This is a genomic window from Desulfobacula sp. (genome assembly GCF_030611305.1).
Taxonomy (GTDB): domain Bacteria; phylum Desulfobacterota; class Desulfobacteria; order Desulfobacterales; family Desulfobacteraceae; genus Desulfobacula.
Window position 1 is genome coordinate 1 of record NZ_JAUWQB010000028.1, and the last position, 40,507, is coordinate 40,507.

At 39.1% G+C, this 40,507-nt stretch carries 39 protein-coding genes, 2 tRNA genes and 1 pseudogene; 18 read left to right on the forward strand and 24 right to left on the reverse strand.

The window, feature by feature from the left end; all coding sequences use genetic code 11:
- Positions 1-379 precede the first annotated feature (379 nt).
- The 5 genes and pseudogenes from QAI40_RS07380 to QAI40_RS07400 form a co-directional block, all read right to left on the reverse strand.
- Positions 380-919: pseudogene (locus QAI40_RS07380) on the reverse strand (transposase); the annotation flags it as partial.
- 8 nt (positions 920-927) lie between these two features.
- Positions 928-1,224, reverse strand: a complete 297-nt coding sequence (locus QAI40_RS07385; RefSeq protein ID WP_304511533.1) for a hypothetical protein — start codon at positions 1,222-1,224, stop codon at positions 928-930.
- Positions 1,225-1,575: 351 nt separating this feature from the next.
- Complete coding sequence (locus tag QAI40_RS07390) at positions 1,576-2,466, reverse strand: tetratricopeptide repeat protein (protein WP_299980369.1); 891 nt, start codon at positions 2,464-2,466, stop codon at positions 1,576-1,578.
- Between the two features lie 435 nt (positions 2,467-2,901).
- Positions 2,902-2,978: transfer RNA gene (locus QAI40_RS07395), tRNA-Arg, on the reverse strand.
- A gap of 65 nt (positions 2,979-3,043) precedes the next feature.
- A tRNA-His gene (locus QAI40_RS07400) sits at positions 3,044-3,119 on the reverse strand.
- Between the two features lie 151 nt (positions 3,120-3,270).
- Here QAI40_RS07400 and QAI40_RS07405 point away from each other — a divergent pair.
- Both QAI40_RS07405 and selB read left to right on the forward strand, forming a co-directional pair.
- Complete coding sequence (locus QAI40_RS07405; protein WP_299980367.1) at positions 3,271-3,438, forward strand: hypothetical protein; 168 nt, start codon at positions 3,271-3,273, stop codon at positions 3,436-3,438.
- A gap of 20 nt (positions 3,439-3,458) precedes the next feature.
- Complete coding sequence (selB, locus tag QAI40_RS07410) at positions 3,459-5,375, forward strand: selenocysteine-specific translation elongation factor (protein WP_304511534.1); 1,917 nt, start codon at positions 3,459-3,461, stop codon at positions 5,373-5,375.
- On the opposite strand, the gene hemW is transcribed toward selB, so the two are convergent.
- Positions 5,372-6,514: a radical SAM family heme chaperone HemW gene (gene hemW / locus QAI40_RS07415; RefSeq protein ID WP_299980365.1), complete on the reverse strand. Its 1,143-nt coding sequence runs from the start codon at positions 6,512-6,514 to the stop codon at positions 5,372-5,374. The genes selB and hemW overlap by 4 nt on opposite strands.
- Positions 6,507-7,673, reverse strand: a complete 1,167-nt coding sequence (locus tag QAI40_RS07420) for a radical SAM protein (RefSeq protein WP_299980363.1) — start codon at positions 7,671-7,673, stop codon at positions 6,507-6,509. Before QAI40_RS07420 ends, hemW begins: the two co-directional genes overlap by 8 nt.
- A 200-nt stretch (positions 7,674-7,873) precedes the next feature.
- Between QAI40_RS07420 and QAI40_RS07425 the strand changes: the two genes are divergently transcribed.
- From QAI40_RS07425 to kdsB, 3 genes are read left to right on the forward strand one after another with little or no spacing between them, the layout of a single operon-like run.
- The gene (locus QAI40_RS07425; RefSeq protein ID WP_299980361.1) at positions 7,874-9,061 is read left to right on the forward strand and encodes a DegT/DnrJ/EryC1/StrS family aminotransferase; all 1,188 of its coding nucleotides are present in this window, start codon (positions 7,874-7,876) and stop codon (positions 9,059-9,061) included.
- 2 nt (positions 9,062-9,063) lie between these two features.
- On the forward strand, positions 9,064-10,131 hold the full coding sequence (locus QAI40_RS07430; RefSeq protein ID WP_299980359.1) for an iron-containing alcohol dehydrogenase family protein: 1,068 nt from the start codon (positions 9,064-9,066) through the stop codon (positions 10,129-10,131).
- 11 nt (positions 10,132-10,142) lie between these two features.
- Complete coding sequence (gene kdsB / locus QAI40_RS07435) at positions 10,143-10,871, forward strand: 3-deoxy-manno-octulosonate cytidylyltransferase (RefSeq protein WP_299980357.1); 729 nt, start codon at positions 10,143-10,145, stop codon at positions 10,869-10,871.
- A 2-nt stretch (positions 10,872-10,873) separates the two neighbouring features.
- Here kdsB and QAI40_RS07440 read toward each other — a convergent pair whose 3' ends face one another.
- The 13 genes from QAI40_RS07440 to lptF all read right to left on the reverse strand — a co-directional run bounded on the left by QAI40_RS07440 (position 10,874) and on the right by lptF (position 24,936).
- Positions 10,874-12,034, reverse strand: a complete 1,161-nt coding sequence (locus QAI40_RS07440) for a glycosyltransferase family 4 protein (RefSeq protein ID WP_299980355.1) — start codon at positions 12,032-12,034, stop codon at positions 10,874-10,876.
- Positions 12,012-13,289, reverse strand: coding sequence for an O-antigen ligase family protein (locus QAI40_RS07445; RefSeq protein ID WP_299980353.1), 1,278 nt, complete (start codon positions 13,287-13,289; stop codon positions 12,012-12,014). The genes QAI40_RS07440 and QAI40_RS07445 overlap by 23 nt, the downstream gene beginning before the upstream one ends.
- A 63-nt stretch (positions 13,290-13,352) precedes the next feature.
- Positions 13,353-14,234, reverse strand: a complete 882-nt coding sequence (locus tag QAI40_RS07450) for a DUF6492 family protein (protein WP_299980351.1) — start codon at positions 14,232-14,234, stop codon at positions 13,353-13,355.
- Positions 14,235-14,266: 32 nt separating this feature from the next.
- Complete coding sequence (locus QAI40_RS07455) at positions 14,267-15,586, reverse strand: glycosyltransferase (RefSeq protein ID WP_299980349.1); 1,320 nt, start codon at positions 15,584-15,586, stop codon at positions 14,267-14,269.
- Between the two features lie 21 nt (positions 15,587-15,607).
- The gene (locus QAI40_RS07460; RefSeq protein WP_299980347.1) at positions 15,608-16,384 is read right to left on the reverse strand and encodes a glycosyltransferase family 2 protein; all 777 of its coding nucleotides are present in this window, start codon (positions 16,382-16,384) and stop codon (positions 15,608-15,610) included.
- Between the two features lie 7 nt (positions 16,385-16,391).
- On the reverse strand, positions 16,392-17,219 hold the full coding sequence (locus tag QAI40_RS07465; RefSeq protein ID WP_299980345.1) for a glycosyltransferase family 2 protein: 828 nt from the start codon (positions 17,217-17,219) through the stop codon (positions 16,392-16,394).
- Positions 17,216-18,241 (reverse strand): lipopolysaccharide heptosyltransferase II, encoded by a 1,026-nt coding sequence (gene waaF, locus QAI40_RS07470; RefSeq protein ID WP_299980343.1) that lies wholly within the window; start codon positions 18,239-18,241, stop codon positions 17,216-17,218. The genes QAI40_RS07465 and waaF (QAI40_RS07470) overlap by 4 nt, the downstream gene beginning before the upstream one ends.
- Positions 18,242-18,251: 10 nt before the next feature.
- Entirely contained in the window at positions 18,252-19,316 is a 1,065-nt protein-coding gene (waaF, locus tag QAI40_RS07475) for a lipopolysaccharide heptosyltransferase II (protein ID WP_299980341.1), read from the reverse strand.
- Between the two features lie 20 nt (positions 19,317-19,336).
- On the reverse strand, positions 19,337-20,233 hold the full coding sequence (locus QAI40_RS07480; protein WP_304511535.1) for a lysophospholipid acyltransferase family protein: 897 nt from the start codon (positions 20,231-20,233) through the stop codon (positions 19,337-19,339).
- A complete protein-coding gene (gene lpxK / locus QAI40_RS07485) occupies positions 20,226-21,362 on the reverse strand; it encodes a tetraacyldisaccharide 4'-kinase (RefSeq protein ID WP_299980337.1) in 1,137 nt (378 codons plus the stop codon). Before lpxK ends, QAI40_RS07480 begins: the two co-directional genes overlap by 8 nt.
- Positions 21,355-22,653, reverse strand: coding sequence for a 3-deoxy-D-manno-octulosonic acid transferase (locus QAI40_RS07490; protein WP_299980335.1), 1,299 nt, complete (start codon positions 22,651-22,653; stop codon positions 21,355-21,357). Before QAI40_RS07490 ends, lpxK begins: the two co-directional genes overlap by 8 nt.
- A gap of 21 nt (positions 22,654-22,674) precedes the next feature.
- A complete protein-coding gene (lptG, locus tag QAI40_RS07495) occupies positions 22,675-23,751 on the reverse strand; it encodes an LPS export ABC transporter permease LptG (protein ID WP_299980333.1) in 1,077 nt (358 codons plus the stop codon).
- 3 nt (positions 23,752-23,754) lie between these two features.
- Positions 23,755-24,936 (reverse strand): LPS export ABC transporter permease LptF, encoded by a 1,182-nt coding sequence (gene lptF / locus QAI40_RS07500; RefSeq protein ID WP_299980331.1) that lies wholly within the window; start codon positions 24,934-24,936, stop codon positions 23,755-23,757.
- 95 nt (positions 24,937-25,031) lie between these two features.
- Here lptF and QAI40_RS07505 point away from each other — a divergent pair, with 95 nt between their 5' ends.
- Complete coding sequence (locus tag QAI40_RS07505; protein ID WP_299980329.1) at positions 25,032-25,667, forward strand: thiamine diphosphokinase; 636 nt, start codon at positions 25,032-25,034, stop codon at positions 25,665-25,667.
- A gap of 76 nt (positions 25,668-25,743) precedes the next feature.
- Here QAI40_RS07505 and QAI40_RS17175 read toward each other — a convergent pair whose 3' ends face one another.
- Entirely contained in the window at positions 25,744-25,944 is a 201-nt protein-coding gene (locus QAI40_RS17175; RefSeq protein ID WP_442875362.1) for a hypothetical protein, read from the reverse strand.
- Positions 25,945-26,251: 307 nt separating this feature from the next.
- Between QAI40_RS17175 and galE the strand changes: the two genes are divergently transcribed.
- Positions 26,252-27,271, forward strand: a complete 1,020-nt coding sequence (gene galE / locus QAI40_RS07515; protein WP_299980325.1) for a UDP-glucose 4-epimerase GalE — start codon at positions 26,252-26,254, stop codon at positions 27,269-27,271.
- A gap of 12 nt (positions 27,272-27,283) precedes the next feature.
- The gene (locus QAI40_RS07520; protein WP_304511536.1) at positions 27,284-28,069 is read left to right on the forward strand and encodes an ATP-grasp domain-containing protein; all 786 of its coding nucleotides are present in this window, start codon (positions 27,284-27,286) and stop codon (positions 28,067-28,069) included.
- A 3-nt stretch (positions 28,070-28,072) separates the two neighbouring features.
- Here QAI40_RS07520 and QAI40_RS07525 read toward each other — a convergent pair whose 3' ends face one another.
- The gene (locus QAI40_RS07525; RefSeq protein ID WP_299980321.1) at positions 28,073-28,657 is read right to left on the reverse strand and encodes a hypothetical protein; all 585 of its coding nucleotides are present in this window, start codon (positions 28,655-28,657) and stop codon (positions 28,073-28,075) included.
- Positions 28,658-28,794: 137 nt separating this feature from the next.
- Between QAI40_RS07525 and QAI40_RS07530 the strand changes: the two genes are divergently transcribed.
- The 10 genes from QAI40_RS07530 (at position 28,795) to QAI40_RS07575 (ending at position 37,787) form a co-directional block, all read left to right on the forward strand.
- On the forward strand, positions 28,795-29,754 hold the full coding sequence (locus QAI40_RS07530; RefSeq protein ID WP_299980319.1) for a biotin--[acetyl-CoA-carboxylase] ligase: 960 nt from the start codon (positions 28,795-28,797) through the stop codon (positions 29,752-29,754).
- Between the two features lie 160 nt (positions 29,755-29,914).
- Positions 29,915-30,445, forward strand: a complete 531-nt coding sequence (locus QAI40_RS07535) for a biotin transporter BioY (RefSeq protein ID WP_299980317.1) — start codon at positions 29,915-29,917, stop codon at positions 30,443-30,445.
- Positions 30,446-30,468: 23 nt separating this feature from the next.
- A complete protein-coding gene (locus QAI40_RS07540; RefSeq protein ID WP_299980315.1) occupies positions 30,469-31,224 on the forward strand; it encodes an energy-coupling factor ABC transporter ATP-binding protein in 756 nt (251 codons plus the stop codon).
- Positions 31,212-31,967: an energy-coupling factor transporter transmembrane component T family protein gene (locus tag QAI40_RS07545; protein WP_299980313.1), complete on the forward strand. Its 756-nt coding sequence runs from the start codon at positions 31,212-31,214 to the stop codon at positions 31,965-31,967. Before QAI40_RS07540 ends, QAI40_RS07545 begins: the two co-directional genes overlap by 13 nt.
- A 144-nt stretch (positions 31,968-32,111) precedes the next feature.
- Complete coding sequence (locus QAI40_RS07550; protein WP_299980310.1) at positions 32,112-32,687, forward strand: hypothetical protein; 576 nt, start codon at positions 32,112-32,114, stop codon at positions 32,685-32,687.
- A 37-nt stretch (positions 32,688-32,724) separates the two neighbouring features.
- A complete protein-coding gene (locus QAI40_RS07555; RefSeq protein WP_299980308.1) occupies positions 32,725-33,669 on the forward strand; it encodes an ABC transporter ATP-binding protein in 945 nt (314 codons plus the stop codon).
- Between the two features lie 5 nt (positions 33,670-33,674).
- Complete coding sequence (locus QAI40_RS07560; protein ID WP_299980306.1) at positions 33,675-34,379, forward strand: ABC transporter permease subunit; 705 nt, start codon at positions 33,675-33,677, stop codon at positions 34,377-34,379.
- A gap of 9 nt (positions 34,380-34,388) precedes the next feature.
- The gene (locus QAI40_RS07565) at positions 34,389-36,545 is read left to right on the forward strand and encodes a Gldg family protein (RefSeq protein WP_299980304.1); all 2,157 of its coding nucleotides are present in this window, start codon (positions 34,389-34,391) and stop codon (positions 36,543-36,545) included.
- Positions 36,546-36,558: 13 nt separating this feature from the next.
- Positions 36,559-37,068 (forward strand): DUF4340 domain-containing protein, encoded by a 510-nt coding sequence (locus tag QAI40_RS07570; RefSeq protein WP_299980302.1) that lies wholly within the window; start codon positions 36,559-36,561, stop codon positions 37,066-37,068.
- A complete protein-coding gene (locus QAI40_RS07575) occupies positions 37,065-37,787 on the forward strand; it encodes a lysophospholipid acyltransferase family protein (RefSeq protein ID WP_299980300.1) in 723 nt (240 codons plus the stop codon). The genes QAI40_RS07570 and QAI40_RS07575 overlap by 4 nt, the downstream gene beginning before the upstream one ends.
- Positions 37,788-37,902: 115 nt before the next feature.
- Here QAI40_RS07575 and QAI40_RS07580 read toward each other — a convergent pair whose 3' ends face one another.
- The gene (locus QAI40_RS07580) at positions 37,903-38,733 is read right to left on the reverse strand and encodes an MBL fold metallo-hydrolase (RefSeq protein ID WP_304511537.1); all 831 of its coding nucleotides are present in this window, start codon (positions 38,731-38,733) and stop codon (positions 37,903-37,905) included.
- Between the two features lie 269 nt (positions 38,734-39,002).
- On the reverse strand, positions 39,003-40,370 hold the full coding sequence (locus tag QAI40_RS07585) for a hypothetical protein (RefSeq protein ID WP_304511538.1): 1,368 nt from the start codon (positions 40,368-40,370) through the stop codon (positions 39,003-39,005).
- Positions 40,371-40,507 lie beyond the last annotated feature (137 nt).

Consider the following 40,507-nt stretch of genomic DNA (forward strand, 5'->3'; position numbering starts at 1 on the left):
GTTCATACTTGAATGGTAGCACGCCTTGTGTCATATTTATTTCACCCCGTTGATGATAGTTTTTTGGTTGCACAAATATTCTATCTGCTTGAGCCATCAAGCGCAACGGGGTTTTTTATTTTTTTTGATGGTGAATTGGGGCAGTATTATAGTGGAATGAAAAATATCAAATCCATAGACTATCTTTATTTGTAGCAATAAGAGCCTCTTGCAGATAAAACGAAAATTCACTTCGAATAGTTTATAAAGGGCCCACGTTCTTATCATTTAGGCTTTTTTTGCCATAAAAATGTTAAAATATGGATTTTAAGACATAGTTATCCCTCAGCACCCATTCTTGCCATTCTTGTGATTTGTATTGTTTCGATAAATTTCAAGCCTAAGTGACAAACCGTATAAGCTGATCCGCTGTTAATACTATTATGCCAAACATAAGATGGGTCATGACTTTAGCATGACCGCGAACCCTAATCATCTTTCCTCCAAATTCATCTTTTAATCGGCCATTGACCCTTTCTACATTGGATCTTTCATTGTATCGGACATCCGTCGGGTTTTTAAAATTTAAAAATTTACAGCGTTTGGCTTCGGCTTTGAGTTCTTGTTTCCTTTCTTTATTGCCACGGGGATTCATGTCTATTATTGGAACGTGTCCCAGAGACCGGCTATGTTGCTTTATAATTGGTGAATCATATGCTGAATCCATTAAATCATATAGATTGCTTACCTGCTGATTGGTCAGTTCGGCCAAGGGAAGTGCGACCTGACTATCGTGCACCGAGGCTGATGTCAAAACACAGCTAATGGGGATATGGCCGTCTGCCGCATCAATATGTAATTTATATCCGGCCCAGGATTTTTTATAGCCCTTGCTGTTCATTTTGGTTCCCACATCACAAGCCTTGGGCAAATCTTCGAGCATTTCATTTACGGACCCCCTTGCACTATCTTAATGGTAGATTTTGCAGTATCAAATGGAGTCCTATTCTTGATCAGAACAACAAATCCACTCAATGCAAAATAGATGGAAATAAGTATAAATATTCCGCCGACAACAACCCGAGGGATTAATGAAATACTGACCAGACGAATGGGGGAAAGGTATTCCAACAAAAGACCAATTCCTAAACATGCGAAGAAATATAGCGGTGGCGGTATACGAATAGGCGCACTATCATTTGGTTCATTTCCTATCATTGGTTTTTTTGATTTTTTTTCCATCATTGGTTTTAATGATCATTTAACAAGTAATTGAGCAATTAGCCGCATATCATTAAAATATGGGGTATGTCTGACTATGTAAATTAAAAGAAATCTGAATCAAAATATCGTATCAATATTTCTGAAGTCCGTAAAGAAATATCTATTATTTGGCTAATCGCAATCAAATGAACAAATATTTCATTAAGGTTGATCAACGACAAATATTTTTTTCCTGCGCAGGTATTATAGCTGACGCTGATCATCCCCTGGTTAAATGGAATGGATAATACCCTTGCTGAAATAAAAATATGTAATGTCCTGAGTAAATAAGCATGGTTGTTTTGAAACAGGAATCAGAGGGGTATTGATCCTTTATTTATAACTTAAAACCATCACCGTACTCTTTTTAACCCTGTCTACAACATCGGATTTACTCTTTGAATGATTACTTTTTTTTGTTTCTGTTGGATGGTCTATTTGATACTGTATTTTTGCTGCAAGGCCCTGGGCTTCAGATAATTGTTGAGGTGTTAAAGATTCAGCGATAATATCCCTCAGCTCTATAGATGTTTTTTCCCCTTGTGATGCTGCTAAGCTTGACCAAACATAAGCAAGTTTATAATTTTGAGTGACTCCTTCGCCATTATAATACATATTCCCAAGATTAAATTGAGAAAGAGCATCTCCTTGTGCTGCTGCTTTAGTATACCAGTATACAGCCTGTTTGTAATCTTGTGGTACTCCTTCGCCATTATAATACATCCACCCAAGATTATACTGAGTCGTAGCATATCCCTGCTCAGCTGCTTTTTTCCACCATTCTACAGCCTGCTTGTAATCCTGTAGTACTCCTTCGCTATTATAATACATCCACCCAAGATTATACTGAGCCTTAGCATATCCCTGCTCAGCTGCTTTCTTGAACCAGTATACAGCCTGTTTGTAATCCTGCGGTACTCCTTGGCCATTATAATACATATTCCCAAGATTAAATTGAGAAAGAGCATCTCCTTGTGCTGCTGCTTTAGTATACCAGTATACAGCCTGTTTGTAATCCTGCGGTACTCCTTGGCCATTATCATACATCCACCCAAGATTATACTGAGCCTTAGCATGTCCCTGCTCAGCTTTTTTTAAAGTATCTTCAAATTCACCACCGAAAACAGGACTGGTACAACATAGAATCAACAAGGTAAGAATTAAGATTTTTTTCATATATTTTATTCTTCCATATTTAAGAACTAAAAAACATCCTCTAGTCATAAAAAAGCCGATTCCTGAACCGATAACCTTTCCCTTATTATTTATTTTTGGAAGGGCCGGGAAAACTAATAGCAGTTATTCTCGCCAGCTCTGTATGCGACCAGATTAATATAAAATATAGTTCAAGAATTTCATATCAACAATTTTTGTGCATGTAAAGGCATTTCAACAAATCAACTTTTGTGGAAATATAATTTAATCAGGAAGGATATGCCGGAATGTTTTTTATTGGAGACTTACTGTAACAAAGATGGCACGTTCTTACTAAAATATGTAGATAAAAAAAATCACCCGGCTGCTATCATTAAAATCAAAAACATTTCAATCTCCAAAATTTTATACGGCATTCCAGATAGGGTTTGATTGATCCTATCGTCGAGATTCCATCTGGAGGTTGGAAATACGGTTGGAAAAAATTTATTTAAAAACTATCAGTGGTACGCCCGGCCCGATTCGAACGGGCGGCCTATGGATTCGAAGTCCAGCGCTCTATCCAGCTGAGCTACGGGCGCACAGGTTTGTGAAGTCGATATTAGATAACACAATGATAAATCTTTTTACAACTTTTAGAAAAAAATGGGGTGAGTGACGGGGCTTGAACCCGCGACCCCCAGGACCACAACCTAGTGCTCTACCAGCTGAGCTACACCCACCGCAAAAAACTTATCTTAATTATCAGAACTTGATCAATTTTTCAACACCTTTTTGATGCGGCCGGATTCAGAACCATATTTTACATTGACCTTGAAGTATCGTTTGACTATTATTCTTGCGTATAAATATTTTATTAAAGGAATTTTGTTTATGAATGCTTTTTTAATATTTGTTGTCAGGCTTATTCTAGGTCTTGTATTCGGTATCTTCCTTATCCGGCTGTTCAGGCCGGAATGGGGTGTTTACCATGGCGTTGTCACAGGACTTATTTTAGTCGCTCTGGCTTATGGCATGGCGCTTTTCAAAAAAAAGAAATAAAAACTTAGGATTTGTACCCATTGGAAAAAAATATCATTTTAGGAACTGCAGGACACATCGACCATGGCAAGACAAGTCTTGTCAAAGCGCTGACAGGAATTGAAACAGACCGGCTGAAAGAGGAAAAAGAACGGGGCATTACCATTGAACTGGGATTTGCATTACTTGATCTTCCCAATGGGCAGCATATCGGCATCGTGGATATGCCGGGCCATGAAAAATTTGTAAAAAATATGGTGGCCGGTTCCAGTGGAATTGATGTGGTCACAATGGTGATTGCGGCCGATGAGGGCGTCATGCCCCAGACAAGGGAGCATATGGAAATCTGCAACCTCATGGGGATTGAGCATGGAATGATTGCCTTGACCAAAATAGACATGGTGGATGAAGATCTTTTAGAGCTTGCCCTTGAGGATATCAATGATTTTGTGCAGGGTACTTTTCTTGAAGACAAGCCAATTTGTCCTGTTTCATCTGTCACAAATGAAGGGCTTGATGAATTTATCAAAACCCTTGAAACCATCTGCAGCACCCTTCCTGAAAGAAAATTTTCCTCCATTTTCAGGCTGCCCGTGGACCGTGTCTTTTCAATGAAAGGATTTGGCACGGTGATTACCGGAACCCTGACTTCCGGCAGTATCAATGTCGGGGATGATATCATGGTCTATCCCAAACGGATTATCTCCAAAGTCAGGGGGATTCAGGTTCACAGCTCAAGTGTTGATACGGCAGGTCCCGGCACCCGAACAGCCATTAATTTTCAGGGGCTTGATAAAGAATCCGTCAGCCGTGGAGATGTCCTGTCTACTCCTGATACCTTGATTGAAAGCTATATGGTGGATGCCCATTTCCTTTATTTAAAAAGCAATTCAAAACCTGCAAAAAACAGAACCAGAGTAAGATTTCATTCAGGAACCAGTGAGATACTCGGATATCTGATACTGCTTGACAGGGAAGAGCTGCTGCCCGGAGACGACGCTCCGGTTCAGTTCCGGCTTGAGTCCCCTGTCTGTTGTATCAAGGATGACAGGTACGTAATTCGAAGCTATTCACCCGTAAAAACAATTGGCGGCGGCACCATATTAAATCCAGCCTCCCAAAAGCACAAACTGTTTGATGCGACTGTCATCCAGGGGCTGGAGAACCTGTTACTGAATGATAATGATCAAACCATATCCTTCTTTCTTTCTTTAAAAGGATACCAGGGGCTGTCCTTTTCCCAGTTGCGGGTTATGACCAATATCCCGGATAAAAAATTAAGCGCAGGTTTGCAGAAACTGCTTGCCAAACAACAGGTTATCCAGATCGATAAAGAAAAGCAGATTTATGTTAATGGCTCCTTTTTTAACGATTTCAAAGAAAAACTTATCCAAAAACTTGAAGTCTACCACGCAGACAACCCTTTAAAGGAGGGCATGCCGACCCAGGAACTTAAATCCAAGTTTCAGTATATCGATAGCACAAAGTTTTTTAATATTCTTTTTACAAAACTGTCCAGGGAAAAACTCATAGTTCTGGATAAAAATATTGCAAAGTTGTCTACCCATGAAGTGGCGCTTCAGGTTGATCAGCAGGATGTCAAAGAAAAAATCAAAAAAATCTATCAGGCATCGGGATTGACACCACCGTTTTTCAGAACCATCTGCCAGGATCTTGACATTGATAAAAAAAATGCAACAGATGTTCTCCATATGCTGATTGATGAAAAAGCCATTGTTAAAACAAAGGATGACCTTTACTTTGATTCAAGGGAAATCGAAAAACTTGAACAAAAGCTGATTGCATTCCTGAAAGAGAATGAATCCATCACCACTCCTGAATTTAAAGACATGACCGGAGTATCGAGAAAATATGTCATCCCCTTAATTGAATACTTTGATTCCACAAACCTGACGATCCGTGTGGGAGACACACGGCAGCTGCGACGAAAAATCTAAAGGATTTTTTCGGCAAACGCTTCAACAATATTGTTCAGGCGAACTTTGCCTTCCAAAGTGAGTCCAAACCTGTGTCCCTTAAACCGGCCCAATGATCCGTCAAGTACAGGCTTCAGGATATCTCTAAATTGTTCTTTAAAGGATACGCGAAACAGGGTTTGAAATTTTTCAACATCCAGACCCTCAAGAGTGCGAAGCCTGAGCATGATCATCTCCATCATTTTCTGTTCACGGGTCAAAGTTTCCCGGTCTTCAACAGGTCGTCTGCCCGAATCAATATCTTTTATATATGTGTCAATACTCTTGTGGTTCCAGCACCTTGTTTTCCCGTCATAGGAGTGGGCAGCAGCCCCGAACCCGTAATACGACGTCATCTCCCAATATTTTGAGTTGTGCTTTGACCGGTTTCTCCTACCCTTTGAAAAATTGGAAATCTCATAATGCTCATATTTATTATTGCTTAAAAATTGGGAGGTTTTTTTAAACAGCGTTGATATGGCCGTACTGCCAAGGGGATCGAACAATCCTTTTTTTAATTTTTCATCAAGGGGGGTTCCAGGCTCAATGGTGAGCATATAACAGGACAGGTGGGGCGGCATCATCTTAAGTGCCTTTTTTAAATCTTCCAGCCATATGTTTTGTGTTTCAAAGGGAAGCCCGTAGATTAAATCCATGCTGATATTGTCAAATCCTGCCTTGCCGGCATCATCAATAGCGTTGATTGCCTGTTCTGCGGTATGAATTCTTTTCAAAAACTTGAGTTTGTCATCATTAAATGACTGGGCACCGATACTGAGCCTGTTGATTCCGGCTCTTTTTAATTGGCTCAGGTAGTCAAAATCAATCGTTCCCGGGTTAACTTCAAGTGTGATTTCGACATCCCGAAACACAGAAAAATTCTCTCCAATGGCCTGTAAAAGGTTTTCAACATCTTTAATGGAAAGAAGAGAGGGGGTTCCGCCACCAAAGTATATGGTGTCAATTTTCTCCTTTAAACCGGATCGTTTTTCAATCTCTTTTAGAAGGGATTGAACGTAAGCAGGAATCAAAGAAAGATTGGTCCTTGAATAAAAATCACAATAGACACATTTTTTAACACAAAACGGAACGTGGATATAAATAGACTTTTGATCAGACAAAACGCTTCATCAGATCATCAATAACAAAATCTACATTTTCAGGCGTCACCCCGTAAAGATCACAGGTCTGCTTTACCCTTTCAAGATGGGGACTGTCATCCATATCATCGGGTCCCCGGAAAAATCCCATCCGTCTGCCGATCTGGTATAAAATCCTTTTTTCCGGTTCAAGGTCGAAAAATCGATCAATAATACCAATCATTTTCTCTTTGTCTTCCGGCATTTTTCCATCAATGGTCTCAAACAGGTTCAGGATATGATCACTTTTGATATAGGAATTGATCCCGTCAAGGCTTTCGATAAACAGCCTTAACTCTTTGGCCATCATGGCATCATTCGGCTTTTGAAACTCCCCTTTTTTAGTTTCTTCAGAAAGGACGGTTCCGTTTGTTACCGCCAGGGTCCTGATCCTGATAAAATCCGGATTAATGCTGTTGAGTGCCAAAGCAGTTTCCATGGCATGCTCTATGGAATAATCCATGCCGCCAAGGCCGGGCATGACATATTCCGACAGCTCCATTCGGGCCTGTTTTACCTTTAACCCCGCCTTGATATGACTTGCTTTGGTGGCCCCTTTTCTGATTTTCTTTAATACAATGTCCGATCCGGATTCCATGCCCACATGAATACGATTTAATCCTGCATCGGCAATCCGCTGCAAATCATTCTGCTTGATACGGACAATGGTATGGCTTCTTGCGTATGAGGTAATCCTGTCAACGTCTGGAAAACATTTTTTTATATGTTCAAGCACAAACACCAGGTCATCGGGTTTCATAATCAATGAGTTGGCATCCTGTAAAAAAATGGATTTCATGCCCGATGCATACCAGTTCATAGCAGCACTAAGAGCCATCTGGTCTTTTTCTTCAAAACTATTGTAAAGGGTGGTAATGACTTTACTGTCAGCATATCCGCCCGGCTTGACAATCTGCTGGATTCTTTCAATATAGCCTTGCAGAACATCAATATCTTTGATGACATTTCCAACAGATCTTAAAGAGAACTGCCTTTTTTTATACACCCTGCAAAAGGTACACTGGTTCCAGGGACAATTTCGCGTCAGCCGAATTAACAGGCTGCTTGCTTCACTGGGTGGACGAATGGGACCCTGCTCAAACCCTTTGTAAATATCTGTTTTTTTCTTTTTCTTTTCCATGGAATAAACTTACCTGCATTTTTCTCAATCAAAATTAATAATTTTTCGGCTCAATCTCATCACCGTGTGATCAAAATTATATAAGCATTGGAATACTTAAAGTCAATTTATTTGGGCAGATCTTGAAACTTGGTTGTCTATTGTGATACTTATCCATGACTCATAAAAAAATATCAATTTGCTATATTAAGGAGGAGGCCATGCCGGGTTTTGAAATATTTGGTGATGAAGAAAGAAAAGAAGTGACCGATGTTCTTGAAACCGGAGTTCTTTTCCGATACGGGTTTGAAGGAGCCAGGAACGGGCATTTCAAGGCCCTTGAGTTTGAAAAAAAACTTTGTAAAATTACCGATAGTAATTACAGCCATTTGTGTTCCAGCGGAACAGCAGCTCTCTGCACGGCCCTGGCTGCCTGCGGTATTGGTGCCGGGGATGAAGTCATTATTCCCGGCTTTACGTTTGTTGCTACATTTGAGGCCATAATCAATGCCGGGGCCATTCCTGTTTTCTCAGAAATTGATGAGACTCTCTGCCTGAATCCCGACAGACTTGAAGATGTGATCACTTCAAAAACCAGGGCTGTGGTTCCGGTTCATATGTGCGGCTCCATGGCGAGAATTGATGAGATTAAAAATGTTTGTGACAAAAAAGGACTGATTCTTCTTGAAGATGCCTGCCAGTCCATAGGTGCCGCCTATCAGGGGAAAGCCCTTGGAACCTTCGGGCTTGCCGGATGCTTTTCCTTTGACGCCGTCAAAACCGTGACCTGTGGCGAAGGCGGCGGCATTATTACGAACAGCAAAGAAGTATATCAAAAAGCCGACCAGTATGCTGATCACGGACATGATCACCTGGGCGGCCCTGACCGGGGGGCGGATGATCATCCCATTATAGGAACCAATTACAGGATCAGTGAACTCAACGCAGCAGTGGGCCTTGCCCAGTTGAACAAACTGGACCGGATCCTGGATACCCAGAGAAAAAACAAATTTGCTATTAAAGATGCCATGGCAGATCTGCCGGATGTCAGTTTCAGGTATATCCCTGATACAAAGGGAGATTCAGCTACCTTTTTGAGTTTTTTCCTGCCAACGGAAGATCGGGCAAGGCAGATCGCTAAAAATCTTGCTGACAACGGCGTGGGATGCCCGTACTGGTATGATAACAACTGGCATTATTACAAAAAATGGCATCACCTGAAAGAGATGAAACGCTCTGCCAAGCTTGCCTTTGAGCTTACAGGCAATCTGCCGGACTATAAAAATCTTGTGCTTGAAGAATCTGACAATATCATGAAAAGAACCCTATCCATGCAGATCATGCTGTCATGGACAAAAGAAGATGTTGAAAACAGAATTCAGGCCATAATGAAATCATTTAAAGGATAAACATGTTTAGAAATTTTAAGCTGGTTCCCAATATTATATTTGGAAGAGGCTGCTTTGCACAGCTTGACGACATTATAGACAAGCAACGGGAGAATGACGACGCCTGGGTTGTATTTGTCACAGATGATGTATTCAAGGGGAAGGCCCTGGAAAAAAAGATTCCTTTGCATGACAAGGACATGCTCTTATGGGTCAACGTGGATGATGAGCCTAAAACCGGATATGTGGATGAACTGACCCTTAAAGTAAAAGCATTTCGTTCAACACTACCCTGTGCCGTCATCGGTATCGGCGGTGGCAGCAGCATGGATCTTGCCAAATCCATATCCCTTATGCTGACAAATGTTGGGTCTTCCACCCTTTACCAGGGATGGGACCTAATTAAGAATCCTGCTGTCTGCCACATGGCAGTGCCCACCCTTTCGGGAACCGGTGCTGAAGTATCACGGACAGCTGTGCTGACAGGCCCTGAAAAAAAACTCGGCCTTAACTCCGACTACACTGTGTTTGACCAGGTGATTCTCGATCCCGAGCTGATAAAAAATATTCCAAAGGACCAGCACTTTTATACCGGCATGGACTGCTATATTCATTGTATTGAATCCCTTGAAGGCACCTATCTGAATGAGTTCTCCAAAGCCTATGGCGAAAAGGCCCTGGATCTTTGCCGCCAGGTTTTTATAGACGACCACCCGGATAAAGACGACAAGCTCATGATGGCCTCATTTTTCGGCGGCATGAGCATTGCCTATTCCCAGGTTGGCGCCTGTCATGCCCTCTCCTACGGGCTTTCCTATGTACTGGGTACCCATCATGGGATCGGCTGCTGCATCGTATTTGATTATCTGGATGAATTTTATCCTGAAGGGGTCAAAGAGTTTCGAATCATGATGGAAAAAGCCAAAATCAAACTGCCGAGAGACCTTGTTAAAAATCTTGAACCAGAACAGATTGAAAAAATGATCACTGTTGCCCTTGGCCTTGAACCCTTATGGGAAAACTGTCTGGGTAAAGACTGGAAAAATATCATGACAAGGGATAAGGCAAAATCCTTATTCCTGAAAATGTAAAAGAAAATGCCATGACAATTGCAATAATACCATCCAGATACGGATCCAGCAGGTTTGAAGGCAAACCATTAGCACTTGTTGCCGGTAAATCCATGATACAGCGGGTATATGAGCAGGCGCAAAAATCTTTGGCTGTTTCAAAAACAATCGTGGCAACGGATGACGAACGGATATTCAATGCGGTTGAAGCATTTGGCGGCCATGCCGTGATGACATCTGATGACTGCCGTTCCGGAACGGACCGGGTGGCCCAGACGGCTGATATGTTAAACCTTGGGCCGGATGAGATCATTGTCAATATCCAGGGAGACCAGCCCGTGTTTAATCCCTTGACCATTGATGAAATGATTTCACCCTTTAGCGATGATCCTGACCTTGTCATGTCCACCCTTGCATTCAAGATAAAAGATGAAAGGGAAATTACCGATCCCAAAGATGTAAAAGTCACCTTTGATCACAATGGATTTGCCCTGTATTTTTCAAGGGCCCAGATCCCCTACCCCAGGGACAAAGAGACAAAGGCGGTTTTTTACAAGCACTTGGGTTTTTATGCCTATAAAAAAAGCTTTCTGGACGAACTGGTTGCACTTCCCACAGGAACCTGTGAGCATATTGAAAAACTTGAACAATTAAGGGTGCTGGAATTCGGCTACCGGATCAAGGTGGTTATCACAGAATACGATTCCCCTGAAATTGATCTGCCCGAAGATATCAAAAGGATTGAAGCAAAACTTTTGTAACGTTAACTTGATTTTTGAGGCAGGTTTGCATTGGCGATATGATAATAAAGCTCTTCATAATGCCGGGCTGTTTTATCCCATGTATGTTTCTGGGCTGTTTCTCCGGCCTGATTTCCTATCCGCTTTCTGATATCCTTATCTTTCAGCGTATTTAAAATACCTGCCAGCTCTCTTTGATTTTGAAAAACAAAACCATTTTTACCTGTATCTATAAGAAAAGAGCACCCGGTTGAACTGCTGGTTACCACTGGAAGGCCGCATGCCATACCTTCAAGTATAGTCATCCCGAAAGCCTCTGAAATTGACGGCAAAACAACTATATCGGATAATGCGTAATATTTTATAATATTGTCTGTTAATCCGGTAAAACAAATTCTGTCTGACAGGTTATACTGTTTTACAAGATGCCTGTAATGCCCCATATGCTCTTGCCGCCCGACCACAAAAAGCTTCATATTATCACCTATTGCAGGGATGAGACGATCCAGTCCTTTTCTTCTGAACTCAGAGCCCACAAATAACACAGCAATGTCATCAGGTTTAAGATTTTCACTCTCCCTTGCATGAGAACGCTCAACTGCAATTCTTTGCGGGCTGAATTTTTCAATATCCACACCAGGTGTAATTACAAACACATCATTTGTTCTTTTATAATACGTTTTGACATCATTTTTTATGATCTCGGATACAGCCGCCAGCATATGTAAGTTTGCCTGCTTTTTTTCCATGTGGATATACAGCCACGCTCTGGGGGAAAGTCCGAATTCATTTAATTTTTTAATAAGGGACATCTTTTCCATCCCTTTTTTATATGAAAACGTGTGCAATGTGGAAACATGTCCTTCACACCCTTTATCATGGGAATGGATCACGTCATATTTTTTGTCTGCCAAAAGTTTTGAAACATCTTTGGAAAATGAATATAAAGACAGGGCGCTGGAGAATTTCAGCCTATCAGGAACTTTAAAAACATTCATTCCTTTTGTAAGGCTTTTGTCGATATTTTTGGCATAAAGGTCTATTCTGTGGCCTTTTTTCAGGATTCGCCGGGCTACCTCAACCGCATATCTCTCAGCTCCGCCTGTTGCCACAAAATTTTTTATTACAAGGGCAATATTGAGCTTATAATTATTATGCTTTTCAAGAACTGTCTGCTTTTTCATTAATCTTCCATATTATTGTGATCATGGCACATATGGTATAAAATATTGTATCAAGAGAGTGTATAAAAACAGGTTCAAAAAGACCACTTATTATAAACATTACCAAAGTTGCGACAAGACACCACCCCCAACCTTTCAGGAACTCATTTTTACCTGACTGGATTATTTTAAAACACATTCTAAAAAGTGTAATGAAAATAAATGAAAATAATATCAGACCTATAATTCCTGTTCTAACAAGCAGACTTAAAGGCATACTGTGCGGTAAAATAAAATTTACGCTTCTATATTGTTCCGGAATATTTTCCCAATATTTTTCCTGATTCATAATTTTTTTATTTTTAAAAACGTCTATGGAAAAACCCGTTCCCATTACTGGATAATCTTTTACTATTTCTAATGAATAATATAAAATTCCAATCCTTGCGTTATCATCGAAGATTTTGTCTGGAGAAATTCTATTTTTCCCAGGCAATATGGATGTTAAGGCTACCAATATAACAATGAAAGATATCAAAAAAAATTTATTTCTGGCCAGAATAATCAATGTCGAAATAACCAAAGAAATAAAAGCGCCTCGTGATTGAGTCAATAGTGTAGCCGCCACAAGTAAAATGATACCAGTTATTAAGATTGATTTCCGGAAGAAAAACTGTTCTGTGGATAACAATTGAAAAGATAAGAGAATTGAAAATATCGTTCCAAAACTTATTATATTTATAGAGAAATATGAAAAGCCAAATCTTGAAGATAATGGATTTTGTAAGGTAATATAATAATAGATTAAAGCACCTGCAAAAAATATTATTGTAGATAATACTATAACCCAGGAAAGAGTAATTATTTTGGATTTAGTGTCTAAAAAATTTATAAACAGACAATAAAAAATAATATATCTGACCAAATGAGAATAAAAGGAATGAAAGCTTTCAAAAACATTATGAGCAAAGATAGAAATTAAAAAGGCCCATACAGTAAACATGATTATAGGCAGCAACAATGGAGACTTTATTGAAAAATCTAATTTTTTCAAATAGATCAAAAACAAAGTTATGGCCAAGGGCAAATAAAAAAATATGTCCTTTATAAAATTTACACGGGGGAAAATATTCAAAAAAAGGAATAGCATAAGACAGCAGCTGATTATTTTTTTTAAACGGGTTACAGTCTTGCTGTCTAATTCGATTGTTTTATTATTAAAAATATCTGAAACATTCCTTTTTCTAATTTCTTGTATTATATGCGGTTTATCCAATACTTAATATTTCCGAAAGCAGCTTTTCCACTTCATTAACGATGTTATCTGTATCTGTTCCAATCAATTTGCAAGTGCCTGTTGTATCCGGTTTAAAAATCTTTTAAACCTTGCAAAATCGTTTTTTTTCTTTTCTTTAATTTTTGTCCAGTTTGATTGCATTACTATTCCCATATAATCTTTTGCCAAAGAATATTCTGACTCTCCCATCATTTGGGATTCAAAAAACTGTTCTTTATAGTGAAAAAATTTAAAAAACAATTTACTAGGCACAACAGGTATTTTTTTGCTGTACAAGACATATTCTCCGTAAAGCTGCATTTCGCACGGATAGTTGTATAATAGCTCATATATGGTTTTATTTTCAAGCAAAAGATGCTCTTTATAAAGACTTTTAAGTACTTTGCATGACCAGATAAGTAATGGATATCCAAAATCATAGTTTGCACCTGAACGATTAAAAAGTTTTTTAAATTTTTCTGCCATATTTATAAAATTGTCTTTGACCTTTGTATTATATTTTTCTGCAAACTCAAACAATTCTTCAGGCTCGTTCATGACTGTATAAGGAGTGGTTGCATCATGAAAAAAATCTTTTATTCCAAAAGGTCTGATAAAATAAGAATCAGAATCAAGCCATGCATAATTATGGCAAAAATTCATTCTCCAGAATTCAAGTTTGATAAGCTGCTGTAATAGATAACCAGGATAAAATTTTGGTAAAGGGCCATAAATTTTTGCAGTTTTATTTAATATCTCCTGATCTGTTAAAAAATTGCAGGGGATATCTCCAAAAAATTCCTGAAACATTGACAAATCTTTTTCAGGAACAGATAAGTATAGCAAAATATTATCAGTATTAAACCTTTGAACGCTTTGAGCCATCCTTTTAGCACGGTGCATGTCTTTATTATAAGATGCACAAAATAAGACAATTTCTTTCATTTACTTTGTTCCTTTTTATTTTTACACAACTATTATGACACTTGTTTTAAAAAACATGGTTTGGTTATTTCCATTAGTTTGTCCACTGTGTTCTCCACAGTGAAAGGAGAATTAATCTTATTTTCAAATAATTGATCATTTTCCCATTGAAAAATAAATTTTTTAAGTGCTGCTTCAATTCCTTTTACATTATCAGAATCAACCACTGGATGTCCCACAGAATTAAGGATTGAGGCCAGTTCAGAATCTTTTGATGCAATCCCTGCAATGGGCCTTTTCGTAAGCAGATATTCATAAAGTTTTGAAGGGATATACTCATTGCATGTATCTGTCTGGCCATGAATTAAAATAAGCACATCGCATCCATGCATTTTTTCAAAAACCTGCTGCCGTCCTGATTTGCCGGTTAAAGGATCAGATTCCAGACGGCCATGTTCACAAACCACATCCTCCAGTGAAAATTTTTTTACGGCGTTCTTTGATATAGAATCAAGCTTTGTACCATAAATATCAAGAACCACTTTTTTTTTCAAATGAGGTTTTTCCCTGAAAATACCTGAAAGCGCCTCCATGAAAACATAGAAATTTCTATCAGAAGCCAGGGAACCAAAATGGCCGAAATGGATTTTTCCTCTTTTTTTATACTTTACATTGGAGACATTGGGCGGATCGGCACCGGGCCTCAAAACATGGATATTGTTATCGGCTTTGGTACGTTTTTTAGCATTTTCACAAGCTTTTTCCGTGAAATATATCACAGCGCAGGCATTTTCTAAAATTACTTTTTCCAGCCATCTGTGAAAAGCATGTCTCTGATATACTTTTTTTGCACTTCCAGATTCAGAAATCAGGGGGTCATGTATCTCTGCAACCCATGGAATATTAAAAAGTTTTTTTAAAATAAAACCTGCCAGATGAGTGCTGCTTGGGCCTGCTGTGGAATAAATCAATTGCGGCTTATATTTTTTTATTACAAAAATGCCTTTTGCACTGGCGGTTATAAACCAGGACCAGTGACTGTCCAGGTTTATAAATATCTTTTCGATAATATAAAAAGGGAAACATAAAACGGTTACCGCAGCTTTTAAAACTTGAGAGAGCACTCCTTTTTGAAATTTTTTTTCTATTATTTTTCTCATTTCAAATATAATTCCTGAAGGTGCGGGGGAAATTACCTGGTAGTGAACAAATTTTTTGTCCTTCGTGCCTGTTGGCGCACTGATCACAACAGGTGCTATTCCATTTTTTATCAGAAATGGTATTTTATCTGTTATGGTATGGCTCGCCGCTCTTCCATCCATATTGAAACAATGGGCAAGGATAAGCCATTTTTTTTCATTGGAATTTTTCATTTATATCGTATAAAACCCTTATCACAAATTTATTTTTTTAATTCCATTGCCTTTTTTAAAATAAAACTTTGCATACTTATAAAAGGTTCCCTCAAAATTACCAAACGCAAGGATAAAGCCCGGCCATCCATCCAAAAATCCAAGTTTTAAAATATACATGGAGAATGCCGCCCAAAATCCGTGCAAAACAGCTTTTGGCATGCTGGATTTCTTGTTTGTCTCCATCAATTTTTCAGCTCCTAAGGTGGAATACCTGTTAGCCTTGTGAATGATCTCTTCAAGATTTTTAAATGGAATTTGATTAATAAAAGATTTCAAATATCCGCATTCTTTGTTACTTATGACTTCATATCGCTCATGAACAGCATCATTTTTAAACTTCAATGCCCCTTTCCTGAATAGCTGGGGCTGCCTGTAATCAGGATAAAACCCTGCATGCCGTATCCATTTCCCCATAAAATAATTTCTTCTCGGGACATAATAGGCATCAAGGCTGTCTTTAGAATTAATAATTTTTTGTATCTCTTCTTTGGCAAGCTGAGTACATCGCTCATCCGAATCCAGGCTGAATATCCAGTCATGACTGCATGCTTCAATGGCTTTATTTCTCAACTCTCCAAACCCGTTGAACGGTATCTGGATTACCTTTGCACCGGATTCCTCTGCAATAGTTGCTGTCTCATCCGTGCTGAATGAGTCGGCGACAATGATTTCATCTGCCCAGTCAACACTTTGAAGTGCATGTTTAATTTTCTCTTCTTCGTTATATGCAATAATATAAACAGATAGTTTACTCATTTATAGGCTATCCATCCCCTGATTCTGTAAAATTAAATGGTTGTTCAATAATATCATTCAATCCTGATTTACAGGAAAATGATTCGGATCTGAGTGTTTCTTTAAGAATTTCATCATTCCTTTCAAGAGAATCCCTCGTGCTTTCATCATGCCATAAATGGAAACAAATAGCCCTAAATGGATTTTCGTTTCTTTTTAAACCATATTTGAATAAACGTACAACTAATTCCGAGTCTTCCCTGCCCCACCCCTTAAATGCATGATTAAACCCGTTTACGGCAAAAATATCATCCCTGAAAACCCCCATATTGCAACTTCTTATTCCTGAAAGTTTCTTTACTTTATATGAAGGGAAAAAAGGAATTCTGATGATATGATGGCTGTTTGATATTTCATTTTTCAGTGTATGAATGATAAGTCTTGCTGTTGAGTTACAGTTTGTCCGGTTAAATATCTGTTCAACAGATTTTTTGACAACTACTCTTTTCCCCTGGAAAAAACACCCTTTCTGTGCCAGATCCATATGATCCCGGACAAAATATTTTCCAGGAACACAATCTCCGTCGAGAAGCAGTAAATATTCCCCGGTAGAGGCAAAAATCGCTTTATTTCTGATCCATGCCGCTCTAAAACCAATATCCTCCTGCCACACATGTTTGATACAAACCTGCTGATTTTGAAAATAAGGACGGATGATACTTTTTGTATCGTTATCAGATCCATCATCCGCTATAATAATTTCATCCGGAAGACGGGTTTGATACAAAAGACCATCCAACACTTTTTTGAGTGCATCAGGACGGTTATATGTTGTGACGATTACAGATATTTTCATGTTTGACTGACCTTTTGGTCTATTATTCTAAAAACATCCTCAGCACTTAAATCGTTCATACACCTGAAATGGGAACAGGGCTGTTTTGCATAGCATGGTGCGCAATCAAGGTCTTTTTGAATAATAGTATGAATAGTTCCGTAAGGTCCTGTCCGCACAGGATTTGCAGGTCCAAAAATGGCAAATACCGGGACATTTAATGCAGCTGCTATATGCATAGGTCCTGTATCATTGCAGACAAAAAAAGAGGCGTTACCAATTACAGGGATAAGATCTTTTAGACCTGTTCTGCCTGCAATTGAAACGGCCTTTCCATTTGAATTTTCAACAACTTCTTTTGCAATATCTGCTTCTGATTTACTTGCAATCACAACACTTGGCAGCTTAAGTTTTGAAGCAAGCCTGCCAAATTTTTCCGAAGGCCAGCGATTGGCAGGTTTCCCTGCCGAAGGAGTCATTACCACATAGTTTTGCGGCAGTTCCTTTAAAATTGAAGGATTGGAATCATAGGGAGCCAATGGATACTGAATTTTATCGTTTTGGTTTTTTTCAATTTCGCACCCCATAAATTTTGCAATTTCAAGATATCTGTCTATGGCATGGATATTCATGGATCCATGAATTTTATGGGTATAAAAAAAGGGACTTCCTTCATCAGACTCTCTAAACCCGAGTTTTATTTTTGCTCCTGAAAAATAAGTAATCATTCCAGACCTTAACAGTCCTGAAAGATCAATTGAAACATCATATTTAGAAGCTTTCAGACCCTTTCTGAGCGCATTGATATCTTTGATCGTATGATTTATATTGCCGAATTTTTTCCACTGATCCTTTTTGATCACCCATAACTTGTTAATCATGGGATGGCCTTCAAGGAATTGATGCAGGCCATGGGCCACAACCCAGTCTATTCTGGCATTGGGAAACTTTTTTTTTACAACAGCCAGAAAAGGAAGTGAATGGACAATATCACCAAGGGCACTGGGTTTGATGATCAATATATTTTTTATATCGTCAAACAAAAAATCTTCCTTAAATTCGTTGCCAGTCGTTTTTCAAAAGAGACTTACAGGTTTCCATAACCATGTCAACACTGATTTTATCCATGCATTCATGGTCTGTCGGGCAGACATCCTTCTTGCAGGGGCTACAGGGGACAGGAACCCTCACCATGATACTGTTTTCATTTGACGGAGCTGTGGCAACATAATCCGTAGAGCCGATCACGGCTGCCTGGTTGATGTTTAAAGCTGCTGCGGCATGCATCAGCCCGGAATCATTGGTGACAAATAAAGAACATTTCTCTATGAGCGCAAAGGCCTGGCCAAGACTCGTTGTACCGGCAATATTGATACAACTGTCTTTGGAGAGCCCGGCAATATATTCCCCAAGCTCATTATCCTGCGGACCGCCGAAAATCAGTATTTTAACTTTGAATTTTCGAGCCAGTTTTTTGCAAAGTTCTGCATATCTTTCCGGAAACCAACGTTTTGCTGTTCCCCCTGTTGCCCCCGGATTTATACCGATAACAGGTTTGGACGAATCAAATTCTTCTTGCTCCAGAAAATGGTTTGCAAATTCCCGGTCAGATTCACAAAGAAACAAATCCAGCTTTCTACCGTCATCTACCAGGGAAGCACCCTTTAGAATACCAATATAGTAATCAATTAAATGTCCTTTTTTTAGAGCCGGGTCCAGCTTTATACTTCTGTTTAAAAGAAGCCCTCTTGCATCAGTATTGTAACCCACCCGTTCTTTTATACCGGCCAGAAAGGAAAGCAGTCCGGCCTCAAACGCATTTTGCATGAGCACGGCCAGATCAAATTGATATTCTCTTAAATCCTTTGCAAGTTTTATCGTTCCAAATCCTTTTTTATGGCGATTATTGCTGTCATAAACCATTATCTTGTCAACATACGGGTTATTCTTATACACGGGAATCACCCATGGTTTTGCCAGAACCGTGATGGTTGCCTTAGGAAAGTTTTTTCTGACAGCCCGGATAACAGGGGTGGTCATGATGGCGTCACCAACCCAGTTGGCAGCCCGTATCATGATTTTAGCCTGGGCAGTGTGTTTGAGGTTGATAAATCCCATAGAAAATTAATTTGCCTTGATTAATTGCTGTTAATGATAGAATAAGGTTTAGTTTTCCATCGGTTATGAACCCAGAAATATTGTTCTGGATATTGCCTTACCGTTGACTCTATGGAAGATACATAGTTCTGGGTATTGTTTTCAATATCTTTGATGGGATCTCCTGTGATCTCCAAGGGAATTTCCGGTAAAAATTCCACAATATAATTCTCGTTTTTCCTTACAATGAACAATGGAACCACGGCAGCTTTAGATCGTAAAACAAGTTTCGCAAGGCCATTATTTGTACATGCAGGTCTTCCAAAATAATCAACAAACACGCCCTGGTACCAGTCAACACTCTGATCCAGCAGGGTACCGACAACACCATTATTTTTTAAAATTGTATCAATTTTTTTAGAAGCCCCTCTTAAAGGAATCATTTTTGTTCCAAATCGTTGTCTGACTTCAAGTAAAAAGCGCTCAATGGGTTGAAAATCAAATTTCCGATAAATTCCATAGGGAGCGATACCCGCTTTTGCAATGACGGCACCACCCAGCTCAAAATTCCCTAAATGACTGCATAAAAGGATAACTCCCCTGCCTTTTTTTTTAGCATTTTCAACGTGTCTTACACCTTTAAACAAAACACATTGAGACAATTCATCCCAGGTCTTACGATAGGACCAGATGACCTCAAAAAGAATGCTCACAACATTCTTAAAAACAATTTTTGTAAATCTTTGGGCTTGAGTATTTGAAAACCTTTCTGGATAGGCAAAATTTATATTTTCCAGAACAACATTTCTGTGCCGTTTATCGACCATATACCAGATAAGTCCCAACAGGTCTGAAAAAAATCTTAAAACTCTCCGGGGAAGCATTGCCAATAAATTCACCATCAGTTTTAATAACTTGTAAATTATGTCATCATTCATTGTTTTTCAGCCTTGAATTTAATAAATATTCAAACCTTTGAGGATCTTCAAAATCTATTTGAATACCGATAACAATTAAATCCAAACTCCATTTTGAATCTTGATCAAGCTTTGCCCAATCCTTTTCAGTAGTCAAAATAATATCGGCACCCATCTTCTTTGCTGACGTGTTAATCATTAAAATGTCAGACTCCTTATACCTGTAATGGTCTTTGAATTCAAGATGATCCAGGACATCAATGCCTGATTCCTTCATTGCATGTAAAAAAGATGCAGGGTTTGCAATGCCTGAAAAAAGGACTGCCTTTTTCCCCCTTAAGCCGCCAACATCGGTATAATATTCTTTTGAATTTTCGTTATGAACAATCTGTTTAAAAAGAAATGGCCGATGAAAAGTTTTAAACCAGGGACAATCAGGATAATGTCGCATCACTTCCTTAATACTACTTTCAACATTTTCATCTTTATCAGAACTTCTTGTAAAAATAATAGTATCTGCCCTTTGGGCTGAAGATTGAGGGCTTTCCCTCAAACGACCGGCAGGAAGGAATCTCTTATTGCCAAAAGGGTTTGAATAATCCAGGAGCAGGAGATCAAGATCTCTTTTAAGCTTTAAGTGTTGAAACCCGTCATCAAGCACAATCACATCAGGGTTGAATGTATTGATTGCTTTCATTCCCGCCTTAAACCTGTCTTTGCCGACCACCACAGGGAAAGATCTTCTTTGGGCCATCATATACGGTTCATCCCCTGACTCTTCGGCGTTTAAAAAAATCCGGTCACCATCGGAAACGATCACGGAATCATTTTTATATTTGCCCTTATACCCCCGGCTGATAACAACGACCTGTTTTCCCATTTCTTTTAAAACCTGGGCCACATAAATAGCTATGGGTGTTTTTCCCGCTCCCCCGACAACAATATTCCCAGCGGAAATGACAAAACAAGGCAGTGTTTTTTGCTTCAGGATTCCCTTTTTATACAACCAGAGCCAAAACCCGACACCCAAACCATACCCATATGAGATTCCGACCAAAAACCATTCAAATGAAAACATCCTGGGTTTGAAATTTCGGCCTGAAATATGTGTAATCCTTTCTTCTAATTTATTTAAGTGTTTTTCAAACAATATGAAGGGTCTCCAAATTCTTGATGATTCTTTGAACCGCACCACAATTTCTTGAAAAGACTTCAAAACTTCGACTGCCCATATGCTTCTGTATCTGTCTGTTTCCCAATATGACTTCAAGTTCTTTTTTCAATTCTTGTTCAGATTCCACCCTTTTGGCACCCCCGTGATCCATGAGCATATTTGAAATCAGCAGAAAATCCGACATATCAGACCCGAAAAGAATGGGCTTTGAAAAAGCCGCCGGTTCCAAAGGGTTATGCCCCCCTTGCCTGACCATTGATCCCCCGATAAATGCCACATCGCAAATGGCATACAGCCGGGCGAGCTCTCCTATTGTATCCACTAAAACAACATCAGGGCTTGTCTTGGATTTATCCATTGTTGACATAAAGGCCGCATGAACATCATAGGACAAAAAATAAGACAAAATTGCCGGACATCTTTCAGGATCTCTTGGGGCGAGAATCATCAAAAATCCCGGGTAATTCTTCTTCAGTTTTTTATATGCCTCACAAAGAATCTTTTCTTCTCCTTCATGGGTGGAGCCTGCAATAAATACCTGTGTTTCCTTTTGAATACCAAACCGATCCCTCATGCCTTCAACAACCCTTTTATTCATATCTTCAACAGGTTGGTCAAACTTGATATTTCCCGCAACAGATATTTTCTTTTCATCAACACCTAAGCGTTGAAACCGTTTTCCATCCAATGGAGTTTGTGCCATAATCCCGGTTAAAGAAGAAAAAACCATGAAAGAAAATTTTCTAAAAAACAGATATCCGTTTAATGAGCGCTTTGAAAGCCTGGCATTAATTAATACTATAGGAATTTGCCTTTCCTTCATTTCATATAAAAAATTGGGCCACAGGTCTGTTTCAACAATAACCACTGCATCCGGTTCTATTTGCCGACTTACTTTTTTAACGCAATAACCCAGATCAAACGGGAAATATCCCAATTGATCGATCAGTCTGGTATTTTCTTTTAGAAGCAATTGCTCAGCCATATCAAACCCGGTCTTTGTGGAAGCAGTGAAAACAATATCCAACTCTTTGTGTTGCTCCTTTAATGCTTTGACAAAGGGTACGGCTGATATGACCTCTCCTACGGAAAGGGCATGAATCCAGATTCTTTTTTTCCTACCCGGTTTCGGCTTTAAACCAGTTCCAAACCCAAACCTTAAACTTAAGGTTGCCCTTCTTTTTTCTGAAAAAAGATAGATGAACGGCAGAAACGGAACGGCAATAATAAATAAAATATTGATTATTATTTTATACAAAAAAATCATTGGATTTACTTTTCATTGCCATTATTCCGTATTGATCAAATATAAAATTCCAAAACATAAGAAAAACAGATTGGCCACCCAGGCACTGATGACCGGTGGCAGAATGGTTCCATATCCCAGAGAAAGGCAGAATCCATACATGACCCAATACATAAATGAAATCACAACACCAATGGCTATAGCCACCGGGATATTGTCCTTTGCAAATGATCTCATACCTGTGGCAGCACCTGTAAGAACCATAATGATGCAGATAAAGGGAAATGCGATTTTCCCGTTCAAATCCACCTTATAGGTTGTGGCATCATACCCTTCTTCTTCCACCTTGTTAACATATTTTTTTAATTCAAAAAAACTCATCTCTTCGGATTTTTTTGTAATTTCTCCAAGATCTTCCGGTTTAAATGTCAACGGGATAATCTTTTTATCATATGATTTTACATCATAATCCATTGAATCCTTTGCATGGATCTGCTCGATGACATTTTCAAACACCCATTTTCCTTGTTTGAAATATCCTTTTTTAGCATCAATTCTTGACTCAAGGCCAAAATTTTCCCCAAGGGATGTTATGGTGACACCAGCAACGAACTGGTTTACAGGATCATAAAAATTAATGTGAACCAGTTTATTTTTAGACTTTATCCATATATCTTTTTTTGCAGAATAAATATCGTGTCTTTTTTTTATAACATTGTATTTTATATAATTAGATCTTGCCATTGTAACCGGGATAATGGTCTCCCCCAAAAAAAATATAAGTACGGCAAAAAGTACCCCCACAAGGAGGGCCGGCTTAACAAGAAAATATACACTGATACCACTGGACTTGATGGCCAGAAGTTCATTATTCCTGTTCATCAATCCAAAAACCGTAATTGTTGCAAGTAAAATACTTGCCGGTGCCAATTGTACAAACATGAAAGGGACTTTTAAAACTACATATCCCAGGGCTCCGATAAGGGAAATATCAGAATTCAAAAATCTCTCCATCCTGGAAAGATAATCAATAAATACAAACAGAACCAGGATCAGCAACTGAATGATGGAAAAAAATTTAAAAAATTCCTTTAACCAATATTTATGCAGACATGACATATTTTATATTTTTCTTATAAACCGATTTTTTATGGCCAGTGTGGCCTTGTTAAAAAACACAGGAGGCATGACCGGTTTTTCCTTTGCATTTCTGACAAGAAAAAAAACCCCAACTCCCCCCATGATGACATTTGGCAGCCACATCGCGAAAACCGGAGGGTAATTTCCTGTTTCTCCTGCCGACCATCCAATAGCCAGAAGAAAATAATAGAGAAGAAAAAAACAAATTCCAAAACCAAATCCTGAAGACCGCCTCAAAGAATCTGACTGAACTCCCAGGGGAAAAGCGAGGAGACCTAAGGAAAGGCAGGCAAAAGGAATTGAAAACTTTTCATGCAATTCCATCAAAGCCTCGATCAAACGGGCTTTATCCTTAATCCCCGACCTTATTAACCCTACCAAAACAACCAGGCTTATCTCATCCAGGTCCTTTAATATTTTCCCATTCTTTTTATTCATGCTGTTCAAATCAATATTGATATCATAATTTTCAAACTGAAGGCTGGTTACAGATTTTTCATCAATATCCACCTGGTTGATGACCCCATTATAAAGTCTTATGGCATACACCTGCTCATCTTCAAACCGGATCAATTTTCCTGAAGGGGCAATCGAAATACTGATGACACCTTTTGTTCTCCTGTCTTCAATAAAGACGTCTTTTAATGCTTTCGTTTTCATATTCATATGGGAAACATAAATCATGACATCTTCCAATTCACAATTGAATTGCCTCTCCTGCAGGGCCGCATCAATACTTGATCTTGCAAGTTCAATACTTTTCTTTTTAATAGATAATTTACCCCAGGATACTCCAAAAACTGTGATGTACATGGTCAAAAAGACACCTGAAAAACAAAAAATCAATACCGGCGGCAATAATTTATAGAGAGATACACCAGCGCCTTTTAATGCGAGAATCTCGTTGTCTTGCGACATACGCATAAACGTCAAAAGGACGGATATCATGACAGACATGGGAATGGTGAATTCCAAAAATCTTGGAAGTGTATAAACGACCATAAGAACAACAGATGAAATATCAGCATTATAGTTCACAACCATATTGGTGATTTCCGGTATTCGTGTCATCAGAAAGACAAATGTCAGAAAAAAAAGGCTGATGGCAAAGGGAGGAAGAAGTTCCTTGAAAATATATCTGTTTATAATATTAAAACTTTTCATTTCCAGGAAAAATATAAGTTAGAGCACAAATAGTCAAGATATGATAAAAAGATTGCATGTTTTCATTACTTGATTTTCATGATAATGAATTGTCTATGAAATGTGTAATCATAGCCAATGGTGATCTTGAATATACCAGCGATATTCTACGTGTGATCAAGGATGCCCAACTAATTATCAGTGCCGATGGCGGTGCCAGGCATTTAAGAATATTAAATATTTTACCCCATGTAATGATCGGCGATTTTGACTCAATCCATCCGGATGACAAACAATTCTTCAAGAAAAAACAAGTAAAAATGATCACCTTTCCCTCAAAAAAAAATCATACTGATTCTGAACTTTGTATATCATGGGCTCTTGAAAACAATGCAACAGATATCACATTGTTAGGCGTCACCGGAACTCGACTGGATCATACCCTGGCCAATATTTTTCTTTTAAAAAAACTTGCAAGGCAAAATATCCCGGCCAGAATCATAAATAAAAACAATGAAATTCATATCGTAACAAATTTTTTAGAGCTTAAAGGCCGGCCCAAAGACTTTTTATCCATTATCCCCATTACAGAAAAAGTAACCGGAATCACTCTAAGAGGACTTGAATATCCTCTGGTAAATGCAACCATGGAAATGGGGTCTTGTCTTGGTATAAGCAATTCTTTTAAGAAGGCTGTCGCATCTGTTTCTATTGAAAAAGGTATTTTAATTGTAACAAAATCAACAGATTAACCTATATGATGAAAACTAAAAGAGAAGGTGTCCAAAGATGAGTGAACACCTTCTCTTTTAAAAAAATCAAAAAATACTAATCCCCACAGGAACCGCCGGAACCGCAGCTTCCGCATTCGGATTGTCCCATTTCAATATTGGAGTCAAGATGGAATCCCATCCCGGTAAAATCGATTTTAATATTTTCGGCTTTTCCCATAAACTCTTTATCGACAACAAATTTCAGGCCTTTAACATCAAATGTATCATCTGTATCTTTTGGCTCGTCCAGAGCCATGGCAAGTGAAGGGCCGCCTCAGCCGCCGGAATTGAGAAAAATTCTAATGGGGGTGGGTTCCTTACCCTGGAAATAGTCTGCGATCTGCGTTTTTGCAGGATCTGTCAACTCAATCATTGTAAAACTCTCCTTATTTGTTTATTTATTTTTCAGGGTTCTTCTGCCTGAATGCTCTAATTCTAATCATGCACCGTATGCATGTCAATATACTGTACAAAAGATTACAAAAATTGTAGTATATGCCGTAATTTATTTTTAAAAACAGCAATAAAAAACCGTGAAGATCAAAAAAATATAAGGACTGCCTATGAAAATACTTGTTACCGGTGGTGCCGGATACATCGGGAGCCACACTTGCGTTGAGCTTTTGAATGAAAATTATGATGTAGTTGTCCTGGATAATCTTTCCAATAGTTCTGAAAAATCTTTGGCCCGGATAAAAAACATTACCGGAAAATCACTTGAGTTCTATAAAGCAGATCTTTTGAATAAAAAAGAAATTGTTGCTGTTTTCTCTGACCATAAAATAGATGCGGTCATTCATTTTGCAGGGTTGAAAGCCGTGGGAGAGTCCTTGTTGATCCCGTTAAGGTATTTTCATAACAATGTTACCGGAACCTTAAATCTTCTTGAAGTCATGAATGATTTTAATGTAAAAAATATTGTCTTTTCTTCTTCTGCAACCGTTTATGGAAATCCTGCATCTCTTCCTATAAAAGAAGATGCTCCATTATCTGTCACCAATCCCTATGGCCGGACAAAGCTGATGATAGAAGAAATACTGCAAGACCTCTATCATTCTGACGGAAATTGGAATATTGCTCTGTTAAGATATTTTAACCCGATTGGCGCCCATGAAAGCGGTTTGATTGGGGAAGATCCTTTTGGTATTCCAAACAATCTTATGCCTTATATTTCCCAGGTAGCCGTGGGGTTCTTACCCCAGCTCAGTGTATTTGGGAATGATTATGATACCCCGGACGGAACCGGTGTCAGAGACTTTATTCATGTGGTGGATCTGGCACTGGGCCACATTAAAACCCTGCCAAAACTTTTTACCAGTCCTGGTGTGGTGATTTATAATCTTGGAACAGGTCTTGGCTATTCAGTCCTTGAAATGATTAAAGGATTTGAAGCGGCAAGTGGTAAAAAAATCCCTTATGAAATCACAGACAGACGGCACGGTGATATAGCAGCCTGCTGGGCAGACCCTGCCAAAGCAAAAAAGGAGCTTGGCTGGGAAGCATATAGAACACTTATAGACATGTGCAAAGATACATGGAACTGGCAGAAAAACAACCCAAGCGGATACCGAAAAACTCAATGAAAAAATAAGGATATGCACTTGAACAGCAGGCCTGTTGCCATAGGAGCAAGGTTAAAAAAATACCCGTCGATTCAAACTCTTGGGTTTAAACCCAATTTTCAGGATTATTCCGCCCGGGAACAAAAATTGATCCTGAACACAGAAAAAATCTATTACCCCACAGCCTTTTATGCAGACCTGTTCAATGCCATGGGAAAAAAAACGTTCCCCAGTTTTCATACCTATAAATTTGCCCTGGACAAAATAAAACAGACAGCGATTTTTAATATGCTTGATATTCCCCATCCAGAAACAAAAATTTTTTATGGAAGAAAACAAAAACAGAATATCCTTAAATCTTTTGCTTTCCCGTTTATTGCCAAGAAAGCCAGAGGATCCTCTAAAGGCAATGATGTGTACCTGATTCAAAACAACGAGGAGCTTTTACGCTGTTTAAAACACAAAGGCCCTGCCTATATCCAGGAATATCTTCCCATAGACCGGGATATGCGGATTATCATTATCGGCAAAAAAATCAGGCTCGCCTATTGGCGGATTGCAGCCCCGGACAATTTTAAAACCAATCTTTCCCAGGGCGGGGTCATCAGCTTTAAACCTCTGCCGCAAAAAGCCCTTGATCTTGCACTCACGACAGCTCTAAGATGTGGATGGGATGATGTGGGGATCGATATCATTGAACGAAATAATCAATTCTATGTCCTGGAAGGCAATATGAAATATGGAACAAAAGGATTCCGGGAAGCAGGTATCCATTATAAAAAAATGATGGTAAATCTGATCGTGGAAGAAAAGGTCTAAGCGTTATAACAACCCTGCATCCTGTTCATCCTCTTCCCATGCAGCAAGATATTTTTTGACGGCCGCATATTTTGATGATCCCCTGGGTTTAAAAAGCAGGTACCCAAGCTGCTCAATCCGGGTTTCAAGGCATTGAAAAAAAGCCGCTTCAACCTGCTTTATTTCAATATTGTTTTCATCCTTTGCTATCTTATCCAGCACAACCCCGGTCAAGTGTCCTTCCGGAACAAAAATATCACAGACGCTAGCATTCCATTCTTCGGGGAAATTGTTTATCTTCCACGGGCTTAACTTCTCAGGCCGTAAGATACTTTTATTTGCAGGATTGAACGGGGATTTGACAATCTTCATTTTCCGTTTATCAAACTGCATTAAAGTTTTTAAAAGTGCCTCTATATCATCTGAAAAAATCCACTCTTCAGGTTCCAGCAGGACAGGAGGGAATTCTTTGCTGGTGAGAGCATATTTGTACGGTCCCTTTTCTCCCCAAAACGTCTTAAACTCCTTTGAATTGGGGAATATTTCTCTTTTTATCAGTTCAACAACCATTTTAGAATTTTCATGATAAAAATTGCCTGGCTTTTTCATCGCCCATTTTACTGCTCTCCTGTTTATAAAATGTCTGTTACCGATCTATTACGCAGATTTTTTCTATAAATCAACCATAGAGCTTTGATTTATCCCTTGACCTTAAATTTCTATTTTGTTAACTATATCGACTTAATATGGTTAACGAACTAAAAAATATTAAAGAAGAAATATTAAAAATTCTTTATACGGCAAAGGGGAAAATCATCTCCGGGGTCAGATTAAGTGATGCCCTCAATGTTTCCAGGGTAGCGGTATGGAAACATATCAAAACATTAAAAGAACGCGGGTTTGATATTGAATCCCGGCCCAAAGGATATGTTCTGTTGAACCATGATGATCTTTTGCTGCCGTTTTGTTTTAATAAAGAATTTGAAAAGAAAACCTTCCATTTCCAGGAACTTGAAACCACCATGGATAAGGCAAAGATCCTGGCGAAAAATGATGCCCCTCATTTAAGTGTTGTCATTGCAGAAAACCAGACCACGGGCAGGGGACGGCTGAACAGGAAATGGTTCTCATCAAAAGGCGGGTTATGGTTTACTCTGATTTTAAAACCCAATACACCTCCTGTTCTTTCCTATATCTATAATTTTGCCGCCTCCTTAAGTCTTTCAAAATCCTTAAGGCAATTATTTGATGTAAATGTCAGTGTCAAATGGCCAAATGACATCTTATTGAATGGTCAAAAACTGGTCGGCCTTCTTTCTGAAATGGAAACCCGGGGGGATATGGTTGAATTTATTAATATCGGTATCGGCATAAATGTGAACAACTCTCCCCGGGAATATGAGCCCAAGGCTATTTCATTAAAGGATGTCTTACATAAGAATGTATCACGAAGGTTAATCCTGGAAACTTTTCTGGATGATTTTAAAAACCGGATTCAACCCCCAATTCAAACCATAAGTTGCCATCAGATCATTGAGCAGTGGAAAGAACAAACGTCAACCATTGGCAGCCAGGTCAGGATTGAAACAACTGAAACTGTAATTAAAGGGCTTGCCGTTGATGTAGATGAGACCGGTGCGTTAATGATTAAAGATAAAACCGGAGAAATAAAAAAAATAATATACGGAGATTGTTTTCATACATAGTGCCTGACCGAAAACCCCGTGTTTGGGCGAAAAGTTGCCCATATACAAGGCGCAAAAAATCTTGAAACCGGAGTGTACTACTGTACATGAGGATTTCAGGATTTTGCAGCAACGCAGTAGATGGGTGAGTTTTCGTTCAAACACTACATAAGAGAAAATTATGAACAGTTCAAAACAACTTAGAATGACTGTATATACGTCTTTATTTGTTGCATTTATTGCCATTGGGGCATTTATTGCCATTCCAATCGGTCCGGTTCCCATCGTCCTCCAGAATATGTTCATTCTTTTGGCAGGGATTATTTTAGGCCCTGTCTGGGGACTTGCCTGCGTGGCCATTTATCTTTTAATCGGCCTTGCAGGCCTTCCCGTATTCGCAGGCGGAACATCCGGTATCGGTAAACTGTTCGGACCAACAGGCGGTTACCTTTTGGGATATCTGCCTGCGGTTTTTGTCACTGCCGGCATTTCAAAAGGATTGGGCAGAAAAATGTCCTCGGACATTACTGCCATGCTGATCGGATCTTTGATTATTTATGCAGCAGGAGTTCCCTGGCTTAAGGTAGTGACCTCCATGACATATGAAAAAGCCCTTGCTGTCGGCATGTACCCTTTCCTGATCGGGGATGCACTTAAAATCATTGCTGCGGCATATATTGCAAAAATCTTAAGACCGGTCATCAAATTGTAATCCTAATCGCTAAATCAAATATCATGCAAGAATTAATTATCGACATAAACGCCATCTGCCACACCTTTTCCGATGGCTATGTAGGAATTAAAAATATATCCGTATCCATATCTAAAGGTGAATTTATTATTCTTGCCGGGAAAAACGGGTCCGGAAAAACAACCTTATTAAGACATTTGAACGGCCTTTTGCTGCCGGATTCGGGACATATTTCTGTCAATGGCCATGATGTTTCAAAACATCTTATTCAAACCCGTAAAACCGTTGGCATGGTATTCCAGGATGCCGATACACAAATCGTTGGAGACACAGTGTTTGATGAAGTGGCATTCGGCCTTGAAAACTTAAAAGTTAAACGGGCTGAAATCAATAAAAAGGTCACCTTGATTCTTGAAAATCTAAATCTTTTTCATTTAAAGGACCGGAGCCCTTCTACTCTTTCGGGGGGAGAAAAACGAAAACTTGCCATTGCCGGTATTCTGGTGATGGACCCTGAGGTGATTGTGTTTGATGAACCCTTTTCCAATCTGGATTATCCCGGAACCATCCAGGTTCTCTCCACGATCATTAATTTGAACCAGTCGGGCCACACCATCATTATTGCGACCCATGATGTTGAGACCATTATTTACGAGGCTACAAGAATCATCATTATGGAAAAAGGCCTTATTAAAGAAGACGGAGAGCCTGACAGTATTGTCAAATATCTGGAGTCTTATGGCGTCAAGGAGCCCTGCTCTTCAAAATTCGGACTGGGGTTACAACCATGGCTTCCATAACACCGTTCACATACAGGCAAGGGCAATCCTTACTGCATCTGCTTGATGTGAGATGTAAATTCTTCATCATATGTATCGTCAGCATGTCCATGTTATCTGCTCATCTGCCTGCCTGTTTTTTTTACTTCCTGATTTTACTTTTATTCTTTAAAAAAGCAGGTCTTAACTTCTTTGCGACCTTGAACAGCATTAAATATTTTATACTATTGCTCTTTTTTATTTTTATTGCCCGGGCACTGACTGTGAAAGGTGATATCATCTTTTCACTTTATGACATAACCATTACGGAACAAAGTTTGACAGAGGGATTTCTGGTGGCTTTTAAATTCTTTTTAGTGATGTTGACAGGCCTGCTCTTTTCTACAACCACCAAACCGTCTTCTGTTAAAAATGCTGTCCAGTGGTTTTTAAAACCGATTCCTTTTGTGCCTGAAAAACGGGTGGCTGTCATGATCAGCCTGTCACTTAGCTTTATGCCGGTCATTTTAAAGCAGGCAAAAGAAATATCAGACGCCCAGAAGGCACGATGTGCCAATCTTCAAAAAAATCCTGTAAAAAGAATCATTCGTCTTGTTTTACCCCTGTTAAAAAAAACCTTCATATCTGCGGACAGACTTGTTTTTGCGATGGAATCAAGATGTTATAATGACGACAGGACTGATCCTGAATTTTTACCTTCCGGAAAGGAAATCCCATTTCTTATCGGCAGTTTTATTATATCTTTAAGTCTTGCCTGGTTGTAAGCTTAAGATTATTTTTAGGTCATCTTTAACATTTCCCATTGATCATCATTCTTTTTTAATGTAAAATTCGAACCATAATATAGATTCATTACTATTTTGAATGAATCAAGATTAATAATATAATTTTCACGAAAAGGAGAGCTTATGTCCAAAATAGATGATCAATTCCCAGGATCAACCATGTTTGATCTGAGGGGGAAACAATCTGTCCGGGCAACATTTAAACTTTCCCAGAAAGCCATTGACGCCATCGGACTTGTCGCCATTCACATGGGAATAAAACAAAAATCTCTGTTTGATCACATTATAGAAGACATAGATGCTTTGGACAGCCTTGCAAAAACCATTCGGATCAAACAATTCAAAAAAATCCCCAGAAAACAAAAAACCTTTGTATTAAGCCGTAGAACCATTGAAGCCCTTGAGGCCATTTCCCGGGCTTACGGAACCCCCCGGGATGCACTTGTCGAATATTCGGTAAAAAAACTTGAATCCATTATCAGTGTTGAAAAAGCAAGGCATGAAGAACGAAAAATACTGCTAAAAGACATTATTGATCATTTCAACCAGGGAAAATCGCTTTACAAAAATGCCGTCAGCATTCTTGGCAAAGATGATCCCTTTTGCAGGCGCATTGAAAAAGCAGTCTTTGCCTGTCACAAAACAGAAAAAGAACTGGCTGTATTTATTAAAAAAAGCAAAGTTTTAGAAAAATTTTAAACCATAATAACCCTTATAAATCATTAAGGAGGAAACGTTGATTGAAGTTCAAAACCTGACCAAGAACTTTAAAGACTTCCGTGCTGTAAACAATATCAGCATGACAATCCGCAAAGGTGAAATTTTAGGTCTTCTGGGTCCAAACGGCGCTGGAAAAACAACGATATTAAGAATGTTAACCGGGTATTTCAGACCGAGTTCAGGCACAATAAAAATAAAAAGTTTTCAAATGCCGAAAGATGCCATAAGGATAAAATCCCTCATTGGATACCTGCCTGAATCCGCCCCTCTCTATCACAATATGCTGGTCTATGACTATCTGGAGTATATTGCTAAAATAAAAGGAATCGATGATAAGGAAAAACGATATGACCGATTCCTGCAATTATCAGATCTTTGCGGACTTTCTTCCATTATGGACAAACCCATTGCCACTCTTTCAAAAGGATTGAAACAAAGAGTCGGTCTTGCCCATGCCATGATGACCGATCCTGAAATTTTAATTCTGGATGAACCCACTTCCGGCCTGGACCCAAACCAGATTGCCGAAATAAGGGATATCATTAAAACCATCGGCAAAGAAAAAACCATTATTTTCTCTACCCATATTTTGAGTGAAGCCGAGGCAACCTGTGACAGAATTGCCATTATCAATAAAGGAAGAATGGTTGCCGATGATACAACAGCCAATCTCAAACAAAGTATCAAACAAAATTCCTTTATTAACCTGTCTCTTAAAGGGGCTTTAAAAGAGGATGCCGCTTCCCTGTTGAAAAGCATTCATTCAAACCTTGATATAAAAGAGGTTGAGCCGCTTGAAAAAGATCTTGTCTCTTTTGAGATCACCAATTCAGATGACAGGGATTTTAGATCAGACATATACCTTAAAATAAAAGAGACGGACTGGATCATTATACAACTTACAAAAGAATCCCAGGCCCTTGAAAAAATATTTCGAGAATTGACAAGGGAGGGAGCATAAAACCCATGAAACAGATAAAAATTATTGCCATTAAAGAATTCAAGGATTATTTCATCTCACCCATTGCCTATATTGTGATATCGCTATTTCTGATTGTAACGGGGTGGTTTTTCTTTTCCACATTTTTTATTTTTGGTCGGGCTGATTTAAGAGATTTTTTCTCTCTGCTCCCCATCACTTTTTCTTTTATCATCCCCGCCATTACCATGCGGCTGTTTTCCGAAGAAAAAAATATCGGTTCCTATGAAACCCTTTTGACCATGCCGGTATCTTTTACGGATATTGCTTTGGGTAAATTTTTTGCTGCCACCTTGTTTACGGCTTCCATGCTGATTCCGACCATTTCTTATCCGATCTTTATCTCCTTTATCGGTGAGATTGATTCAGGGCCTGTAATCGGTGGATACCTGGGTGCAATCTTTCTTGCTGCCGCCTATTGTTCTATCGGGCTGTTTGCCTCGTCTCTGACAAGAAATCAGATCGTTGCCTTCATCATTGGCTGCGCCCTGTGCTTTACCTTAACCATTCTTGACAAGCTCTTGTTTTTCATGCCGGCAAAAATTATTTGGGTTATAGAACACATTGGCGCCACTTCCCACTTCACTAATATCTCCAAAGGAATTATCGATTCCAGGGATATCCTTTACTTTGTGAGTGTGATCTTCATTTTTATTTTTTCAACCTATATTGTCATGCATGAGAAAAACTAAGGAGAAACAATGGGTAACTTTTCAATAAAAGAAAAATATTTCAAATTCATTTTATATCTTGTGGTCATTGTCTTGGTAAACATTGTCGGTATTACCCTGTTTTTCAGGGCAGACCTGACAAGCGACAAAATCTATTCTTTATCACCGGCAAGCCAGGATGTTGTGGCCACCCTGTCTGAACCCTTAAGCATTAAGGTGTTTTTCTCAAAAAATCTTCCGGCGCCCCACAATAATACAGAACGATTTCTCAGGGATCTTTTGGAAGAATACTCTGCAAAAGGCAAAAAATATTTTAATTATACATTTTATAATGTCACACCGGAAGAAGGCACCCTGACGGGAAAGACCGATGAAAACCGGGATATGGCACAAGATTACGGCATACAGCCCGTCCAGATCAGGATCATGGAAAATGATGAAATCAAATTTAAAAATGCCTATATGGGTCTGGTGATTATCCACGGGGATCTGATAGAAAAAATTGAAACCATCACCTCGACAAATGGTCTTGAATACCAGCTGACAACCGCTATCCAGAAAATGAACAACAAAGTGAGCGCTTTATTACGACTGGATAAGAAAGTAAACGTCACTATGTATTTATCCTCTTCCCTTAATGATATCGCCTCCCTGATCGGCCTTGATCAACTGCCGCTGTTAGGGAAAGCTGTCGCTGATACCATTGAAAAGCTCAACAATAAAAGCCTTGGCATTCTTGAATTTAAAGCAATTGATATTTCAGACAAAGAAAAACTTGATTTAATGGGTAAAGAACATGATTTAATGGCATTGTCCTGGCCTGGCATTCCGGAAAAAAATATTTTGGCTGGGAGTGGGGCCGCAGGGCTTGTTATTGAATTTAAAGGTAAAACAACAACACTTCCCCTGATCAGTGCCATGGAACTTCCCATCATCGGCACAACCTATCAAATGGCAGATCCGGCTGCTTTGGAAGAAGAACTCAATGCTATTGTGGAAAAACTGATCGGTATTAACAAGGATATCGGGTTCCTGGCAGATCACGGGACCCACTCCCTTATGCCGGACAGACTGGCCATGATGCAGGGAATGCCCTCGGAAGCCATGCAGGTGTTTAATACGCTTGTGTCGTCACGGTATTCAATTAAACCGATTGCTCTAAAAGACGGACCGATCCCCGATGGACTAAACGCTCTGATTATTGCAAGACCCACCCAGAAATTTTCAGATTATGAATTATTCCAGATCGACCAGGCCCTGATGAAGGGAACAAACATTGCTTTTATTTCAGACTCGTTTAATGAAATCATATCGCAACAGGGCGGCATGGGAATGCCGCCAAAGTATGAACCCATTGATACCGGTCTTGAAAAACTCTTGACCCATTATGGCGTAAGCATAAAAAAGGCCTATGTTCTAGACAAACAATCCTATAAACATCAGGCACCCCAAAATATGGGCGGTGGTGAACAAAACATTTATTTTGCCCCTATGTTAAAAGAAAAAACCATTAACAACACACCTGAATTCATGGATAATATCAAGGGACTCGTTGCCATGCAGATTTCTCCCCTTGAGCTGGTGAAAGAAAATATCGATAAAGACAAAATTGTGGCAACAACGCTTTTGTCTTCATCTGATGAATCATGGCTGATGGAAGGAAACATCAATTTAAACCCCATGTTCATCAGCCCGCCTGAGTCAAAAGATGAAATGAAATCCTATGATCTTGCCTATCTCCTTTCCGGTACCTTCACAAGCTATTTTAAAGGCAAAGCCATCCCTGAAAAAGATATAGGAGAAAAAGATATTAAAGAAGAAAAAAATAAACTTGAAGGCTTTACTGCCAGGCATACCTTTTTAGAAACCTCCAAGCCAGCCAAGCTGTTTGTTCTTCCATGTTCCCAGATGCTTCAGGATAATATGCTGGACCCTCAAGGCCGGACAACCAATGCCACCTTTATTTTAAACATCATTGACCATCTCAATGGTGATGATAAGATCGCCCAGTTAAGAAGCAAGCAGCAGACATTAAATCCGATTGCCGATACAACCCCGTTTGGCAGAGGCATTATTAAGGCAGTTAATATTATCGCTCTGCCTATCCTGGTCATCCTGTTCGGCTTTTTAGTCCTTGCCAGAAGAACGTCCAGAAAAAAGAAAATCGCCAGTCGTTTTAACGCTTAAGAGGAATAAACTTATGAAAAAAGAATACCTGATCCTGATCGCACTCATCCTGATATTGGGTGCATATCTTTTGTTTCATAAAGAGAATAAGGACAATTACATACTGCCGGAAATTGTAAAAATAGATGTTTCCAAAATCACCGGGCTCGTTATAGACAAAAAAGAAGGGCAGATAGAGTTTACAAAAAAAGAGGAGGGCTGGATATTGACGGACAAAGAATATCCTGCAGATTCACCTTCTGTCGAAAACATGCTTGATACTTTAAAAATATTAAAACTTTCCGCACTGGTATCTCAAAAAGGTGATCTGAAAAGATACGAACTTGACGATGAAAACCATATCAAGGTTAAAGCAATGAACGGGCAAGAGGCCATTTTTGAATTTACCATGGGGAAAACAGCACCGACTTTTAACCATACCTTTGTAATGTTGACAAATGATAAAAATATCTATCATGCCAATGGCAGTTTCAGGTCCTATTTTGACAAGACCGTGGAAGATTTCAAGAATAAAAAAGAGTGAGACCCTTTTTAAAAATAGTATATCAGCCTTACAAATGGATCATCGTCATTCCTTTTGTTTTCACTATTACCATGATCCTCGGGTTGATATGCATTTTTTCAGGACTTTTATTTAAACAGAGTGGCGTTAATACTATTGCCGTCATATGGTCGAAGCTTTGTTGCGCCATTGCTCCCTTGAAAGTTATCATCAAAGGCAAAAAAAACTATAGCAGGAACAAATCCTATGTGATTGTATCAAACCATCAGAGTATGGCAGATATCCCCGTGATTCACGGTCATCTTGGTTTGAAAATAAAATGGATAATGAAAAAAGAACTGAGGAAAATTCCCATTTTCGGATCCGCATGCCATCACCTGGGCTGTATCTATGTTGACCGGAAAAATCATGATGCGGCTATAAAATCAATCCGAAAAGCTCAAAAAAGATTATCTGAAACCGCTTCGGTTCTGTTCTTTGCGGAAGGAACAAGAAGCCGGAATGGAAAGGTGATGCCGTTTAAAAAGGGAGCATTTAAATTTGCCTGCGAGATGAACCTTCCCATATTGCCGATAACCATTAAAAACTCTTTGCATGTTCTTCCTTCCGATTCCCTTGATCTGATACCCGGTATGATCGAAATCATTGTTCACCGACCGATTCATATTTCAGGGCACCACATGGATCACCTTGACGACGTGATAGAACATACCCGCCAGATGATTTCCAGCGCGCTTTAATTGTTTAAATGGGTACAACAAATTTTGATAACCTGAAAAGGCGCTAACGCCGCTTTTCAGCGGGCGCGGCTTTTTGCGCTCCGCTGCAAGAGCATGGTTATGTGATCATTAAGCCTCAGAGCTGATAAGTTGCCCCTGCTCTGAGTACCGTGGTCGAAGAATTGAGTTCATTCTCAAATCTATCTATTGCATAATCGCATGTATCATGTGCTGAAAGAAAGACATGCTTAGGGCTTACAGCATTCAAATTGCCGATAGTACGTGTTAAATCCTCGTCTGTAAGTCGTTTCCAAGGAGGTTTGCCAGTACCCCAGATCATTTGCACCTTTAGACCTGGTTTGCGAAGACGGCTATCGGTTATAGGAAAGTGCAGGCTGCCTCCAATGGCGTATATCGGTTCGTCAGACAGGCGTTTGACCATCTGAACAATAACTTCAATGGTTGGATGGCCACATCCCGTAAATACTACCAGCCCCTTATCTTTTAGACGGGCCACAATGGCCTGCTCTTCAGTCCATCCCATCAGGAAAAGGCTCCTTGTCAATGGACCGGTTGAGGCGACTCCTGCTGCCAGCATTCGGGGACCCTCGATCACCTCGGTTTTAAACCCCGCGGCATTGGCTTCGGCGGGTAAAAAACAAGGGAGCCCTTCAGTTCCTCCAATCTCTTGTGGCACAGTTACTTTATTTTCCCGGGCAGCCTTGAAGCCACCCATGTGGTCGCAATGGAGATGTGATATCGCCAGAGCATCCACTTGGTCCATCTTGAAACCCAATTTTTTTGCATTATGGGCCAAAGCGGGGTTTTCCGGACCAAACCCTACATCGAAGAGCAAAGATCCAAGATCGGTTTTTATCAAATAGGACACCCCAGATGCACCAAGAAAGTCTTTATCCACTTTTTGTTCTACAAGGACAGTTAGTTCAAAATTATCAAGTTGAGGCATTTCTAAAGGTTCAGCACATTCCATTCGTTTTTTATTAATCTTCAGTGATTTCGTGATGTTTTATCTATAGCGGCCATTTTTGACTAAAAGAATGGGAAAAAGAACAGGGGAAGACAAACCTATAATCGGCCACCAGGCAGGAGAAATACGATATGACATTTGAATCATCCTTTCTTATTATCCTTGGTTTCAAGCGTAGCTCAAAATTTCGGCTCCAGTCACATAACCCCTAAGCCGCGCGAGGTACAAGCGTCGGCTTGAGGGATAGGTTAGCTTCCCGTCTTCTTCATTCCCTTATCAGTTCTATCAATAATTCTAAGTAGTTTAATCTTGTTTTTAGCGCTGGTTTCTCTATTGTAACTTTGAACCACATATTTTCTATGTTTGCCGATTGACTCGAAATATACTGAATTAAATGCAGAATATGCTTTGCGTCTCACTTTGGCATTATTGTGATTAAAATACTCAAATATAGCAGGAAGTACTTCTTCTCCAGTTAGGCTACCTTTGCTACCCAATAATCCGAGCTTGAGTCGTATTTGATCAATCGAATCCCCTTCCAGTCTTTCGATGAAAGGATCAAGGTCATGTCGTATGCCGTATGAAAAAGATAGGATTAAGCTGTCAATGAATGCTTGGTGGGATTTTTCTCTTAGTGAAAATAGTCCTTCTATGAAAGTTATAATATCTTTTTTCTTCAAAAAATCTTTAGATTTAATCAAACTTTTTGGAACTCTCCATCTCCTTCTTTTCTGGTTTCGCTGTAGATAAAGATCAACTATTTGTTCTGGCATTCTTTTTACTAGACGGGCCCATATTGATTGTTTAGCATCAATAGTTGTGTTTTTTGTTTCTAATATGCGAACAAGTGTATCTGTATCTAGTTCCTTTACTATTTCTTGAAAAATAACGGAATATTTTTTCTTGAATGAGACAGGTAATCTTTCATCGGATAATATATTTATAACAATTTGATGTGATTGGTCTTTTTCCTTCTCTTTGAAATACTTGTAATAAGCTATTCTATAACTAGGGTGACGAAATCTAAGCTCAGCGTCTTCAAATGCTGTCAGTTTGTTACTTTTCCCGATAAAACTACTAAAATGTTCTTCATCCAAATTATCGAAAAGCTGGAGTCCGTGGTCTAACTTAAGCGTTCCACCGAGAGACAGAGCAGCAAGGATTGAAATATCATTGTCATCAAAAGCGTTCATCCACGATATAACAACACTTTCAATTCTTTTTGATCTTTCCACTAGGTTTTTCAAGAGCTTTTTGGAAGAGCATTCATGAAGCTCATTGACAAAAACTGCAATATTATGTGGAAATCGTAATGCATTTACTACCATTTCTTCGTGAGTGATTACGAAATCAAATGACGTTTTTGAAATTAAGCCTAACCTTAGCTTTCTGCAGAGATGTTTTGATAAAATATTTTTAAGAGTATCTGTAGAATAAGATCCTTCTTGGATCAGTGTATTTTCATTCTCCTCGATATATTCATTTAATTCCCCTGCTTTCTTCGCATCTGTGAAGATATGATCTCTTGATGTGAGAATTATATAATTGCTCTTCAATAGTGAAGAAATCACTTTGGATTTCTTATTGATAGAATGGTACTTTGTCTCACCAAACACATATGAGCCACCCTCTAGTCAATAGGCAATAAAATTTTTTAGGGAAAAAGCCATTTTCCTTTAATATAGCGTTAACAAAAAGAATCTCCTGACTTAAATTCAAAAAATGTAGTCTTTAAACCTGCTACAAACACATA

What these genes read in the sequence shown, in the direction of transcription:
- QAI40_RS07390 (WP_299980369.1), bottom strand. Translation starts at nt 2,466, where the DNA reads ATGACTAGAGGATGTTTTTTAGTTCTTAAATATGGAAGAATAAAATAT.
- QAI40_RS07385 (WP_304511533.1), bottom strand. Translation starts at nt 1,224, where the DNA reads ATGATGGAAAAAAAATCAAAAAAACCAATGATAGGAAATGAACCAAAT.
- QAI40_RS07545 (WP_299980313.1), top strand. Translation starts at nt 31,212, where the DNA reads ATGGCTTCCATAACACCGTTCACATACAGGCAAGGGCAATCCTTACTG.
- kdsB (WP_299980357.1), top strand. Translation starts at nt 10,143, where the DNA reads ATGACAATTGCAATAATACCATCCAGATACGGATCCAGCAGGTTTGAA.
- QAI40_RS07455 (WP_299980349.1), bottom strand. Translation starts at nt 15,586, where the DNA reads ATGAAAAATTCCAATGAAAAAAAATGGCTTATCCTTGCCCATTGTTTC.
- QAI40_RS07565 (WP_299980304.1), top strand. Translation starts at nt 34,389, where the DNA reads ATGGGTAACTTTTCAATAAAAGAAAAATATTTCAAATTCATTTTATAT.
- QAI40_RS07490 (WP_299980335.1), bottom strand. Translation starts at nt 22,653, where the DNA reads ATGATTTTTTTGTATAAAATAATAATCAATATTTTATTTATTATTGCC.
- QAI40_RS07530 (WP_299980319.1), top strand. Translation starts at nt 28,795, where the DNA reads ATGGTTAACGAACTAAAAAATATTAAAGAAGAAATATTAAAAATTCTT.
- waaF (WP_299980341.1), bottom strand. Translation starts at nt 19,316, where the DNA reads ATGGGATTTATCAACCTCAAACACACTGCCCAGGCTAAAATCATGATA.
- QAI40_RS07580 (WP_304511537.1), bottom strand. Translation starts at nt 38,733, where the DNA reads ATGCCTCAACTTGATAATTTTGAACTAACTGTCCTTGTAGAACAAAAA.
- QAI40_RS07550 (WP_299980310.1), top strand. Translation starts at nt 32,112, where the DNA reads ATGTCCAAAATAGATGATCAATTCCCAGGATCAACCATGTTTGATCTG.
- QAI40_RS07460 (WP_299980347.1), bottom strand. Translation starts at nt 16,384, where the DNA reads ATGAGTAAACTATCTGTTTATATTATTGCATATAACGAAGAAGAGAAA.
- QAI40_RS07450 (WP_299980351.1), bottom strand. Translation starts at nt 14,234, where the DNA reads ATGAAAGAAATTGTCTTATTTTGTGCATCTTATAATAAAGACATGCAC.
- QAI40_RS07560 (WP_299980306.1), top strand. Translation starts at nt 33,675, where the DNA reads ATGAAACAGATAAAAATTATTGCCATTAAAGAATTCAAGGATTATTTC.
- lptG (WP_299980333.1), bottom strand. Translation starts at nt 23,751, where the DNA reads ATGTCATGTCTGCATAAATATTGGTTAAAGGAATTTTTTAAATTTTTT.
- QAI40_RS07520 (WP_304511536.1), top strand. Translation starts at nt 27,284, where the DNA reads ATGCACTTGAACAGCAGGCCTGTTGCCATAGGAGCAAGGTTAAAAAAA.
- QAI40_RS07480 (WP_304511535.1), bottom strand. Translation starts at nt 20,233, where the DNA reads ATGAATGATGACATAATTTACAAGTTATTAAAACTGATGGTGAATTTA.
- QAI40_RS07430 (WP_299980359.1), top strand. Translation starts at nt 9,064, where the DNA reads ATGTTTAGAAATTTTAAGCTGGTTCCCAATATTATATTTGGAAGAGGC.
- QAI40_RS07535 (WP_299980317.1), top strand. Translation starts at nt 29,915, where the DNA reads ATGAACAGTTCAAAACAACTTAGAATGACTGTATATACGTCTTTATTT.
- QAI40_RS07405 (WP_299980367.1), top strand. Translation starts at nt 3,271, where the DNA reads ATGAATGCTTTTTTAATATTTGTTGTCAGGCTTATTCTAGGTCTTGTA.
- QAI40_RS07505 (WP_299980329.1), top strand. Translation starts at nt 25,032, where the DNA reads ATGAAATGTGTAATCATAGCCAATGGTGATCTTGAATATACCAGCGAT.
- QAI40_RS07525 (WP_299980321.1), bottom strand. Translation starts at nt 28,657, where the DNA reads ATGAAAAAGCCAGGCAATTTTTATCATGAAAATTCTAAAATGGTTGTT.
- QAI40_RS17175 (WP_442875362.1), bottom strand. Translation starts at nt 25,944, where the DNA reads ATGGCTCTGGACGAGCCAAAAGATACAGATGATACATTTGATGTTAAA.
- QAI40_RS07425 (WP_299980361.1), top strand. Translation starts at nt 7,874, where the DNA reads ATGCCGGGTTTTGAAATATTTGGTGATGAAGAAAGAAAAGAAGTGACC.
- QAI40_RS07440 (WP_299980355.1), bottom strand. Translation starts at nt 12,034, where the DNA reads ATGAAAAAGCAGACAGTTCTTGAAAAGCATAATAATTATAAGCTCAAT.
- QAI40_RS07420 (WP_299980363.1), bottom strand. Translation starts at nt 7,673, where the DNA reads ATGGAAAAGAAAAAGAAAAAAACAGATATTTACAAAGGGTTTGAGCAG.
- QAI40_RS07540 (WP_299980315.1), top strand. Translation starts at nt 30,469, where the DNA reads ATGCAAGAATTAATTATCGACATAAACGCCATCTGCCACACCTTTTCC.
- lptF (WP_299980331.1), bottom strand. Translation starts at nt 24,936, where the DNA reads ATGAAAAGTTTTAATATTATAAACAGATATATTTTCAAGGAACTTCTT.
- QAI40_RS07465 (WP_299980345.1), bottom strand. Translation starts at nt 17,219, where the DNA reads ATGAAAATATCTGTAATCGTCACAACATATAACCGTCCTGATGCACTC.
- QAI40_RS07570 (WP_299980302.1), top strand. Translation starts at nt 36,559, where the DNA reads ATGAAAAAAGAATACCTGATCCTGATCGCACTCATCCTGATATTGGGT.
- galE (WP_299980325.1), top strand. Translation starts at nt 26,252, where the DNA reads ATGAAAATACTTGTTACCGGTGGTGCCGGATACATCGGGAGCCACACT.